Source organism: Brevibacillus sp. HB1.4B (genome assembly GCF_013284285.1).
GTDB lineage: Bacteria > Bacillota > Bacilli > Brevibacillales > Brevibacillaceae > Brevibacillus > Brevibacillus porteri.
The window spans coordinates 288,358-346,028 of sequence record NZ_JABSUT010000007.1 but is presented as its reverse complement, the minus strand read 5'-3'; the positions used below and the strand labels follow the sequence as shown (position 1 = coordinate 346,028).

General features: G+C 45.3%; 53 protein-coding genes and 1 pseudogene (2 of these 54 only partly in view). 7 read left to right on the top strand and 47 right to left on the bottom strand.

The window, feature by feature from the left end; translation table 11 throughout:
- Positions 1-731, bottom strand: the 5' portion of a protein-coding gene (uvrA, locus tag HP398_RS19100; RefSeq protein ID WP_173623378.1) for an excinuclease ABC subunit UvrA. It extends 2,137 nt beyond the left edge of the window; only the first 731 of its 2,868 coding nucleotides appear in the window; its start codon is at positions 729-731; the stop codon falls past the left edge of the window.
- A gap of 15 nt (positions 732-746) precedes the next feature.
- Positions 747-2,723 carry an excinuclease ABC subunit UvrB gene (gene uvrB / locus HP398_RS19095; RefSeq protein WP_017252235.1) on the bottom strand — a complete coding sequence of 659 codons (1,977 nt, stop codon included), beginning with the start codon at positions 2,721-2,723 and terminating at the stop codon, positions 747-749.
- A 180-nt stretch (positions 2,724-2,903) separates the two neighbouring features.
- On the opposite strand from uvrB, the gene HP398_RS19090 reads away from it, so the two are divergent.
- The gene (locus HP398_RS19090) at positions 2,904-3,836 is read left to right on the top strand and encodes a flagellar hook assembly protein FlgD (RefSeq protein WP_017252236.1); all 933 of its coding nucleotides are present in this window, start codon (positions 2,904-2,906) and stop codon (positions 3,834-3,836) included.
- Between the two features lie 64 nt (positions 3,837-3,900).
- Here the strand turns inward: HP398_RS19090 and HP398_RS19085 are convergent, their stop codons facing one another.
- The 6 genes from HP398_RS19085 to ftsE form a co-directional block, all read right to left on the bottom strand.
- Positions 3,901-5,610: a hypothetical protein gene (locus HP398_RS19085; RefSeq protein ID WP_017252237.1), complete on the bottom strand. Its 1,710-nt coding sequence runs from the start codon at positions 5,608-5,610 to the stop codon at positions 3,901-3,903.
- 121 nt (positions 5,611-5,731) lie between these two features.
- Positions 5,732-7,093: a PDZ domain-containing protein gene (locus HP398_RS19080; protein WP_173623377.1), complete on the bottom strand. Its 1,362-nt coding sequence runs from the start codon at positions 7,091-7,093 to the stop codon at positions 5,732-5,734.
- A gap of 15 nt (positions 7,094-7,108) precedes the next feature.
- On the bottom strand, positions 7,109-8,578 hold the full coding sequence (locus HP398_RS19075) for a S41 family peptidase (RefSeq protein WP_069850783.1): 1,470 nt from the start codon (positions 8,576-8,578) through the stop codon (positions 7,109-7,111).
- A 91-nt stretch (positions 8,579-8,669) separates the two neighbouring features.
- Complete coding sequence (locus HP398_RS19070; protein WP_017252240.1) at positions 8,670-9,872, bottom strand: murein hydrolase activator EnvC family protein; 1,203 nt, start codon at positions 9,870-9,872, stop codon at positions 8,670-8,672.
- Between the two features lie 27 nt (positions 9,873-9,899).
- Positions 9,900-10,796, bottom strand: coding sequence for a permease-like cell division protein FtsX (gene ftsX, locus HP398_RS19065; RefSeq protein ID WP_017252241.1), 897 nt, complete (start codon positions 10,794-10,796; stop codon positions 9,900-9,902).
- A complete protein-coding gene (gene ftsE, locus HP398_RS19060) occupies positions 10,786-11,472 on the bottom strand; it encodes a cell division ATP-binding protein FtsE (protein WP_015893511.1) in 687 nt (228 codons plus the stop codon). The genes ftsX and ftsE overlap by 11 nt, the downstream gene beginning before the upstream one ends.
- A gap of 337 nt (positions 11,473-11,809) precedes the next feature.
- On the opposite strand from ftsE, the gene HP398_RS19055 reads away from it, so the two are divergent.
- Entirely contained in the window at positions 11,810-12,967 is a 1,158-nt protein-coding gene (locus HP398_RS19055) for an iron-containing alcohol dehydrogenase (RefSeq protein ID WP_173623376.1), read from the top strand.
- Between the two features lie 56 nt (positions 12,968-13,023).
- Here the strand turns inward: HP398_RS19055 and HP398_RS19050 are convergent, their stop codons facing one another.
- Entirely contained in the window at positions 13,024-14,124 is a 1,101-nt protein-coding gene (locus HP398_RS19050) for a GerAB/ArcD/ProY family transporter (protein ID WP_173623375.1), read from the bottom strand.
- Between the two features lie 139 nt (positions 14,125-14,263).
- Here HP398_RS19050 and HP398_RS19045 point away from each other — a divergent pair, with 139 nt between their 5' ends.
- Positions 14,264-15,175, top strand: coding sequence for an acetamidase/formamidase family protein (locus HP398_RS19045; protein WP_017252244.1), 912 nt, complete (start codon positions 14,264-14,266; stop codon positions 15,173-15,175).
- A gap of 60 nt (positions 15,176-15,235) precedes the next feature.
- On the opposite strand, the gene argH is transcribed toward HP398_RS19045, so the two are convergent.
- The gene (argH, locus tag HP398_RS19040; protein ID WP_173623374.1) at positions 15,236-16,681 is read right to left on the bottom strand and encodes an argininosuccinate lyase; all 1,446 of its coding nucleotides are present in this window, start codon (positions 16,679-16,681) and stop codon (positions 15,236-15,238) included.
- Positions 16,678-17,937: an argininosuccinate synthase gene (locus HP398_RS19035; RefSeq protein WP_017252246.1), complete on the bottom strand. Its 1,260-nt coding sequence runs from the start codon at positions 17,935-17,937 to the stop codon at positions 16,678-16,680. Before HP398_RS19035 ends, argH begins: the two co-directional genes overlap by 4 nt.
- Before the next feature lie 276 nt (positions 17,938-18,213).
- On the opposite strand from HP398_RS19035, the gene HP398_RS19030 reads away from it, so the two are divergent.
- On the top strand, positions 18,214-18,753 hold the full coding sequence (locus tag HP398_RS19030; RefSeq protein ID WP_017252247.1) for a histidine phosphatase family protein: 540 nt from the start codon (positions 18,214-18,216) through the stop codon (positions 18,751-18,753).
- A gap of 28 nt (positions 18,754-18,781) precedes the next feature.
- Here the strand turns inward: HP398_RS19030 and HP398_RS19025 are convergent, their stop codons facing one another.
- From HP398_RS19025 to HP398_RS18980, 10 genes are all read right to left on the bottom strand, one after another.
- Complete coding sequence (locus tag HP398_RS19025; protein ID WP_017252248.1) at positions 18,782-20,119, bottom strand: HD-GYP domain-containing protein; 1,338 nt, start codon at positions 20,117-20,119, stop codon at positions 18,782-18,784.
- Positions 20,103-20,654, bottom strand: a complete 552-nt coding sequence (locus HP398_RS19020) for a DUF5317 domain-containing protein (protein ID WP_173623373.1) — start codon at positions 20,652-20,654, stop codon at positions 20,103-20,105. The genes HP398_RS19025 and HP398_RS19020 overlap by 17 nt, the downstream gene beginning before the upstream one ends.
- A gap of 430 nt (positions 20,655-21,084) precedes the next feature.
- Positions 21,085-22,056 (bottom strand): ornithine carbamoyltransferase, encoded by a 972-nt coding sequence (gene argF, locus HP398_RS19015; protein ID WP_017252250.1) that lies wholly within the window; start codon positions 22,054-22,056, stop codon positions 21,085-21,087.
- Positions 22,001-25,243 (bottom strand): carbamoyl-phosphate synthase (glutamine-hydrolyzing) large subunit, encoded by a 3,243-nt coding sequence (carB, locus tag HP398_RS19010; RefSeq protein WP_173623372.1) that lies wholly within the window; start codon positions 25,241-25,243, stop codon positions 22,001-22,003. The genes argF and carB overlap by 56 nt, the downstream gene beginning before the upstream one ends.
- Positions 25,236-26,342 carry a carbamoyl phosphate synthase small subunit gene (locus HP398_RS19005; protein WP_173623371.1) on the bottom strand — a complete coding sequence of 369 codons (1,107 nt, stop codon included), beginning with the start codon at positions 26,340-26,342 and terminating at the stop codon, positions 25,236-25,238. The genes carB and HP398_RS19005 overlap by 8 nt, the downstream gene beginning before the upstream one ends.
- Positions 26,343-26,490: 148 nt before the next feature.
- Complete coding sequence (locus HP398_RS19000) at positions 26,491-27,672, bottom strand: aspartate aminotransferase family protein (protein WP_106835129.1); 1,182 nt, start codon at positions 27,670-27,672, stop codon at positions 26,491-26,493.
- A gap of 18 nt (positions 27,673-27,690) precedes the next feature.
- Positions 27,691-28,488 carry an acetylglutamate kinase gene (gene argB / locus HP398_RS18995; RefSeq protein WP_017252254.1) on the bottom strand — a complete coding sequence of 266 codons (798 nt, stop codon included), beginning with the start codon at positions 28,486-28,488 and terminating at the stop codon, positions 27,691-27,693.
- A 13-nt stretch (positions 28,489-28,501) separates the two neighbouring features.
- Positions 28,502-29,542, bottom strand: coding sequence for an N-acetyl-gamma-glutamyl-phosphate reductase (gene argC / locus HP398_RS18990; protein WP_173623370.1), 1,041 nt, complete (start codon positions 29,540-29,542; stop codon positions 28,502-28,504).
- 136 nt (positions 29,543-29,678) lie between these two features.
- Positions 29,679-30,068: a c-type cytochrome gene (locus HP398_RS18985; RefSeq protein WP_026043384.1), complete on the bottom strand. Its 390-nt coding sequence runs from the start codon at positions 30,066-30,068 to the stop codon at positions 29,679-29,681.
- 78 nt (positions 30,069-30,146) lie between these two features.
- Entirely contained in the window at positions 30,147-30,416 is a 270-nt protein-coding gene (locus HP398_RS18980) for a YciI family protein (RefSeq protein WP_017252257.1), read from the bottom strand.
- Between the two features lie 143 nt (positions 30,417-30,559).
- Between HP398_RS18980 and HP398_RS18975 the strand changes: the two genes are divergently transcribed.
- Positions 30,560-31,996 carry a PAS domain-containing sensor histidine kinase gene (locus HP398_RS18975; protein ID WP_017252258.1) on the top strand — a complete coding sequence of 479 codons (1,437 nt, stop codon included), beginning with the start codon at positions 30,560-30,562 and terminating at the stop codon, positions 31,994-31,996.
- Here HP398_RS18975 and prfB read toward each other — a convergent pair.
- From prfB to hpf, 4 genes are all read right to left on the bottom strand, one after another.
- Positions 31,986-33,099, bottom strand: a protein-coding gene (prfB, locus tag HP398_RS18970; RefSeq protein ID WP_100169712.1) for a peptide chain release factor 2 whose coding sequence is annotated in 2 segments (ribosomal slippage) — positions 31,986-33,017 and positions 33,019-33,099 — 1,113 coding nt in all. Because the reading frame shifts where the segments join, the coding sequence is not laid out codon by codon here. The two genes, HP398_RS18975 and prfB, sit on opposite strands and share 11 nt — an antisense overlap.
- A 114-nt stretch (positions 33,100-33,213) precedes the next feature.
- On the bottom strand, positions 33,214-33,675 hold the full coding sequence (locus HP398_RS18965) for a hypothetical protein (protein WP_017252259.1): 462 nt from the start codon (positions 33,673-33,675) through the stop codon (positions 33,214-33,216).
- A 247-nt stretch (positions 33,676-33,922) separates the two neighbouring features.
- Positions 33,923-36,442 (bottom strand): preprotein translocase subunit SecA, encoded by a 2,520-nt coding sequence (gene secA, locus HP398_RS18960; protein ID WP_173623369.1) that lies wholly within the window; start codon positions 36,440-36,442, stop codon positions 33,923-33,925.
- A 199-nt stretch (positions 36,443-36,641) separates the two neighbouring features.
- A complete protein-coding gene (gene hpf / locus HP398_RS18955) occupies positions 36,642-37,205 on the bottom strand; it encodes a ribosome hibernation-promoting factor, HPF/YfiA family (protein ID WP_017252261.1) in 564 nt (187 codons plus the stop codon).
- 209 nt (positions 37,206-37,414) lie between these two features.
- On the opposite strand from hpf, the gene HP398_RS18950 reads away from it, so the two are divergent.
- Positions 37,415-38,467 (top strand): HD-GYP domain-containing protein, encoded by a 1,053-nt coding sequence (locus tag HP398_RS18950; protein WP_173623368.1) that lies wholly within the window; start codon positions 37,415-37,417, stop codon positions 38,465-38,467.
- Positions 38,468-38,532: 65 nt separating this feature from the next.
- On the opposite strand, the pseudogene HP398_RS18945 reads toward HP398_RS18950, so the two are convergent.
- The 5 genes and pseudogenes from HP398_RS18945 to HP398_RS18925 all read right to left on the bottom strand — a co-directional run.
- Positions 38,533-38,667, bottom strand: a pseudogene (locus HP398_RS18945) (cold shock domain-containing protein); the annotation flags it as partial.
- Positions 38,663-39,337: an amino acid ABC transporter permease gene (locus HP398_RS18940; protein WP_026043386.1), complete on the bottom strand. Its 675-nt coding sequence runs from the start codon at positions 39,335-39,337 to the stop codon at positions 38,663-38,665. The gene HP398_RS18940 and the pseudogene HP398_RS18945, both read right to left, overlap by 5 nt.
- An 88-nt stretch (positions 39,338-39,425) precedes the next feature.
- Positions 39,426-40,220, bottom strand: a complete 795-nt coding sequence (locus HP398_RS18935; protein WP_173623367.1) for a basic amino acid ABC transporter substrate-binding protein — start codon at positions 40,218-40,220, stop codon at positions 39,426-39,428.
- A gap of 289 nt (positions 40,221-40,509) precedes the next feature.
- The gene (locus HP398_RS18930) at positions 40,510-41,292 is read right to left on the bottom strand and encodes an OmpA/MotB family protein (protein WP_173623366.1); all 783 of its coding nucleotides are present in this window, start codon (positions 41,290-41,292) and stop codon (positions 40,510-40,512) included.
- Positions 41,285-42,094 carry a motility protein A gene (locus tag HP398_RS18925; RefSeq protein WP_173623365.1) on the bottom strand — a complete coding sequence of 270 codons (810 nt, stop codon included), beginning with the start codon at positions 42,092-42,094 and terminating at the stop codon, positions 41,285-41,287. Before HP398_RS18925 ends, HP398_RS18930 begins: the two co-directional genes overlap by 8 nt.
- Before the next feature lie 157 nt (positions 42,095-42,251).
- Between HP398_RS18925 and HP398_RS18920 the strand changes: the two genes are divergently transcribed.
- A complete protein-coding gene (locus HP398_RS18920; RefSeq protein WP_173623364.1) occupies positions 42,252-42,428 on the top strand; it encodes a putative motility protein in 177 nt (58 codons plus the stop codon).
- A 36-nt stretch (positions 42,429-42,464) separates the two neighbouring features.
- On the opposite strand, the gene fliT is transcribed toward HP398_RS18920, so the two are convergent.
- The 17 genes in view from fliT to HP398_RS18835 are tightly spaced (at most 57 nt apart) and all read right to left on the bottom strand, a layout consistent with a single transcriptional unit that may run on beyond the window.
- Positions 42,465-42,818: a flagellar protein FliT gene (gene fliT / locus HP398_RS18915; protein ID WP_254476201.1), complete on the bottom strand. Its 354-nt coding sequence runs from the start codon at positions 42,816-42,818 to the stop codon at positions 42,465-42,467.
- A gap of 16 nt (positions 42,819-42,834) precedes the next feature.
- Positions 42,835-43,212 (bottom strand): flagellar export chaperone FliS, encoded by a 378-nt coding sequence (fliS, locus tag HP398_RS18910; protein ID WP_017252268.1) that lies wholly within the window; start codon positions 43,210-43,212, stop codon positions 42,835-42,837.
- Positions 43,213-43,227: 15 nt separating this feature from the next.
- Positions 43,228-44,706, bottom strand: a complete 1,479-nt coding sequence (fliD, locus tag HP398_RS18905; RefSeq protein WP_017252269.1) for a flagellar filament capping protein FliD — start codon at positions 44,704-44,706, stop codon at positions 43,228-43,230.
- Positions 44,707-44,718: 12 nt separating this feature from the next.
- Complete coding sequence (gene flaG, locus HP398_RS18900) at positions 44,719-45,105, bottom strand: flagellar protein FlaG (protein ID WP_238144554.1); 387 nt, start codon at positions 45,103-45,105, stop codon at positions 44,719-44,721.
- A gap of 57 nt (positions 45,106-45,162) precedes the next feature.
- Positions 45,163-45,855 carry an acylneuraminate cytidylyltransferase family protein gene (locus HP398_RS18895; protein ID WP_017252271.1) on the bottom strand — a complete coding sequence of 231 codons (693 nt, stop codon included), beginning with the start codon at positions 45,853-45,855 and terminating at the stop codon, positions 45,163-45,165.
- Entirely contained in the window at positions 45,852-46,901 is a 1,050-nt protein-coding gene (locus tag HP398_RS18890) for a nucleotidyltransferase family protein (protein ID WP_017252272.1), read from the bottom strand. Before HP398_RS18890 ends, HP398_RS18895 begins: the two co-directional genes overlap by 4 nt.
- A 28-nt stretch (positions 46,902-46,929) precedes the next feature.
- Positions 46,930-47,595 (bottom strand): class I SAM-dependent methyltransferase, encoded by a 666-nt coding sequence (locus tag HP398_RS18885; RefSeq protein WP_017252273.1) that lies wholly within the window; start codon positions 47,593-47,595, stop codon positions 46,930-46,932.
- A 36-nt stretch (positions 47,596-47,631) separates the two neighbouring features.
- Complete coding sequence (locus HP398_RS18880) at positions 47,632-48,294, bottom strand: class I SAM-dependent methyltransferase (RefSeq protein ID WP_017252274.1); 663 nt, start codon at positions 48,292-48,294, stop codon at positions 47,632-47,634.
- Between the two features lie 14 nt (positions 48,295-48,308).
- The gene (locus tag HP398_RS18875; RefSeq protein ID WP_017252275.1) at positions 48,309-49,307 is read right to left on the bottom strand and encodes a hypothetical protein; all 999 of its coding nucleotides are present in this window, start codon (positions 49,305-49,307) and stop codon (positions 48,309-48,311) included.
- Positions 49,291-50,382: an N-acetylneuraminate synthase gene (neuB, locus tag HP398_RS18870; RefSeq protein ID WP_017252276.1), complete on the bottom strand. Its 1,092-nt coding sequence runs from the start codon at positions 50,380-50,382 to the stop codon at positions 49,291-49,293. The genes HP398_RS18875 and neuB overlap by 17 nt, the downstream gene beginning before the upstream one ends.
- A 4-nt stretch (positions 50,383-50,386) precedes the next feature.
- On the bottom strand, positions 50,387-51,055 hold the full coding sequence (locus tag HP398_RS18865; protein WP_017252277.1) for a PIG-L deacetylase family protein: 669 nt from the start codon (positions 51,053-51,055) through the stop codon (positions 50,387-50,389).
- Positions 51,052-51,939: a methionyl-tRNA formyltransferase gene (locus tag HP398_RS18860; RefSeq protein WP_017252278.1), complete on the bottom strand. Its 888-nt coding sequence runs from the start codon at positions 51,937-51,939 to the stop codon at positions 51,052-51,054. The genes HP398_RS18865 and HP398_RS18860 overlap by 4 nt, the downstream gene beginning before the upstream one ends.
- Positions 51,936-53,108, bottom strand: a complete 1,173-nt coding sequence (neuC, locus tag HP398_RS18855; protein WP_173623363.1) for a UDP-N-acetylglucosamine 2-epimerase — start codon at positions 53,106-53,108, stop codon at positions 51,936-51,938. The genes HP398_RS18860 and neuC overlap by 4 nt, the downstream gene beginning before the upstream one ends.
- A complete protein-coding gene (locus HP398_RS18850; RefSeq protein WP_017252280.1) occupies positions 53,101-54,282 on the bottom strand; it encodes a LegC family aminotransferase in 1,182 nt (393 codons plus the stop codon). The genes neuC and HP398_RS18850 overlap by 8 nt, the downstream gene beginning before the upstream one ends.
- Positions 54,279-55,289 carry an NAD-dependent 4,6-dehydratase LegB gene (locus HP398_RS18845; RefSeq protein WP_173623362.1) on the bottom strand — a complete coding sequence of 337 codons (1,011 nt, stop codon included), beginning with the start codon at positions 55,287-55,289 and terminating at the stop codon, positions 54,279-54,281. The genes HP398_RS18850 and HP398_RS18845 overlap by 4 nt, the downstream gene beginning before the upstream one ends.
- 15 nt (positions 55,290-55,304) lie before the next feature.
- Entirely contained in the window at positions 55,305-57,170 is a 1,866-nt protein-coding gene (locus tag HP398_RS18840) for a motility associated factor glycosyltransferase family protein (RefSeq protein ID WP_017252282.1), read from the bottom strand.
- Positions 57,157-57,671: the 3' portion of a DUF8042 domain-containing protein gene (locus tag HP398_RS18835; protein ID WP_017252283.1), read on the bottom strand. 91 nt of this gene lie beyond the right edge of the window; only the last 515 of its 606 coding nucleotides appear in the window; its start codon lies off the right edge, out of view; the stop codon is at positions 57,157-57,159. Before HP398_RS18835 ends, HP398_RS18840 begins: the two co-directional genes overlap by 14 nt.

The following is a 57,671-nucleotide window of genomic DNA, read 5'->3' as shown; positions in this document are numbered from 1 at the left end:
AGCTCTTCTTGCTCCATTACATCGACGATGACCTTGCCATCTGCTAAGCGAAGTGCCGTTTCCAAGGAGTCTGCGAGACGCGCCTGTACATCCGGCTTCACGACGATCCGGTCAACGACAACCTCAATGTTATGCTTCTTGTTCTTTTCCAGCTTGATGTCTTCAGACAGATCGGTAATTTCACCATTGACCCGCACACGGACGAAACCTTGCTTGCGGATGTCCTCGAACAACTTGACGTGCTCTCCCTTGCGTCCTTGTACCATCGGCGCGAGAATCTGCATTTTCGTGCGCTCAGGATACTCCAATAGTCGATCGACCATTTGTTCAATGGTCTGAGATTGGATCTCGATGCCATGCTCCGGGCAAACCGCTCTCCCAACACGCGCATACAAAAGGCGCAAATAGTCGTAGATTTCCGTAACCGTACCTACCGTGGAGCGAGGGTTGCGGCTCGTTGTTTTCTGGTCAATCGAGATCGCAGGGGAAAGTCCCTCAATCGAATCCACGTCCGGCTTGTCCATCTGCCCAAGAAATTGACGGGCGTATGCAGACAGAGACTCGACATAGCGTCGTTGTCCCTCTGCGTAAATCGTGTCAAAAGCAAGCGAGGACTTACCCGAGCCAGACAAACCCGTCAGAACGACGAATTTGTCCCTCGGAATGACTACATCAATATTTTTCAGATTGTGGGCACGTGCACCCTTTACGACAATATGTTCTAATGGCATGAAAAAAACCTCTCCTTAGAGTTCCGCCTTCAGCTCAAGAATCAAATCACGCAATTCGGCCGCACGCTCGAACATAAGGTTGCGTGCCGCTTCCTTCATTTCTTCTTCCATACGTTCTATAACAGCCACGCGATCCTTCTTCGGCATTTTCTTAAAGTCTGCATGTGGCAAGTAATCTGCTTTTTCCTCCGCAACCTTGGTCGCCTCGATCACTTCGCGGACGGACTTTTTCACGGTTTGCGGCGTGATGCCGTGCTCTTCATTGTAAGCCATCTGAATGGAGCGACGACGTTCTGTCTCTCGAATCGCAGAGGTCATCGAATCTGTCATTTTGTCCGCGTACATGATAACGCGTCCCTCTGAGTTCCGCGCAGCCCGACCAATCGTCTGAATCAGCGAACGCTCATTGCGCAGGAAGCCTTCCTTGTCTGCATCCAAAATCGCCACAAGCGATACTTCCGGCAAGTCCAAGCCTTCCCGCAAGAGGTTGATTCCGACTAGCACGTCAAACTCACCCAAGCGCAATGAACGTAATATCTGCATCCGCTCAATCGTTTTAATATCCGAGTGAAGATAGCGGACCTTGATTCCGATTTCTTTCAGATAGTCCGTCAAATCCTCAGACATTTTCTTCGTCAGAGTCGTGACGAGAATCCGCTCATTTTTCGCAATCGTGGCTTGGATTTCGCCAATCAAATCGTCAATCTGTCCCTTGATCGGACGTACCGTAACCGTTGGGTCAATCAAGCCTGTCGGACGAATCACCTGCTGCACCATTTCTGGGCTGTGCTCCAGCTCATAAGGACCCGGCGTAGCTGAAATGTAAATCGCTTGTTTCAGCTTTCCTTCAAACTCCTCGAACTTGAGTGGGCGGTTATCGCGTGCAGAAGGCAGACGGAATCCGTGATCGACCAGTACATCCTTCCGTGCGCGGTCACCGTTATACATCCCCCGAACCTGCGGCAAGGTCATATGCGACTCATCCATCATGACGATAAAATCTTCAGGGAAGTAATCCAACAAGGTATAAGGAGCATGCCCGGCAGGCAGTCCTGTCAGATGGCGCGAGTAGTTTTCAATACCGGAGCAAAAGCCCATCTCCATCATCATCTCAATATCATACCGTGTACGTTGCTCCAGTCGCTGTGCTTCCAAGAGCTTTCCCGCGTCACGGAATTCTTTCAGTCTTTCTTCCAGCTCGGCCTCGATGCTTTGGACAGCCAGCTTCATTTTCTCCTCGCGCGTCACATAGTGAGATTTAGGGAAGATGGCAATGTGATCACGCTGTCCCAAAATCTCGCCGGTCAGTACGTCAATCGAAGTAATCCGCTCTATTTCATCTCCAAAAAACTCAACGCGAATCGCCTGCTCACTCTCTGAGGCAGGGAAAATCTCCACGACGTCACCCCGCACACGGAACGTACCGCGCGTGAAGTTGATGTCGTTGCGTGTGTACTGGATATCGACCAGACGATGCAAAATCTCGTCCCGTCCTGTTTCCATGCCAACACGTAAAGACAAGAGCAACTCCCGATACTCTTCAGGAGAACCCAATCCGTAAATGCAGGAGACGGAGGCAACAATGATGACATCTCGGCGTTCAAACAAAGCACTGGTAGCCGAGTGACGGAGCTTGTCGATCTCGTCGTTAATGCTCGAGTCTTTTTCAATAAACGTATCCGATTGGGGAATGTATGCTTCGGGTTGATAGTAATCGTAGTAGCTGACGAAGTATTCCACCGCGTTGTTCGGGAAAAACTCCTTAAACTCTGCACAAAGCTGAGCGGCCAGAGTTTTGTTGTGTGCCATCACGAGTGTTGGCCTGTTCACCTGAGCAATTACCTGGGCAGCCGTAAAAGTCTTTCCCGTTCCCGTTGCCCCCAGCAATGTCTGGTGTCGCTTGCCAGCTTGCAACCCTGCCACCAGCTCGGCAATGGCGGTCGGCTGGTCACCGGACGGTTGAAACTCCGATACCAATTCAAAACGCTCCATTCCCTCGTTCATCTCCTCATAGCATGACTGTTTCTACTTCCATTATAACACAATTCCGGCTAGTTTAAGCCCAAAATTCGAACAAACGTTTGTCTTCATCTTTCCTCCAATTTTTCCGATATAAGATGAAGGAAGTGCAAACATGCACAGATAGACTCGCCACCTTCAGGGAGGATTGACATGTCAGATACCGGAACAACCGTTAAAAATAACCCATATATACAACCTCATTTGAGCTATAAAGGCAAAAAAGAATTCACCACCGAGCTCGACCAAAATGCCTTTATGAAGCTCATGCTCGAGCAGTTAAAACATCAAGACCCTATGTCCCCAATGGACAACTCTCAGTTCATCCAGCAAACAAGTATGCTGACCATGGTAGAAAAAATCACAAAAATGACCACGCTGATGGAGCAATCGAACAACAGCATGGTCACTTTGGAGAAGTATGAAAAGCTGGTAGGTCGTACTGCTTCGTACTCCCTTACTACAAAAGACGAGATGACGGGAGAAACTAAGACGGAGAAGAAAGAAGGCGTACTTGATGCCGTATACATGGATCAAGGCAAAATCTACTTCCGTATCGCAGGCGAATCGACACCGATTCCGCTGGCAGACGTCTCCGGATTGGAATCGCAAGGTCTGGCCGGCAATACGCTCGACAACAGCGTGAAGTACATGGAAATGATCGGTCGTGAGATTTCCTATAAAGTAACCAAGGAAGTCGACCGGGATGGCAATCCAGATACCAAAAACGACGTTTCCAAGGTTGATGAAATCTTGAATGGCGTCATCACTGGCTTTACCACTAAAAACGGTACCGCACAATTCCAACTGGATAATGGATCAACCGTAAAAGCCGAAGAAATCGTAGGCATGACGGTGAAACCTGAAAACAGAACAATGGGCAACTCCCTTGCCTATGCGCAAATGATCGGCTACAACATCACGTACAATCAGTCTCAGACGAATCCGGACGGTACCACTACCAATACGCCTCTTACAGGCGTGGTCAAAGCTGTCAGCATGAAAAACGGAGTAGTCGAATTCGTCCTCAAGGATGATAAGAAAGTCGCTCTCAACCAAATCACAGGATTCGAAGCAACTGCCTAGAATCCCATGCAAAAAGCCGCACATCTTCGCAATCGGAGAAGGCGGCTTTTTCTTTTGCAGGGTGCTATTCGTTTACGATCACTTTCCCGGTTATCGCATCCACATAAAACGTATCATCTACTTTAAATTCTCCCCCGCAGAAGCAATGCGAGCGAGTTTGACGGAACGAAAGGTCATAGCCGAGCTTCCATGTAATCGTGTTTTTCTCGTAATCCGGCTGGTGGATGTAGGTCAGCTCAAGTGGAAAGGTTTGCAGTAAACGGTTCATGGCCACTTGTTCTTTAAGTGCTTGGGAATGGGCCGGGTATTTGACACTGGCCGGTTTGTTTATGCTTACCTGTTCCCATGCACCCGTCCATGAATCGATCCGAATCGTATACATCCCATCCTCCACACTCTGATTGATCCCATAAACCGGAATGCCGTTCACGAGAGGATCAGCTACGATCGAGGTGTACCTTTTATTTCCATCCTCCGTTATTTGGATTTGATTGCTTCCAGACGGAGTCAGTCTTTTCAAAAGCTTATCCGCTTCTATTCGATCTCGCTTCTTATCCGTTTTCACATTAGACCATTGCGGATTGTTCACCCTCGTAGAAAATTCAAGCAGTTCACCAGTTTTCGCATCCGTCACGAGAAGATGATGCTGCTCGCCGTTACTGCTTCCCTCGGGAAAGGTAGCCATTCGTGATATCTTGTCAGCATCGGGAACCCCCTCACCAAAATTTCCCCATATGAAATAACGAAGGGCTGGACCATCATCGTAACTCGCCTCGTAGATGGATAGCGGCAGCTTTTCTGTTTCGATTCGAAACAACATGCGTAACAAATCACGCGCTTGCGACTCTGTTTGCGCTACCCACTTCTCACCTGTTCCTGTCACATTGATGGTCTGAGGCGGATTGGTTGTCCCTCGGGTATTCTTTGTTACTAATCGTTTGCCACTAAAGGCATCTAATGCACTACCTGTATGTCGCTGCGTTATAATTCCATTTTTCAGGACATAAGCAAGCTTTGCTTCTACCTGATCGCTTTGCTTATGAATGGGCAATAAATAAACAAGTTCCAATGGACGGCTTTCTTGCCACTTTCGTACAGCTTGTTCGGAAGAGATGACGCGCTGTGGAGATGGGAGTGAAGCGGGACTTACTTTTTCGTATAGCCTGCCATCAAAAGTGGAAAACCAAACAATTCTTCCCGATGCATCAAAACTGACGAGACAATCATAATCGTCATCGAGTACAACATTATTCAGGACTCGCACCAGTCGAACCGTCAACAGGTCCTTATTTTTATAAACCTCTCTCGCTTGATAGGCGTTACCTGTACCTGTTCCCTGCAAACCAGCGACAAAAGCCAGCGCACGTGTTTTGGCCTGCTGCTCAGTCGGGTAGGCAGGCTTTGTTGCTATTTTCGGAGTAAGATTCAGTCTGAGCAACTCCCCTGTCTGTCCGTCGAAAATCGCATCATCCATGGACGATTCGGCCTCAGCAGCAGACTGTGCAAACGTGACCACCACCCCACTAACACCAGGTCCATCCACATCGCCACCGTAAACGACATAGCGCGAAGACAGCTCCGGTAAAAGCTTGACTAGCTTTTGGACACCTTTCGTCACGTGCATCGGGACAGCCACAACCGATTGAGCCTGCGCTACGGTCACAGGACTCGTTGCGCCTACTCCTGATAAGGGGGAGGCAAAAATTGTGGCTGCAGCTAATGTACCCGACAAAAACCACGAGACCGTTCTTTTCACTTTGAACACCGAACCCACTCCCTCTTTTTTCCTCCTACATTGAGACGCAACTGCCACCAGTAAGTTTCCGAATGGACAAGCTTTTCTAGAAAAAAAGAAGGTATGCATTTTTGACTGCATACCTTCTCCCCAACTATCCTTATGCTCCTACATTCAGCTTCTCCAGCTTTTGCTTGATCAGCTCGACTACACTGGCGCGTTTCAAATCAACAAATGCACGGGTATTTGCATCCGGAACCACAATGATCCCCAACTGGTGATGATTACCCGCATAGACTGCACACTGTACGAACTTCAGCTCGCCCTCACGCGTGAGTAATTCCATTTTGCAAAAGGCAGGATTGGCTTGTAGTGCTGGATACAAATCTTCTTTTTCCCGCACCGAAATGCCATTTACTTTCACGATAATCTCACCGGGCGTGATGCCGATTTCCTCTGCTCTCGTCCCTGGAATGACACCCATTACTTTTACACCACGTGAAGACTGGATGAAATAAGGCGAACGCTTTCTTTCTTGATACTGACTCCAGAAAAACAACGCCTCATGACCGAATAGTGCAAAGATCGCGGCCAGCAAGATCAACGGATAAAACCATACAGCCAGAGCACATAACCCCAACAAACCAATCGCATACAGTGTCAAATTTTTCGCAACCTGCGTTGCTTTTCTATAAGGTGTCATCGTTTGCGTCATATCGGAGAACCCGGTCACCGTCGGCAAAAGCATCAGTCCGAATGAAGCGGCTTCCGGCGAAAAGAACGGCCACCCCGGATACAATGCACCACTGATAGCACCTGGCTCCAGCTGTACGAACAACACGGCTGGCGTCAGCCAAAAAGAATGAAGCAAATAGGCACCGACGATCCGACCACGCTGCCCTTCCACGAATAGCGGAGAAGCGTCCCGCCCACCATTCCAGCGTACGAGCATCGCTTCAATCAGATGCATAACCGCAACTAACGCAAGCAACGGCAAAGGTTTCGCCTGACGTATCATTTCCCAGACATAGCTCAATCCAGGAACATCCGTAACCGGTGGAATGACCTGTGTGATCGCGTGTAAAATCGCCAAAATCCCTGCAGCATATGCGAAACAAAGAAACCGTAAACGAATCAGCGCCAAGATAAGCGCCAATCCCCATAGTATCCACAAATCCTGTGCTTGTACGACCACGCCGAGTCCTGCACTAAGAAGAGAAATAAGCAAGCCTCCCACCAAGCCCATCCCTACTGCCCGTATCGTCGAGAGCAAGGGTGACTGAATGCGTGCAGAAAAAAGCTGTCTTTCCAGGTTCATCTGTCTGCGATAATGCAAATAAATAAAAACCAGAAAGAGATAGAAAACAGGATTGATAAAAAATGCGGCAAAGCCATATGCAATGGTAAGCATATCTGCCTGTATCGCCAATTGCCTCACCTCAACTAAAAGAAAGAAAAACCACGGCATTTGATTTGCCGTGGTTATCATTTCTACGGAAAGCAGGGAATTACCTGCTTCCATTTTCTTGATTATTCATTACTTGCCCGTAACTACATCCAGAGCTTTTTGCAATTGCAGGTCATTCTCTGGCTTCGTCATCGTTTTACGGAGACTTTCTTCCAGCGAAGAGCGTGTCTTCGCGTCTACTTTACCAGTTACCTCAAGCTTGCTGGAGGTTTGGAACTGCTTGATTGCTTCCTCTGTCTTTTCATCAAAATAGCCATCTTCTCGTCCTGGGGACAGATTCAAGCCCTTCAGGATGAGCTGCAGGTTTTTCACGTCAGTACCAGCCATGTCGCGCTGCAATACTTTATCTGCCGGCAACAGAGTTGCGTTGAAATAGTCTGGTTGCTTGACTGCAAAGTCTGGTGTAATGCCTTTTTTATGGACCCATTCGCCCTTCGGCGTGACCCACTTGGCAATCGTCAGCTTCAATTGGCTCTTGTCGTTCATTTCCATTGTACTCTGAACGGTTCCCTTACCAAAGGTCTTCTCGCCAACTAGCTTGTAGTTGCCGCTATCCCGCATGGCACCTGCCAAAATCTCCGAAGCACTGGCGCTTCCGCCATTAATCAGTACTGAGATTGGATAAGACTTAGCAGCTTCTGTTGTCGAGAAATATTCTTCTTTTTGCTGTCCGCCATTTCCATACTCGATTTGCACGATCTTGCCTTTATTCGGTACGAGGATTTCTCCGATTTCTTTCACAGCCAGCAAATACCCGCCCGGATTGCCTCGAACGTCAATTACCAAACCGCCAATCCCCTTCTGCTCGAGAGCAGCCAGCTGTTCTTTGAAGTGCTTAGCTGTGTCTGTAGAGAATTGGGTAATGTTGATTACGCCTACTTTAACACCATTCTTCTCGAGTATCTGACTGTTTACCGTCTCAATCGGAATATCATCCCGCACACACACGATGGTAAGAGGCTCTGGCACTCCGGCTCTCACTACTTTGAGAACCGCCTTTGTACCTTTAGGCCCGCGAATCTTCGTCACTGCCTGATGCAGGTCCAATCCTTCAAGAGATTCATCATTTACACTCAAAATTTGGTCGTTTGGTCGCAGCCCTGCACGCTCCGCTGGAGAGTTTTTGAATGGTGAAACAACCGTTACCCGACCATTTTGCATCGTAACTTCTGTCCCGATCCCTTGGAAAGTCGAATGTAGGGTAGATGTGAACTCCTCAGCAGAACGAGGGTCCATGTAATCACTGTACGGATCTTCGAGCGACCCGACCATTCCGCCAATTGCACCTTCTACTAATTGCTCATTGGTGACATTTTGGATGTAATCTTTCTTGATCGTGGAAAACGCCTCGTACAACTTCTGGAACTCTTTCGGATAATCTCCGCTCCCAGAAAACAGCGCCATGCTGGAAGCTGTTAAAGCCCCACCTTGACTTGAACTGGCGCTAGCCGATGTCTTCATGATCGCCATCGTAATAAAACTGCTGGCTACCATCGAGATGAGTACAAGCGCGATTACGGTACGTCCTTTCCATCTCACTGTTACGTCACCATCCTTTGTGCTACCGGAAAAAGATATGCTGCTAGTTTATGCATGTTCCGTTAACAATATTTGTCTGGTCGCACGAGGTCTACTTCAAATACGGCATTGGGTTGACTGCTACGTCATTTTTATAGACGGTAAAGTGCACGTGATTCCCGGTTGAGCGACCTGTTGATCCTACCTCTGCGATCTTTTGACCTCTCGATACGGATTGCCCAACAGAAACCTTGATCCCACCCTCACGAATATGACCGTACAAAGTGGTATATTCCGCATTATGCTTGATCATTACTGTATTCCCGTAGCCGCCATTGTATCCTGCAAAGAGAACGACTCCGTCAGCCGCTGCCATAATTGGCGTTCCTTTCCGTGCTGCCATATCTAAACCATTATGCCCAGCTGAGCGGCCTGTAAACGGATCACTCCGCATTCCGAAGCCCGAAGTGAAGCGGAATTGTCCACTTGCGACTGGCAAGGCAAACTTTCCACCCTTGTAGCCTGTACTAGAGGCGCTCATCGCACGTACTCGTTCCGCGTATTTGGCTGATTCCTGTTTGGTGATAGCCAAAAGCTCCTGACCATATTGCTCCAAATCCACTTCCAGAGCAGATTCTTTCTTATCCAGTGCTGCCTTGACCACTAGACTTTGCTTGTACTGCTTGTCCAATTCGACTTTGAGATCCTCAGCCTCATCGAACATCCCAGCGTACACAGTCAGTTGATGATCAATTTCTTTCTTTTTGGTCTCTATGGTTTCCTTATCGCGAATGTTATCCTCTAAAATACGCGTGTCCTGCTCCAAAATAAGCTGCAAGGCCTGCATACGCGTCAAAAAGTCCCCAAAGTCAGAGGAACCGAGAAGTACATCCAAATAAGAGATCGTACCGCGTTCATACATGGAAGTCACACGCGTTCTGAGTAAGGCATCCCTTTTGGCTACGCGGTCTTTTGCTTCATCTAACTGATCCTGAGCGTTTGCTGCTTTTTCCTTGGTATCATCCATTTGCTGCTCAAGCTTGTCCAGCTTTTTCTGTGTATCGTTGCGACGCAAATCAATTTGCATCAATTGCGTCTCCAAGCCTTTTTTCTCTTTTTGCACGACATTGATCTGTTCTTCGGTCTTCTTCAATTGCTGCTGCTGGCTTTTCTTCTTCTTTTGGATGTCTTTTAGCTCTCGATTAATCTTGTCCAAAGAAGCCTTACTAGGCGCTGCCAAGCTCACATTTGTCGGGAGCACAGTACCGACTACAAGCCCAGTGATTACGAGTGCTAGCAGGATTCTCTTTCTCATGATACTCCTCCCACGCTCTTCAAATTATTAAACTCGCAAGAAGCGACGTACGGACACCAAACTTCCCCAAATCCCGATGAATGCACCAATCGCTAGCAAAGCCAGCGCCACTTGATACACGAGCGGGAATAGCGGCAACAGTTTAAACAGTTGGGAAGCTTCAAAGCTGGAGTGAATGGCATCCAGAAGGTAGTAATATCCAACCATTAACATAATGGTTGGAATCAATGCCCCTGCCACACCCATCAACAGCCCTTCCACAAAGAATGGCCAACGGATAAACCAGTTCGTGGCCCCAACCAACTTCATGATTTCAATCTCTCTGCGACGTGCCACAATCGTCAGCTTAATCGTGTTGGCAATCAAGAACATCGCTGTAAAGCCAAGTCCAATAATAAAGGCAATCCCGACATTACGAACTGCTCCTGTCAAGGAAAACAGCTTATCCACAGTGCCTTCCCCATAGGTTAGGCTTTTGACATACTGGAGATTTTTAATTTGAGCGGCAACAGCAGCAGTGTCTTGCGGTTGCTTCGTTTTTACGGTAAACGCATCCGGCAGAGGATTGCTTTCCTCCAAGCCTTCAAACAAGTACGCTTTTTCACCAAGGCTCTCTTTAAACTGCTTTAGACCCTCGTCTTTCGGTATAAATGAAACGGATTCCACTTGCGGAAGTTTCTTGATGTTGTTCTCAACCTGCGTGATGTTTTCTTTTGTCGCCAGCAAGTCCATGAAAACGCGAATTTCCACTTGTTTTTCGACGGATTGTGCAAAGTAATTGACGTTCATCGCCAACACGAGAAAAACTCCCAAAATAAAGAGGGTAATGGTCACGGCACTAATAGAAGCGAACGACATCCAGCCGTTCCGCCCGAGGTTTTTGACCCCTTCACGGACATGGCGCCCCAGCGTCCTAATCTTCATAACCGTATTCCCCTCTCTGCTCATCACGGGCGATTTGGCCTGCTTCGATCGCAACCACCCGTTTTCTCATGGTGTTTACAATTTCCCTGTTGTGTGTCGCCATGACGACTGTCGTTCCTCGCTGATTGATTTCTTCAAACAGCTTCATGATTTCCCATGAGGTCTCTGGGTCCAAGTTCCCCGTTGGTTCGTCCGCGATAATAATTCCCGGACTATTCACCAGTGCACGCGCTAAAGCAACACGTTGCTGCTCACCACCGGACAGCTCGCTCGGCAGCATTTTTGCTTTATGCTTGAGCTTTACCAGTCCCAAAACATCCATCACGCGCGGCTTGATTTGTTTGGGATTACTCTCGATTACTTCCATCGCAAATGCGACGTTTTCGAAAACAGTCAATGTCGGCAGCAGCTTGAAGTCTTGGAATACAACACCGATACTGCGGCGGACTAATGGAATTTGACGCTCTTTAATTCTGCTGACATTGAAGCCACCCAAAAAGATTTGTCCTTTCGTCGGCTTCTCTTCACGGTACATTAATTTGATAAACGTAGATTTACCCGCTCCACTGGGGCCTACTACGTACACAAATTCACCCTTTTCGATTCGAATGTTGATACCTTTCAAAGCATTCGTACCATTCGGGTATGTTTTCCACACATCGAACATTTCGATCAAGCAAATCACATCCTACTTCGTCAGATCCTTCTTTATGTATCTTGATCCTGATTTTTTGTTAACGGTAAAATCGACAAAACCCCTCTACCCACTAGCAACCGCTGCCATACCTTGTTGAAAAACAGCGGGATTTCCCATCTTATCCATTATACCACCACGATTCAAGGATGGTATCCACTAAATCTCTCATTTCTTGTCGAAACAGCTTCGATTGTTAACAACTGTCACGAATTAGGGAGAAAATAAGATTGCACATTCCCGCCTAGCATCATGGAAAACAGTTGGCTACAATGAGTGTGACAAGAGGTTATTCATGTAAAAAGGAGCTGGATATAACGTGGAAAATTTTGTTTACCATAACCCGACTCAGCTGATTTTTGGACGGGGTCAATTGGCCCAGCTCGAGGAAAAAGCAAGACAGCTAGGTCCCACTGTTCTTTTGGTATATGGTGGTGGCAGTTTCAAACGAACCGGACTCTACGACAAAGTAATTTCTCTCCTCCAGTCTGCGGGCTGCCGCGTACATGAATTGGCAGGAGTGGAGCCAAATCCACGTCTGAGTACCGTGAACAAAGGAATTGAGCTATGCCGCCAAGAAGGCGTTAATTGGATACTCGCTGTTGGTGGAGGCAGTGTAATCGACGCGGCCAAAGCAGTCGCGATCGGTGTGCCTTACGAGGGAGATGTGTGGGATTTTTATACGCGTAAAGCGGTCGCACAAGAGGCTCTCCCCCTCGGTACCGTACTGACACTTGCTGCTACGGGTTCTGAAATGAACCGGGGAAGCGTCGTCACCAACTGGGAGACACAAGAAAAGCATGGAGCTGGCACAACGTTTCCAGCGTTTTCGATTCTGGATCCTGCGCATACGTTTAGCGTACCTCGCGACCAAACGATCTACGGAATCAGCGACATTTTGTCCCATGTATTCGAGCAGTATTTCACGCATACAACCGAAATTCCGTTGCAAACACGTTTTGCTGAGTCGATCATGAAGACCGTCATCGAAAATGCAGAACGCGTCCTCACGAATCCGGAAGACTACGATGCTCGCGCCAACATCCTGTACTGCGGAACAATGGCATTGAACGGCACTCTCCCGGTTGGCGTCACAACAGACTGGGCAACTCACTCCATTGAGCATGCAGTCAGTGCTGTTTACGACATCCCGCACGGTGGCGGTCTGGCGATCATCTTCCCGAAATGGATGCGCTATGTGTACCGTGATAACGTCGCTCGCTTCGTGCGCTTCGCAACAGAGGTATGGAATGTCGATCCTTCCGGCAAGACAGATGATGAGATCGCCTTGGAAGGGATTGCCGCTACAGAAGCTTTCTTTGCCCGTATCGGTGCCCCGACCCGCTTGGCTGATTACGACATCACCGACGAGCACTTGCAACTGATGGCCGAAAAAGCCACTCCGTTTGGCCCGATTGGTCAGTTTAAAACGTTGACGAGTGACGATGTGGCGCAGATTCTTCGCATGTCTTTGTAAACACAAACAAACGCCGCCTTCCAGAAATGGGAGTACGGCGTTTGTTACTTTGATCGTCAATTTTGATTCAGCCATTTTTTACGAATAAGATATCCGCATAACAGCACCAACGGTACACCGAAGCTATAAGTAAAATCATAGAATGGCCAGTACTTCGAAATGATGTCGCCAAAGACGACGATATTGGGTGAGAAAATCGTGGACATCACCATGAGCAAAATGATGTACGGAAAGATTAGAACCTTGAAGTTGTCGATTCGAAAAACGTGACGGATTCCCAAATGAAAAAACAGGCAATACAGCGTAATTTTGACGCTCACTGCGATAAACCAGATCACCGCGATAATCGCTTCTAGCCGCTGAATGAAATCCCCGAGCTTCAGCTGTTTGATGAGAACATAGGTCGGATAAAAATGCCGCGCAGTCTGATCTGCCCCCAAAACAAGGATGCACATCAGCATGATGATGAACAGCACAATTCCCCCAAGCAACGTCCCCAGAAAAAAATATCTCATCCGTTTTTGGATGGGCGAGACAAACGGAAGAACCGCCATAAAAATGACCAGCTCTGAATAAGGAAAGGCAATTGCCGCCGTAGATCCCTGCAAAATAGGCTTCCACCCATTTTCAAAAACAGGTGAAATTCTCGATATTTCCGCCTGTGGCAGCAGAGTAATCATGAGTAAAACAAAAAAGAAAAAGAACCAGACAAAATAGATTTCTGCCGATTCTGCCACTGTTTGCAGTCCCAAACTCACCCCAAACATAATCACAATGACAAACAACAGCTGTATCGCGAATCTTGGAGTCGAGACTAATAGATGCGTACCAACAAAGTCGCCAATTTCCATCACATGCGCCCCTGCTGAAAACAGCGTATAGCTAATAAACGAGAGTGTAATGATCGTTCCTAATACTCTCCCAACGGTTTGATCCACAAAGGTGAAAAAGCTTTGATTCCGATAAAGCTTCCCCACAGCTATGAGTAAGACAATATTGAGCAGTCCCACCACAAGCCCGATCAGGACGGATATCCACGCATCCTGTTTCGCGAGTGCAGCCGTCATGCCAGGCAGGACGAGAACGGAGTCCCCAATGGTAACAAGGGTGACGAGCATCAATAGTTGACGGGGACTGATCTTGTAGCTCTCTTGCATGATTGCTCCCTGCTCTCTTTAGGCCTTCGATTCCTTTGTACAATTATTTCCTCCATGAATCGGCGCTAAACACATAGGCATTTCATGCTATGATAAAGAAAAATATGTAAATTTCGAAATGGACTGGAGGACTGCAACCATGTACAGAGTAAAAAAGCAGGACGTGATTTATGCCATGTCTCCTGAGAATCAGCCGGTCTTGAAGGTAGAAGCAGGCAGTATCGTAACGGTTGAAACCTGCGATTGCTTCGAGGACCAAATCCAATCAGCTGACACCGTGTTTCAAGAGCTTGATTGGAATCGGATCAACCCCGCTTCAGGACCTATTTATATAGAAGGAACAGAACCAGGCGATATTTTGGTTGTTCATATTCAGAAAATTGAGATTAAAAATCAAGGCGTAATGGTTACTGGACCAGAACTGGGTGTAATGGGATTCGACCTCCAAGAAAATGTAATCAAAATGATTCCGATACAAGATGGACAAGCTGTATTGTCAGACAAGCTTCAGGTTCCACTCAATCCCATGATTGGCGTAATTGGAACAGCTCCTGCCAAAGAAGCCATTTCATGCGGTACGCCAGGCGATCACGGCGGCAACATGGACTGCAAGCAAATGCGCGAAGGTACTACATTGCTTTTACCCGTAAATGTTCCCGGCGCATTATTTGCCCTGGGTGACCTTCATGCTGCAATGGCTGACGGTGAAGTAGCTGTATGTGGCGTGGAAATTGCTGGGGAAGTAACCGTAAAGCTCGATGTGATAAAAGGAAAACAGTGGCCGCTACCGATGGCAGTCAACCAAGAGCACCTGATCACGATTGCATCGGAAAAAGAGCTGGACAAGGCTGCGGATCGAGCGGTAATCAACATGGTACAATTTCTACACGAAGAGCTGGGAGTAGAAAAGGCCGAAGCCACCTTCTTGCTCTCCGCTGCGGGAGATTTGCGTATCTGTCAGGTAGTCGATCCTTTAAAGACGGCCCGCATGGAGCTGCCTCTTGCGTACGCAACTGCATTAGGCTTTGATTCGAAAATAGTCGGTAGATAAGGATAGAACGCAAAAAAACCCCAAAGCTCTGGGGTTTTTGCTTTACCTACAAGTACGTTTTTATGCAGGTGAACCGACATCGATCAGGGATTCAATCATGACCTTTTGACTGTTTTTGTTCACCCAAGCATGTGTTTCTACCAGTTGCTTGCGGTACCAATCGATTTGTACTTCTACCTGATTACGAGCGGTCCCACCCAGCACGTTGCGTGCATTGACAACTGTCTCAACAGCGAGAGCGTCATACACATCTGCCCCAATAGCCTCTGATAAGCTCTGGAATTCTTCCAAGGTCAGATCGAGAAGATACTTTTGCTGCTCGATGCAGTACAAGACGGTTCTCCCTACGACTTCATGCGCCTGACGGAACGGCATGTCTTTGCGAACCAAATAATCTGCCAAGTCTGTCGCATTGGAAAAATCGTTGGTAACTGCTTGACGCATGCGATCTGCTTTGACTTGCATCGTCTTAATCATCGGCGTGAGCAACGCTAGCGCACCATGAATGGTAGTTACCGTATCGAACATGCCTTCTTTATCTTCTTGCATGTCCTTGTTGTAAGCCAGCGGCAAACCTTTCAATACGGTCAACAATCCAAATAGATTGCCGTAAACACGCCCTGTTTTTCCGCGAACCAGCTCTGCTACATCAGGATTTTTCTTTTGCGGCATGATACTGGACCCCGTACAAAATGCATCGTCTAGCTCCACAAAAGAGAATTCCTGACTGCTCCAGATGACGAGTTCTTCGCACAGACGGGAGAGATGGGTCATGACCAAAGAAGCATCAGCCAAAAATTCGACGATGAAATCACGATCACTCACTGCATCCATGCTGTTTTGATAGATACCATCAAATTGCAGCAATTCCGCTACAAACGTGCGGTCAATCGGGAATGTCGTACCTGCGAGGGCACCTGCTCCAAGCGGCAGCACATTCACACGCTTCCACGTCTCGGTCATCCGTTCGATATCGCGTTGCAGCATGGACACATACGCCATCAGGTGATAGCCAAACAATACTGGTTGCGCACGCTGCAAATGTGTATAGCCTGGCATGACGGTATCGAGATGCTGGCTCGCTTGCTCGAGCAATGCCTCTTGCAAATACATCGCCAATTGGATAATCTCCATCAGCTTTTCTCTGAGGTACAGATGCATATCTAATGCAACCTGATCATTGCGGCTGCGGCCGGTGTGGAGTTTGCCCCCCACCGGACCGATCTCTTCAATCAGCATCTTTTCAATATTCATATGCACATCTTCGTGCGCAACGAGAAACTCAGCTTGCCCGCGCTCAATTTTCTCTTTTACCTTTTTCAAGCCAGCGATGATCTGTCTTACTTCCTCCATCGGCAGGATGCCGCACTTGCCCAACATGGCAACATGAGCCAGGCTTCCGACGATGTCCTGTCGCCACATTTTCTGGTCGAAAGAAATAGAAGCAGTATACTCTTCTACGAGTTGATTCGTCGGCTTCGTGAAGCGTCCTCCCCAGAGTTTCATTGCTTGATCGCATCCTTTTCATCCAAAATCTTAATGGCCGTGTTTTTATTCTCGTGCAGTACACCCTCGTTTACCTGTGCGTATACCTTTGTTGGCAGACCCCACAGCTTGATAAAACCGAGTGCTGCTTTGTGGTCGAATTGGTCACCTGCATTGTAAGTCGCCAGCTCGTGGCTGTAGAGAGACGATGCAGAGGTGCGGCCTACAACGATCGCATGTCCTTTGTGCAGCTTCACACGTACGACACCCGTTACGTGTTTTTGCGTTTCTTCAATGAATGCCTGAACAGCATTGCGAATCGGCGAAAACCAGAGACCCTCGTAAATCACTTGCGCCAGTTTTTGCTCGACAATCGGTTTGAACTGGGCGACCTCACGTGGTTGCGTCAAGAATTCCAGCTCACGGTGAGCCAAAATCAAAGTAGTTGCAGCCGGTGTCTCGTAAACTTCGCGAGATTTGATGCCCACCAAACGGTTTTCCACATGGTCGATACGGCCTACACCATGGTTTCCAGCGATTTTGTTCAGCTTGAGGATCAGCTCAGCCAGCGGGAGCTCTTCGCCGTTCAATGCAGTTGGCTTCCCTTGCACGAAGGCGATTTCGATTTCTTCTGCCTCGTCTGGTGCATCCGTGATTGACTTCGTCAGATCGTATGCACCTTCTGGAGGAGCAGCCCATGGATCTTCCAGAACACCGCACTCGCAGCTTCTGCCCCACAAGTTTTGGTCAATACTGTATGGATTGTCCAGATCGATTGGGATCGGGATATTGTTCTTTTTCGCATATTCAATCTCTTCGTCACGCGTCCAGCCCCATTCCCGAACCGGCGCCACGATTTTGATATCCGGGTTCAGCGCTGTAAAGGAAACATCGAAACGTACCTGGTCGTTTCCTTTTCCTGTGCAACCGTGTGCGACAGCTACCGCGCCTTCTTTTTCCGCGATTTCAACCAGCACGCGCGAAATCAGGTAACGCGACAGTGCAGACACCAGCGGATACTTCCCTTCGTACATAGCGTTTGCCTTCAAAGCTGGCAATACGAATTCTTCTGCGAATGCATCTTTTGCATCCACTACGATTGATTTCAATGCCCCTACCTGCAATGCTTTTTTCTGTACGAAATCGAGGTCTTTCCCTTCCCCCACATCCAATGCAACTGCAATGACATCGTAGTTATACGTATCTTGCAGCCATTTAATTGCTACCGATGTATCTAAACCGCCTGAATAGGCCAACACAATTTTTTCTTTTGTCATCATTCTCTCTCCCCGTTTCGAAGTTTCTCTCATGCGAGTAATTATACAAACGAACTAATAAAAATACAACTATTTTTATTGTATATTTCTTGTGAATTCGCAGACAAAAACAGGAATGCAAAGAAATTATACATTTCTCGCATAAAGAGTATCTTGTTTTTATGCATACTCATTGTCTGTTCATGCATAAACGTTGCGCGATTGAAAGGAAAACGAATCCAATGTAGAGAATGAGTGAAAGGAAGAATTACATAGGAGAAGTCTGTTGGAGGGATTATGAAAACAATTTATTTGGTACGTCATTGTCAGGCTGCTGGCCAAGAACCCGAAGCTCTGCTCACGGAAAAGGGAGAAGTACAAGCCCGGGAGCTTGCCACCTTCTTCGCAGATTCCCCCATCGATCGAATCATTTCGAGTCCATATCATCGGGCGATTGCTACCATCCAGCCTCTTGCACAGGAGCGCGGAATCGTGGTTGAAGAAGACACGCGTTTGGTCGAGCGTGTCCTTAGCGGAGTGGCACGTGAAGATTGGTTCGAGCGACTGCGCGATACGTTCGATGACCTGACTCTTGAATTCGAAGGGGGCGAATCCAGTCTCACTGCTATCAACCGTGCAAATTCGTTGCTCACTGAGATTTTGGCAGATGCGCACAAAGAAATCGTGCTTGTTAGCCACGGATGCCTGCTGGCCTTGCTCATGAAATCAATGGATGACCGCTTTGGCTTTCACGATTGGGAGAAATTAAGCAATCCGGATGTATTCAAGCTTACCTGCCATTTAGAAACCAGAGAGATCGTCCGCATATGGTCGTAAACGAATAAAAACAGTTACAAGGGGCAGCTCATCTGATTGCCTCCTGTAACTGTTTTTGTGGGATGGACTCTATTCCGATAATGCTTTGCAACTCTTCGTACGGCAGTCGCTGAACGATTCTGATAAAATGCTCCGCCAATATCGGATCAAATTGGGTACCAGAGCCCCGTCTGATTTCTTGAAGCGCTTCCTCCACAGGCAAACCTTTTCGATAAGGCCTGTCCGCAACCATCGCATCGAAAGCGTCTGAAATGGCTAAAATTCTCGCCATCAACGGAATCTCATCCCCAGCTAAACCATCCGGGTATCCCCTTCCGTCTATTCGCTCATGATGGGAGCGGATCGCAGGAAGCAATTCGTTGAACATCCCTGCTTGCAAAATAATTTCGTAGCCAATGACTGTGTGCTGCTTGATCTTGTCGTACTCTTCCGGGGTCAGCTTTCCTTTTTTATTGAGAATTTCGTCTTCGATGCCGATTTTTCCAATGTCGTGCAGGATTCCCCCGATATAAACATCCTCCACTTTGCGTTCGGACAAACCAATATCTCTCGCAATTTCTCTTCCCCAGTAAGCTACACGCTGAGAATGTCCACTTGTGTAGCGATCTCGTGCGTCAATGGAAGCAGCCATCGTCGTTAAGAAGTTGTGATTGAATGATTTGACCTCTTCTACTTTTTGCTGAAGCCTTTGGAGGTTGTCATAGTAATGATGAAATACGTAACTGATCGTAATAAACGCAATCATCATAGGAATTAGTGGTAGCGGGCCATATGACTCTACTAAGCGGGAACCTACTCCGGCTAAAATTAAAAGCAGCAAGTAAGTCGAGGTAAATCCTTTTGCCATCATCTTTACGGTTCGCGCCCAGGTCATTTGATGAAAATAGGAGATACCCAATCCACATAAAATCAGGTTCACAAACCAATAAACCACAGCCAAAATCAAATCGCTAATAATAGGAGAAACGGTTCCGAAGCCCTCGATCCAATCCTTCAAAAACGCTACTGTCCATATCGTCATTAACAATTGCCCAATATTAATGATAGCTTTTAGCGGATTAAACCTTACCAGGAAAGCAATGATTAAAGATTCAATAACAGCAGCCCATACTCCGACCCATACGCCGTACAACAAGATACCCGAAAAGATTACAGCATTGTTCACTGTTAAAATCGTATTCGATATACGCACGGGAGCAAAACAGGAGAAAATGGTCAGGAGAGTATAGGTAGATAATACCCCCCAATGCTCACGAACTGCCCATTCAGATGAAGATGTGTAAAAAATATAGATTGCTGCAATGACAAATCCAACCTGTACAACAATCCCCTTTATCCAATTTGCATAATCAGTTTTTTGTCGCATAACTTTTACCTTCGCGAAGTTGTAGTAATGAAATGGGTTTATTCATCAATCGCTGAACAAGTAAAAAGGCGCCTAGCATAATAAAAATATCGCCGATGCTAATAATCCGAGGAATGACAGATGGCATGTAGATGACATCCGTCAAAAACGGAAAATTTGAACTTTCCGTCAATACACTATGCTTGAAATTCGTTCCGTTTATAACCGGCTCTAAATCATAAGGAAGCTTTGCTGCTTGAACTAAATCAATTGGCATTTTTCCATTGTTAGACCAAATTGCAATCGCATTCAGAAACCAGCCGATTAAAAATATCCGCATATCCTCAAATTCTCGATTAAAAACGAGGAAAGCCAAAATAAACACATACGCGATCGATATGAAAATGCCACCGATCGCAGGGAATAAGACCGCACAAGCTTGGAGCAGTATGGTAACGACAAGAAGTTTTATTTGATTGAATTTAGGAAAATCCTTGATTCTTCCCCCTCGCAGCAATGCTACGAGAAAAGATAGGGCAATTACATCCAATAGCATGTTGTTTCCTCCAAGCTTGAAGAAAAAACACCACTCAGCCAAGCGGTGTTTGTTTCTCCAATACGCTTATTATCCAATATGGAAGTTTGCAGAAGTAGCTGCTACGATTGCTACCACCATCATAATTGCCGCGAACCATTTTTTCATTTTCTTTTCCCCCCTTCAGGCATAGTGGAGAAAGCTGGCTTCGCTACTGTCCGTGATGCAGAGGCCAAGCGACCAAGTACAACCCCTGCTCTTCTTTCCTTTTCCATTATGGAAAAGGTTGGATTCGCTACTGGCTCCATACGGACCAAGCGACCAGATACAGTCCGTACTTCTTTGCTTCTTTCTTACCTTTATTTTACACATAAGTGACAAAATTCGGCAATCATAGATTCATAGTCTATTCGATTTAATTACAGATAGTTCTATTTAACTAGAACTATGTTCACACCAGCGCCGCCAATATCGCCTTTTGTGCGTGCAATCTATTTTCAGCCTGATCGAAAATGACAGAGCGCGATCCGTCGATAACCCCTGTTGTCACTTCTTCCCCACGATGTGCTGGCAAGCAATGCAAGAAGAGATAATCACGATTTGCCGCTGCTACCAACTTTTCGTTCACTTGATAGTCGGCAAATGCTTTCAATCGCACCTCATTTTCTTCTTCAAAACCCATACTAGTCCAAACGTCCGTGTATACTGCATCTGCCCCCATGACAGCCTCTATCGGATCGGTGGTCACCATCATTTTTCCACCGCTTTGTTTCGCATATTCTGTAGCTTTTGCGACAATTGTTGCATCCATTTCGTAGCCTGCCGGAGTCGCCACCCGCACATCCAGGCCTAGCAGGGCTGCGCCCAGCACCAGTGAGTTCGCCACGTTGTTGCCGTCTCCTACATAGGCGAGCTTGACTCCTTTCAGCTTGCCTTTATGCTCCCAGATCGTCAGCAGATCAGCCAATGCCTGACAAGGATGGTACAGATCGGTCAAGCCATTGATAATGGGGATCGAGGCGTGCTCAGCAAGCTCTTCTACATAAGAGTGGGAAAAGGTGCGAATCATGATGGCATCCACGTACCGGGAGAGAACTTTTGCGGTGTCGCTGATCGGCTCCCCGCGTCCGAGCTGTAGCTCTTTTCCGCTCATGAACATCCCTAGGCCACCCAACTGATGCATCCCTACTTCAAAGGAGACGCGCGTACGGGTCGAAGCCTTGTCAAAGATCATCCCCAACGTCTTGCCTTGCAAAGGCTGGAATGGCTGTCCCAGCTTTTGCAATTGCTTGACGTGAGCAGACAGATGGAGCAGCTCCATCAATTCTTCCCCGTTGAATTCATCGACGCGTAAGAAATCTTTTCCTTTATGCTTTTGTAACGGCAAGTTTTGAAAGTGTTCCAATATCTTCACTGGCTGCATGCGAGCCACCTCTTTTCTTCATAATAGACTTCACGTATAACTCGAACGTATCGACAGCGGAGAACAACGGCACACCTTGTTGTACCATACGGCTTCGCAGAGCAAATCCTGTCCGGCCCTGACGATTGCCTTTCGTTGCAGTAACAAGTGCGAAGGCCGCTTCTTCCTTTTGCAATAGCTCGATCCACGCCGTTTCATCTGCCACGACATGCTTCACGACAATTCCTTCGGCTGCAAGCCACTTGGCCGTTCCCGGAGTCGCTGCCAGATTGGCACCGTCTGCTTGAATTTGTCCAATCGACTCTCTTACGCCGTCCTGCTTATCTCCATCTGCCAGAGAAATCATAACCAACTGACCTTTTTGCCAGTCGCCGTACAAATTGTCTTTGAAAGCAAAGGCTTTGCCTGCTGCCTCTTCGAAAGAATGCCCCAAGCCGAGAACTTCTCCCGTCGATTTCATCTCTGGACCTAGTACCGGGTCTACGCCGTTCAGCTTGATCGTGGAGAAGACTGGCGCCTTGACGACTGCAAAAGGAATCTCTGGCAAAAGCCCTGTACCGTAGCCCATCTCTGACAGCTTTTCACCCAATTGTGCGCGCACTGCCAGTTGAACCATCGGGATGCCAGTCACTTTGCTCGTAATCGGTACGGTCCGTGAAGCACGAGGATTTACCTCCAGTACATAAACCGTTTCACCATCAATGACGAACTGGATATTGATTAGCCCGACCGCTTCCATTTCTCTCGCGATTGCTTCTGTATAGCTCGCGATTTTTTGCTTGCTGTCATCCGTCAGCTGAGGAGCCGGGAACAAGGCTACACTGTCACCTGAGTGGATTCCCGCTCTCTCCACATGCTGGAAAATCCCTGGGATAATGACAGATTGTCCGTCGCATACCGCATCTACTTCTGCTTCCTTACCTGGAACGTATTTATCCACAAGGAGTGGGAAAAACATGCTCATGTCCGGATGGTTCAACCAGTCGTGAATGGTCGCTTGCAGCTCGTCGATATTGTGGACGACTACCATACCTTGCCCGCCGATGACGTACGAAGGTCGCATCAAAACAGGGAAGCCGATTTCCTCCGCAATCACGGTCGCATCCTCCAAGGTCGATACTCCTTTACCGGGGATATGCGGAATATCCATCTTGCGCAGCATGGCGTAGAACAGCTCGCGGTCCTCCGTGCGTTCGATGGCTGTAAGCGACGTACCCATTACTTTCAGCCCCGCGTGCTCCAGCTTGGCGGCCAGATTGATCGCGGTTTGACCGCCGAACTGAACCATGACGCCCTCAACCTGTTCGCGTTCTGCGATATGCAGCACGTCTTCTACGTGAAGCGGTTCAAAATAAAGATGGTCGGCTGTTTCATAGTCCGTGCTGACCGTCTCTGGGTTGTTGTTCACAACGACAGCCGCAATACCGCTGGCCTGAAGCGCTTTGGCTGCATGCACGGAGCAGTAGTCAAACTCGATACCCTGACCGATGCGAATGGGACCTGAGCCAAGTACCAGTACTTTGCGGCCAGACAGTGACTCGACCTCATCTATTCCTTGCCAATCCGAATAGTAGTAAGGGGTTTGGGCATCAAATTCTGCTGCACAAGTGTCCACGATTTTATAAGTAGGCGTAATGTCCGATTCTTGACGCAATGATTTGATTTCGGCAGGTGTAGCACCTACCAGTGAAGCAATGGTTTCATCGGCAAACCCGCGACGCTTTGCTTCCAACAACAGCTCAGGGGTCAGTGTTTTCCGATCGTGGCAAGACAGCTCTACTTCCAAATCCACGATTTTACGCAAGCTCCGCAAGAAAAACGGATCGACACCAGTCAGACTGTGCAGCTCACTTTCTGTAAAGCCTTTGCGGATCGCCTCGGCAAAAACAAACAGTCTGATATCCGTTGCTTCTTGCAAGGAATGTGCAAGCTCATCACGTGTCCAGGAGGCCAGCTCTGATCGAGTCAAATGTGTGCAGCCCTGTTCCAGGGAGCGAACTGCCTTCAAAAGTCCTGCTTCCAGATTGCGGGCGATCGACATGACCTCGCCAGTCGCTTTCATTTGGGTCCCCAGCTTGCGGTCTGCCAGCGGGAATTTGTCAAATGGGAAGCGCGGGATTTTGACAACGATGTAGTCCAACGCTGGTTCAAAACTAGCGTACGTATAGCCTGTGATTGGATTGAGTACCTCATCCAGTCCATAACCTAGTGCGAGCTTGGCAGCGATCCGCGCAATTGGATAACCTGTTGCTTTGGATGCCAACGCACTTGAACGGCTTACACGAGGATTTACTTCGATCAGCACATACCGATCGGAATTCGGATCAAGCGCAAATTGAATATTGCAACCGCCTACTACCCCTAGCGAACGAATCACTTTCGTTGATACGCTGCGCAGCATTTGGTACTGGCGGTCTGTCAGCGTCTGAGATGGCGCGACAACAATACTGTCTCCCGTATGAATGCCTACTGGGTCCAAATTTTCCATATTGCACACGATGATGCAGGTATCATTTGCGTCCCGCATGACCTCGTATTCAATCTCTTTCCAGCCTTTTACACTGCGCTCAATCAATACCTGACCGATTGGGCTAGCTGCAATGCCACCCGCTGCAACTTTGCGCAAGGACGATTCATCCCCTGCGATCCCGCCGCCTGCTCCTCCGAGTGTATAAGCAGGACGGACAATCACGGGATAGCCTATAGTGTTCGCAAACTCGATTGCTGCTTCTACAGATTCGACTGTATCGCTCTCTGGAACAGGCTCTCCGATTTTTTGCATCAATTGCTTGAACAGCTCACGGTCTTCCCCGTTTTGAATGGCAGCCAGCGGCGTCCCCAACAGTTGGACGTTGTACTTTTCCAACACACCCGCTTCTGCCAGCGAAACAGCAAGATTAAGTCCCGTTTGGCCGCCTAACGTAGGCAAGAGGCCATCGGGACGCTCTTTTGCGATAATAGCTGTCACGGATTCCACCGTGAGCGGCTCCAGATATACTTTGTCCGCTACTTGTTCATCTGTCATGATCGTAGCTGGATTGTTATTCACCAGCAAGACCTGCACGCCGGCCTCCTTTAGGGAAAGGCAAGCCTGTGCACCTGCATAATCAAATTCCGCTGCCTGCCCGATGACGATCGGACCAGAACCGATGACCAATACTTTATGAATGTGTGGCAATTTAGGCATATCTCTTCGCTCCTACTACGCGCATCGACTGCAAGAATTGGTGGAAAATGTGGGATGTATCACTAGGGCCCGGATGTGCTTCTGGATGGAACTGCACACTGAAAACAGGCAGACTAATGTGACGTAATCCTTCGACTGAACCGTCATTGACATTGCGATACGAAACCGTTAACTGACGTTTATCCAGAGACTCTTCCTTGACCACGTACCCGTGATTTTGTGAACTCATGTATACTTTCCCAGTCATCAGATCTTTGACCGGATGATTGCTACCGCGGTGACCGTATGCGAGCTTTTCTGTCTTGCCGCCGTACATCAACGCCAATACTTGATGCCCCAAGCAGATGCCTAATGTCGGGTACTGCTCTACGGCTTTACGCCATTCGCTGCAATACGCAAGCAAATGCTCCGGATCGCCAGGCCCATTGGAAAACAACAAGCCGTCTGGTACGAGAGCATTGATTTGGGCAAAACTCGTATCAAATGGAACGACTGTGACACGGCAGCCCTGTTCGAGAAGTGCATCCAAAATCGATTGCTTCATGCCGAGGTCAATCAAGACGACATGCTCGCCTGTTCCCGGATACCGCTCCACCTGCTGCCTGGATACGTTGGCAACTAATGATTTCTTGGCGTGCTTGTAGCGCAGGGACACAACTTCCTCCACCTGCATAGGCTGATCGGAAATGACACCGAATACGGTACCGTCTTGGCGGACGCGCTTTGTAATCGTTCGCGTATCAATCCCTGCAAGGATCGGGAACCCAAATGCTTCTGCCGCTTGAGCCAAAGTCATGTTTGATTCGTAATGGCTTGGCTCTGTGCATAGCTCGCTGACAATCATCCCTGTCAAAGCTGGCTTGGCTGCCTCATAATCCTTTTCGTTGATCCCGTAGTTTCCGATCAAGGGATACGTGAAGGTAACGATTTGCCCTGCAAAAGAAGGGTCTGTCATCACCTCTTGATATCCTGTCATTCCTGTATGAAAAACCACTTCTCCGAATCCGTTAATGGGGGCGCCATACAGCTTCCCTGTAAAAACCTCACCGCTCTCCAGCGTTAAATATCCTGTACCTAACGATTGATTCTCTCTATCCATCTATAAAGCCACTCCTCTCCAATGGGCACCGGCCTGATCGCTCTTACCGAAAATTTATGCAACCTTTTGTATTAATATACATTTGAGATTATAAAAATGCAACGAGTTTTTTGACCACTTCCACTCGTTGCATTCTTTGCTTTTTCATCTAAACCTGAAACAGTGCCTCGCTTAATACGTCAATGGCCTGCTTTACTTCATCATCGGTCGTTACAAACGAAGGCAAGAGTCTCACTACTTGTGGACCAGCCATCAGCAGAATGACTCCTTTTTCCCGTGCATACGCGACCAGCTCACCAGCAGGAATCGTTAGCTCCACACCGAGAAGCAATCCTTTTCCCCGAACCGTAACCACTTTGTCTGGATGCTCTGCCTTGAGCTTCTCCAGCTCTTTGATCAAGACATCATGGATATGGGCTACCCGCTCCAAAATCTGCTCTTCTTCCATCGTCGTAAGCGTCGCGATTCCAGCAGTTGCTGCCAATGGATTCCCGCCAAAAGTAGTACCATGCGTACCTGGAGCAAACGCTTCTGCTACTTCCTTAGTCGCGACGACAGCTCCAATCGGGAACCCACTTCCCAAGCCTTTTGCCAATGAAATCGCATCTGGCTTCACGCCATATTGCTGGAAGGCAAACCATGTACCCGTGCGACCAATCCCAGTCTGTATCTCATCGATTAACAGGAGCAATCCGTGCGCATCGCACAATTCACGCAGCGCCTTCACCCAGGCCTCTTCTGCTGGATGTACGCCACCTTCTCCCTGGACCAGCTCCAGCATAATCGCGCATGTCTTGTCTGTAATAGCTGACTTGACTGCATCGAGGTCGTTGTAAGGAACGGTGACAAATCCTTGCGGCAATGGTGCGAATCCGTCCTTCACCTTTTCCTGTCCAGTAGCCGTCAGGGTAGCCAATGTCCGTCCATGAAAAGACTGTTCAAAGCTGATGATTTCGTAACGGTCGGTCCCTTTTATTTTTTGTGCATAGCGGCGGGCGAGCTTGATCAAGCCTTCATTCGCCTCCGCCCCACTGTTGCAGAAAAAAGCCTGATCCAGTCCAGACAGACGGCTCAGTTTTTCCGCCAAAATCTCTTGCTGAGGAACATGCACCAGATTCGAGCAGTGCCACAACGTATCGAGCTGTTCGTGCAGCTTTGCCGTTACTTTTGGCGGGACATGCCCTAGTGAGGTCACGGCAATTCCTGAGGTAAAATCGAGATATTGCTTGCCTTGATCATCCCACACCTGGTTTCCTTGCCCTTTTACCAAACTGATTGGCCATCTCGCATAGTTATTCATGAGATGCACAGGCGCTGTAGTTGTATGCATATTCATTTTCCTCCTCACCTAAGCGTAATTGACATTCATACGTACGGTTGTCCCAACTCCCTGCCCCGCACAAACACCGAGCAGATCATCAGCGGTTCCCCGGCAGATGACTACCTGCTCCACGCCCTGTCCGAGAGCGTCAAGAGCTGCCTGAACCTTCGGAATCATTCCACCAGTAATAATCTCTGCCTGAATCATTTCCTGTATCTCTTCTGCACTTGTAGCTGGCACTACTGCTTTGGTTCCGTCTGGCTGAGGCTGCATGATGCCCGGAACGTCTGTCACCATGATCAGTTTTTCGGCGCTGAGTGCTGCTGCAATCGCTCCTGCGGCTACATCAGCATTGACATTAAATGTCTCTGTGCCATCTTCACTAACGGAAAGGGGAGCAATCACTGGGACATAGCCCTGCCCAAGAATCGCTTTCGGAATGGTCGTATCAGCCTTCTTGATTTCTCCTACCCACCCGAGTGGCTTTGGCGTTTTTGTTGCCAAAAGAGTCTGACCATCGATGCCACTAACTCCCCACGCCTTGGCTCCTGCCTGCGTCAGCCTTTTTACCAGCGCCTTATTGATACTGCCGCACAAGACCATCTCTACAACACGCAGCGTGTCCTCGCAGGTAACACGAAGCCCATCGACAAATTGCGGAGTGATCTGAACTCGATCAAGCATACTGTTAATAGCAGGTCCGCCCCCGTGGACGATGACGATCTCTTGTCCTTGCGCCTGCAGTCCAGCAATCGCCTGAAAGAAAGAGTCAGGTAGCTGATCCATGGTGCTTCCGCCACATTTGATCACGACAATTCCTTGCATCTGCTCTCCTCCTCTACGGGTATACTGGTACGAGCGGCAAGCCCGTTTTCTCAGGCAAATCAAACATGACATTCATGTTTTGCACAGCTTGACCAGCCGCGCCCTTCATCATGTTATCGATGACCGACAGCAAGATAACACGCTTCGTGCGCTGATCAACATGGATGGCGATATCGCAGTAATTAGAGCCATAAACTTCTTTTGTATGTGGATGACTGTCTGCAGGACGTACACGCACAAAAGGCTTATCCGCATAAGTAGCTTCATATAGCTCCTGGATTTGCGCTTGAGTGACATCAGTGGTTAGTTGTCCGTAAGCCGTGACTAAAATCCCTCGGGTCATCGGCACCAGATGCGGCGTAAATTGAACAAGCGTCTCTTCCCCGCTTTGTTTATGCAGCTCCTGTTCAATCTCTGGTGTATGCTGATGACTCGCCACTTTATAAGCATGGATGCTTTCATTACTCTCGCTGTAATGAACACCGAGCGATACTCCACGTCCAGCGCCGGACACACCTGATTTGGCATCGACGATCCAACTGTTAGGCTGTACCCAGCCTGTCTTTACCAGCGGAAGCAGGGCGAGGAGCGTAGCAGTGGGATAGCAGCCTGGATTTGCTATGAGACTGGCACCCGCCACTTGCTCTTGATTCCACTCGGTTAAACCGTAAACCGCCGCTTCTACCCATTGGGAAGGGGCAGGCTCATGTTTGTACCACTTTTGGTAGACCGCACCGTTTTCCAGACGAAAATCCCCGGATAAATCAATGACCTTTACGCCTTTTTCGACCAGCTTTGGAGACAGCCCGCTACTTACTCCCGCAGGCGTAGCGAGGAAGATCAAATCGTTCACACCGCTCATGCTGTCTGCATCAATCGGTGACAATGTCGGCAATCCGAGCCCAGCTGCATGTGGAAACGATTTTTCCAAGCTTTCTCCTTCTGATGAACTTGAATATAAATTTGCGATCTCAACATGCGGATGCCCAGCCAAAAGACGGATCAACTCCGCGCCACCATACCCCGTTGCTCCAACAATCCCGACCCGAACCATGCCCTCTCCCCTTTATCTCATTCCGTATTTTTATACATGAATAATAATAAAAATCCATTTGGAATACAACAAAAAAACTTTTTTACGTCCAAAGAAAAAAGCGCCCGATTGCTCGAGCGCTGGTTTGTTGCCCTGTTTACTTTTTGTCCGCTAACCATGCAGCGATGTTTTCTGCATCTTTTCCTTTGACGAGACCCGGAGGCATTGATCCTTTTCCTTTTTCCAAAATGCCCAGGATCTGCTCCTTGTTCAACTGACTACCGATCTTTTGCAAGTTCGGTCCAACTGCCCCTTCCAGCGTCTGTCCGTGGCAGCCTGCACAGGTATTTTTGAACATGGTTTCTGCAGTTGCTGCATCATAGCTGCCAGATGGCGTCGTCGAAGGTGTTTCTGTTGCTGGTTTTTCGGCTGCCGGCGTTTCTGTCGCTGGTTGTTGTGCTGGCGGCTGTGTTTGCTTACTGGTACCACAGGCACTTAGCGAGAATGCGAGTACAGCCGCTGTCAAAACGAGTGGAATACGTTTCAAGGCTGTTCCCTCCTTTATTCGGATTTCTTCGCTAAGTATGCCTCCGACTACCACTTCTCATTCTTACCAGAGCCACATTTAGGACAAAGGAAACTCTAACGGGCTCCATTCACGTAACTCCAACGTCCGTGCGCCTTCCACGACAACTGGATCAGCCTCAGCTAATTTGCGAGCTTCTTCCAGAGAATCCGCTTTGTAAATAACCAATCCGCCAAGCTTATCTGTGAAGGGTCCTGCCATGATCACTTTTCCCTGCTTGTACAAATCATTGATATACGTAAGATGCGCAGGTCTTACTTGAGCATTCAGCTCTTGATTCACGATTGGCAAAAATGCGGCATACAACATGGACGGTTTCTCTCCTTTTTCATGACCTTGTTCTTTCATGAATTATAACATAATTATGAATACGGACTTTGGTCTGGTAGGATTTTTCCTTTCTACAGCGAACGATTCAAAGGTAGCAAGTAGCAACAGAGAGGCGGATAGGTATGGGCACGCAGATACAGTTATATACATCTCTCTTCCACAACAATCCTGACGCTGTTTTCATGTTCGACATGCAGGGAAGATTCACAGGAGTAAACGCTGCTGGTGAAGCATTGGTAGGATACACCTCTCAAGAATTGCTGCGCATGCAAATTTGGGAAATTCTCGCTTCTACAGAAGGTCTCGACAGTAAGGAACAACAACAAATCCTCTCTGCAAGAATCCGAAAAAATAAGCATTATCAGTTGCTCCATAAAAACGGGCAGGTTGTGGATATTATCGCTTCCAGCTTTCCCATTTTTCAAAACGGCGAAATCATTAGTCGCTATTCCATTGCCAAAAACATCACGCAGCAAAAGAAAGTGGAAGAGGCTCTTCACCAGATGCAAGAGAACTTTCGGTTAATATCCGAAAACATTATGGATTTGATTTTTATTGTAAATGTGGATGGAATTATTACCTACGCTTCCCCTTCTGTTCAAGCGGTTACTGGTCTCACGATTGGTCAAGTGATCAATCAGCATTTTTCGATCTTGATTCATCCTAAGCAAGTAACCAACGCCAAAAGCGATTTTGCTCAAATGATGAAGCAGAAGATTACACTCGATGCCGAGTACCATTACCTGCACCCTGACGGAAGAATGTTGCTGTTCGATGTGAAAGGAACACCTGACATTTGTTCGAACGGTCATATTCTCAGCACGGTTTTTGTGGCACGTGATATTACAGAACGTCGACAATCAGAGGAATTGCTTCGTTACTCTGACAAGCTGTCAGTTCTAGGTGAGCTTGCCGCGGGAATTGCCCATGAAATTCGCAATCCACTTACGGCCTTGAAAGGGTTTATTCAACTTATGGAAGGGGACGAGTTCGCCAATCAGCAATACTTGCAAATTATGCGATCCGAAATCGACCGGATCACTTCGATTACCAGTGAGCTTTTGATAATGGCGAAGCCCCAAGCCTTGCGATTTGCTCCCAACGGCCTTTTGCCATTGCTTTCGTCTGTCATTAAGCTTTTGGAACCACAAGCACTTCTTAAAAATGTATCTATTCTTACTGATTTTCCGCAAGTGACTTCCCTCATTTTGTGTGAGGAATATCAAATCAAGCAAGTCTTCATAAATATCATAAAAAACGGCATGGAAGCCATGCCGTTAGGTGGAAATCTCACAATCAAGGTTGTAGAGCGCTCTTCCGATGTTGTCATCCGAATCAGCGATCAAGGACAAGGTATCCCTGCCGAGCTACTTCCCCGATTAGGAGAGCTTTTTTATAGTACAAAAGAAGCAGGAACCGGCCTAGGGTTAATGGTAAGCTCAAAAATTATTCGCGATCACGGCGGTACAATCAACATCGTCAGTGATGTCGGCAAAGGAACCACCGTATCGATTTCCATACCAAAAGCCTTGAAGCCTTCTGTTTCGTTTAACGATTAATCTGCGCGCGTAGATAAGCATCGATAAACGAATCAATCTCACCATCCATGACTGCTTGAACGTTTCCTGTCTCCATATTCGTCCGGTGGTCTTTTACCAGACTGTATGGGTGGAAGACATAGGAACGAATTTGGCTGCCCCATCCAATATCTTTTTGTTCACCTTGAATCGCGGCCAACGTTTTCTCTTGTTCTTCCCGTTTTTTCTCGAACAGTCGTGCCGTCAGCATCTTCATCGCACGCTCCCGGTTTTTAATCTGGGAGCGTTCTGTTTGACACGTCACCACAATTCCAGAAGGCAAGTGAGTAATCCGTACAGCGGAGTCAGTCGTGTTGATATGCTGACCACCTGCACCGCTGGAACGATACGTATCGATTTTCAGGTCTTCTGTACGTATGTCTACCGCATTATCGTCTTCGATCTCCGGCAGGACGTTGCAAGACACAAACGATGTGTGACGACGTCCAGAGGCATCAAACGGAGATATCCGCACAAGACGATGAACCCCTTTTTCTGATTTGAGGTAGCCATACGCATTATAACCCTTAATGAGGAGAGTAACACTTTTTACACCGGCTTCATCACCAGGCAAATAGTCCAATGTTTCCACCTTAAAGCCCTTGGCATCCCCCCAACGTGTATACATGCGCAGAAGCATGGACGCCCAATCCTGGGACTCTGTCCCACCCGCTCCCGGATGCAGCTCCAGAATGGCGTTGTTCTTGTCGTATTCATCACTCAAAAGCAATTCAAGCTCAAAGCTCTCAAATGACTTCCGCAGCTCCTGCGTACTGTCATACAGATCTTGAATGAGGGACGCATCCCCTTCTTCGATGACGAGCTCCAGCATTACCTGGAGATCCTCGTACTGGGAATCCAGCTTGGCCATCGTCTCTACGAGGCTTTTGATGGCATTCAGTTCACTGATTGTCTTCTGCGCTGCATCATTGTCATCCCAAAAATCGGGTGCCAGCATGCGCTCTTCCAGTTCACCGATTCGTTCCTGTTTTACTGGGAGGTCAAAGAGACCCCCTGATATCCGCTAATCGCTTAGCCATGCTAGACATCTCTTGTTTGATGTCCGCAATATCGATTAATGCCATGTTGCGAATCACCTTCTCTTTACGTAAGCTATGTTTTATTGTAACGTAATTTGCCAGATGCGCAAATACGGCAGCATGTCACGTTTAGAAAAGGGACTTCGCCGCTACCCTTTGTCACGTTGCCACCGGTGGTGATGGCGAGGATCTCAGGTCTCGGATTTCATGTGGTTGTTTATTTTCCGTCTGTGGTACTGCAACCAGATGGAGATGCGTACGCCGAGCTTCGCTTGCTTTCAGCTGATAAGCTTGCTTGATGAAGGCTTGTCTCTTCCAGTTGTGTGTTTTTCGATATTTTTTGGCTAGCGGACTTTCACGCGTTCGATCCACCATTCCATTCGGTGGTGCGATCAAGGCCTCATTCCAATTCGGCTCCGGAATTTCCTCTATCAGTCGCTTGTCCTCAAAGACCGGGTCTTGCGCAGAGATGACTCTCGGTAATTCGATCCCCTCTTCCTTTTCAATCAGCTGTACTTTTTTATTTTCTTTTCCTGTCTTTAGCACTGCTTTTAAAGTAACAGAAATGCGCTCCATAATATTCTTCGTTTGTATCCCCATCACGTTCACTGACGTTCTCATTTGTTCATTCCCCCGTCTTCGTGAATTTTTGGTAAAAGTGTTGTACTTACGATTCTATTTATTTTTCAGATAATTACCACTTGAATCGTTCGATCACATTTACCAGTGTTAGACAAATAGATCGCTAATATCAGACGAGGAAGAATAGATGAGGACGAATACTGTCAAGGCATTAGGAATGGGCAAGAAAAAAACATTCCCCTCGTACCGAATTTGCCGATACGAGAAGAATGTTTTGTCATATTCCTTAGTGTTTCTTATTTTGGCGTTTGCGTTCTTGCTCCTGAGCGCGACGCTGTGCACGGTTTTTCGGATCAGCATCACCAGAGGTCTCCGGATCTGGACGATCAGATGGTCCGGAAGTTTGCAAGTTCTCCGGGTCGATTCCTTGACCGCGAATGACATCCTGACGCTCCAGGTTTTGACTGACTTCGGCCTTCATGATATACATAGCGACTTCTTCCTGAACAGCAGCCAGCATACCTTGATACATTTCGTATCCTTCGAACTGGTACTCACGAAGCGGGTCGTTTTGTGCGTAGGCGCGCAGGTGAATACCTTGACGCAACTGATCCATCGCATCGATGTGATCCATCCACTTGCTGTCGACAGCACGCAGAATAACGACTTTCTCAAACTCGCGAATCGATTCGCCGATTTCTTCTTCACGCTGTTTGTACTGCTTATCGACTTCTGCTTTCAACAGCTCGAGAATTTCTTCTGTTTCCATGCCTTTCAGCATTTTAGCTGAAATCGTTTCTTCATGGAGGAACCCATTATTGGCAGCATCGGCCAATGCTTGCAGATCCCAATCCTCTGGTACCTCTTCTTTTGGACAATGCAGAGACACTGCACGCTCCATTACTGCGTAGATCATATTCAAAGCAACATCGCTGAGGTCTTCCTGCTCCAGGATGTCTTTACGCTGTTTGTAGACAACCAGACGCTGTTGATTCATCACGTCGTCGTACTGGAGAACGCCTTTACGTGCATCGAAGTTCGATCCCTCTACACGCTTCTGCGCAGATTCCACCGCACGAGTAACCAGGCGGCTCTCGATCGGCATATCCTCTTCCATACCTAGACGATCCATCATATTCATGATATTGTCCGCACCGAAACGACGCATCAGCTCATCTTGCATCGAGAGGAAGAACTGGGATGAACCCGGGTCCCCCTGACGACCAGCACGACCACGCAGCTGATTGTCAATCCGACGGCTCTCGTGACGTTCTGTACCGATAATATGAAGACCGCCCTGCTCCGCAACACCTTCGCCCAGCTGAATGTCCGTACCGCGACCCGCCATGTTTGTCGCAATGGTAACCGCTCCATACACACCTGCACGCGCAACGATTTCCGCCTCGCGCTCATGCTGCTTCGCGTTCAGTACGTTATGCGGTACGCCTTTTTGCTTCAGCATTTGGGACAAGCGCTCCGAGTTTTCGATGGAGATGGTACCTACCAGGATCGGTTGGCCCTTTTTGTGACGCTCGACAATGTCGTTTACAACCGCACGATATTTGGCTGCCTCTGTTTTGAAAACAAGGTCTGGTGAATCGATACGCTGCACAGGCTTGTTCGTTGGAATCACCACGACGTCGAGACCATAAATCTTTTTGAACTCCTCTTCTTCCGTCTTCGCTGTACCTGTCATACCAGCCAGCTTCTGGTACATACGGAAGTAGTTTTGCAAGGTAATGGTCGCCAGTGTCATGCTCTCGCTTTGAACACGCAGACCTTCTTTGGCTTCAATCGCTTGATGCAAGCCATCGCTGTAACGACGTCCAACCATCAGACGGCCGGTGAACTCGTCAACGATCACAACTTCGCCTTCCTGCACTACGTAATCAACATCGCGCTTGAACAGCACTTGTGCTTTCAACGCCGCCGTAATGTGGTGGTTCAACGTGATATGTGCCGTATCGTACAGGTTGTCGATGTTGAATGCCTGTTCGACTTTGCTCACGCCTTCATCTGAGAGGTTGACGATTTTCAGCTTCTCATCGATTGTGAAATCTTTTTCTTCTTCCAAGCGTTTCACAAAATGCGAGCAGATGTAGTACAGCTCTGTCGATTTGTTAGCAGAACCGGAGATGATCAACGGCGTACGTGCTTCGTCAATCAAAATGCTGTCCACCTCGTCGATGATAGCGAAGAAGAGTGGACGTTGCACCATTTGTTCCTTGTACAGAACCATATTGTCACGCAGGTAATCGAAGCCAAACTCGTTATTCGTACCATACGTAATGTCACACGCGTATGCTTCGCGTTTTTCTTCAGGGCTCAGTCCATTCTTGTTCAAACCGACTGTCAGTCCAAGGAAGTTATACAGCCTACCCATGATAGTCGAGTCACGCTCAGCCAAGTATTCGTTCACGGTAACGACGTGGACTCCTTTGTCCATCAAGGCATTCAGGTATGTCGCCAGTGTCGCAACCAGCGTTTTACCTTCACCCGTCTTCATCTCGGAGATACGGCCTTCCTGAAGCACCATACCACCAATCATCTGGACGTCGAAGTGACGCATGCCCAGTACACGGATCGATGCTTCACGTACAACGGCAAACGCTTCATTCAAAATTTTGTCCAGTTCTTCTCCATTTGCCAATCGCGCCTTAAACTCAGCTGTCTTCTCACGCAATTGGTCATCCGAGAGTGCCTTAATCGTTGGTTCCAGCGCGTTGATACTTTCTACGCGCTTAAACATTTTCTTTACTTCACGTTCATTGCTGTCACCGAATATCTTTTTAACGAGTCCTAACATAAGGACACCCCTTCCATATACTGCCAAACGAAAATGCACAAGCCGGCATGAGTCCAGATAATAAAAAAGGATACCGATTCTACGAAAATAATACTTTCTAAAAAGATATTTTATCAAATAGAGCATCCTCTACACAAGTAAAGGGAGTTGCTAATAGCAACTCCCTAGTCTTATACGAATGAGAATGTGTAAAGTTTCGTTATTTTGGTTCAATCAATCCGTAACGCCCATCATTGCGGCGATACACCACACTGACGTCATTGGTGTCACTGTTTTGGAAAACGAAGAAGCTGTGTCCCAGCATATCCATCTGCATGACCGCTTCCTGTGCATCCATCGGCTTCAGATCGAAGCGTTTGGTTCGAACGATATCGATGTCTATATCCATATCATCCTCATCCACATCCGGGATCATGACTGCTACTGGTTGACTCTCACGCTGTGCGATTCTTCCTGTCGAATCAACTCGAAGCTTCCGCATCAGCTTCGTTTTGTGTTTGCGAATCTGACGTTCCAGCTTTTCTACTACCAGATCGATAGCAGCATACATATCTTCGTGCGTTTCCTCCGCTCGGATAATGACCCCACTCAGTGGAATAGTTACCTCGATCGTGCCTTCTCCGCGATGTACATGCATGGTGACTTGTACTTCTGTAGGCTGTGGAGTTTCAAAATATTTTTCCAGACGGCCGACTTTCTTTTCGACATATTCTCTAAGGGCAGCGGTGACTTGAATGTTTTCTCCACGAATGTTAAATTTCATGGTTCCAACCTCCTTCCGTCTATACATACTTATTCGCCGCCTCTGTAAATAATCCTTCTACTCAGCTTAAAAAAATCTTTGCAAATCTTTTACAAACCATCAATATCCGACATTTTTTTACCAATACTTACTAGATTCCCTATGCTATAATAGTTGAGGTAGTCATCCCATCCTATATCGCGGTCGTACATCGCACTGGAGGAATCCTCATGGCCGAGGTAAAACCTTCCCATTCACTTATCGGAACAACGCTCGCTCAAGACGTCTACAATGAGTACGGCCTGCTTTTATTACCCGCTGGTGCAACCCTTCATCTAACTGATATACGACTGCTAGAGGCTCACCAGGTGGAAGCCGTACACGTTACTACTGACTCGGAAGCACCCGAAATGCCTTTTCCTCTCCTTCATTGGAGTGAGGCAGAGGCTGCAAAGGCCTATATGGTGGCCGTACAAAAAACCGAGTATTTATTTAACCAGCTCGCAAATGGGGATACCCCCCGACTGCAACAATTTAGCGACGCTGTTCATCCTATGCTCGATCAAGTTCTTCATCACATGAGATTTCTGCGCTTCATTTATTTGAATGAAGGAACAGAAAGTTATACGTATCGCCACTCCCTGCATGTAGGTATCGTGGCAGCTTTAATCGGAAAAATCATAGGATTGCCGCAACGTGATGTTCATTTTTTGGGCCTGGCAGGTCTTCTTCATGACATCGGCAAGATGAAAATTCCCGATGAGCTGCTGTCCAAGCCAGAGCGTTTGACAGACGAAGAGTATACGATTATGAAAAAGCATACCGTTTATGGCTACGAGCTCCTGCGCACCATGGACGATGCCGACAACTTGCTGGCACAATGCGCTCTGATGCACCACGAACGTTGGGATGGAAGTGGATATCCCCTCGGACGAAAAAAAGATGGCATCCCTTTTGAATGCCAAATCATCAGTGTCGCAGACGTATTTGATGCCATATGCACAGATCGCGTGTATCGGAAGGGAACCTCTCCCTTTGAAGCAGCGAATGTTCTATGGGAGTTAGCTTGTTCAGGCCAATTAAATCCGATGATTGTATCGCGTTTTATCCATCACATTATCTTACTTTACATTGGTTCCCATGCGCTTTTGAGCAATGGCGACCACGTCGAAATCATTATGATTCATACTGATGAGCCTATGCGCCCTCTCGTTCGAAGAGGTAATGATTTTATAGACCTGAGACTGCAGCGTTCCCTACGCATTCAAAGAATGATCAGTTAAACACGTGGAAAAAACGAATCCCCCTGTCCTATCAAGGAACCAGGGGGATTTTGCTATTGTTTCGTTTATACCTTCACGACGTTCGCCGCTTGTGGACCGCGGTCCCCTTCCACCATGTCGAATTCTACGGCCTGTCCCTCATCTAACGAACGAAACCCATCCGACTGAATCGCCGAAAAATGGACGAATACGTCATCACCGTGTAGAATATTTTTTCTCTAGTCCTCTCACGACGACACGGGACAAGAACAACGTAAGGACCAGGTAAACCGCCGCCTCTGTTAAATACGGGGGATAGCGCTCAAATGTACTTTTCGCCACGTTCATGGCTGCGTAGTTTAATTCCGGTGTCGCGATTACTGCCAGAAGGGATGAATCTTTCAAAAGAGCAATAAACTCATTTCCGATTGCGGGCAGCATTCGTGTAAACGCTTGTGGAAGTATAATTTGGCGCATGGCAAGGCCCTTGTTCATGCCAAGTGATCGTGCCGCTTCCATTTGCCCCGGATCAATGGATTGGATGCCAGCCCGAAAGATTTCCGCCATATAGGCAGCCGCATTGAGCGAAAGCGCCACGAAGCCTGAATAAATCGCTTCCGGACTGCTCGCTCCCGGATACAGAATACCCCAAATCGACGGAATCACCGCAAAATGAATCAGCAAAATTTGGACCAGCATCGGGGTTCCCCGAAACAGCTCTACGTAAATTGAACAGGTCCACCGTATCATTCGCTTGGAGGACATTTTCCCCAAGCTGATAAACAACCCCAAAAACGTTCCACAAACCGTAGCCACTGCGGTCAGTAAAATTGTATTAATAATGCCGCGGATAAACAGTTCACGATAGTCGTAGATGACACTCCAGTCCAATGGCTAATCCTCCCTTCTTCATGTCAGCAAGCCCTGTTGCGAACAAACGCCGGCTACGTCGTAGGGACGCACCCGGCCATTTTGCTGCCTACTTATTGCCAAAGTACTGGGTGTAAATTTCCTGCAGCTTTCCATTTTCTTTTATCTTTTTCAATCCGTCGTTGATTTTGTTCATCGCATCGGTATTGCCCTTTTTCACGATAATTCCGTAAAATTCCTTTTCAAAGGAATCATCTTTAATCAGCTTAAACTTCTTATCTTTAACTTTATTCACGTAGTAGGACAAAACGCCATTGTCGCCAATCACTGCATCTACTCGACCATTAAAGAAGTCATCGACGGAGGATGGCATGTCGTCATAGCCTTTCAAGCCTTCGTACGTATCTCCAAACGCTTTTTTGACCACTTCTTCACCCGTAGTTGCAGCTTGTACCCCGATCTTCTTGCCTTTCAAATCTGCCAGTTTCGTCACTGGAGAATCTTCCGCTACCAGAATGAGTTGGTTTGCTTCAAAGTATGAGTCCGAAAAATCGTATTTCTCCTTGCGCTTCTCCGTGATCGTGATGGACGAGATTCCAATATCAACCGTCCCTTTGTCCAGTCCATCAAAAAGCGGGTCCCACCCGGTATTTTTCCACTCGATCTTGAATCCGCCAGCTTCCGCGATTGCGTTCATCACATCGATGTCATGCCCACTAATCTTGTCAGCCTCAAGCATTTGGAACGGTGGATATGCCGCATCTGTACCGACTACGTACACCTTGCCACCACTCGCTCCGCCACTGCCAGACGTTTGCTGACCACCCGATCCACAGCCTGCGAGGAGTACCCCCACACCGACGACCAACGCGAGCGATTTGAACCAATTTGTCCCGATACGCATTTCGAAATCCCCCTTGTGTCTCTCTATCTGCCCATTTTGTCCCCAGCAATGTCCACATGGAAATCACGGTTTTTTTGCGTTCTCCACAGAGTTATCCACATTATCCACATGACCTTGTGCACAAGCTGGGTATAACTATTTTCCTGTATATTCTGCCACTTTAGTACGAAAGTAAGGGGAACGAACGGGGAGAATAAGTAGGTATAGCAGCAAAAAAACAGGATTCATATATACGGGATATAGTTCTATCCTGCATATAAAAATCCTGCTTTTATCTGAAAATAATGAATTATTCTTTTTCTGCCAAAATCACGACCTCTACCCGGCGATTCTTCGCACGGTTCTCCGCGTTGGAGTTGTCCACAAGCGGTTTGTATTCACCCAAGCCTGCCACTGTAAAGCGAGACGCTGGTAAGGAGTGAGCATCCACCATTTCACGCATGACAGAGATCGCGCGCGCCGAGGATAGCTCCCAGTTGGATTGGTAGGAACTGCGCGATATCGGTACATCATCTGTATAGCCCTCGATTCGCACCTTGTGCTCGAAACGCTTCAACACCCCTGCTACTGTCCCGACGACTTGCTTTCCTTGGGCCCGTAGCTCTGCCGAACCACTCGTAAACAAGATCGTTTCCGGCAAACGGATACGCAGGCCTTCTTCGGTCTCCTCGTAGTCAAGATTCAGCTCAGCCAAAGCAGAGGATAGCTGGTTGCGCACCGTCTCCATATCGCGCTCACTCGAGTCAGACATGCCCATTGGCGGCTTTGGCACGTTTACGGTGTCTTCGGAGCCTTCTTCTTTTTCGCCTTTGAGCTCCTTCTGGCGAGCCTCCAATTTGTAGACCTCTCGCTGCAACTCCAGCTTTTGCAGGTTGAGCAGGTCGAGACTCTCATGCACCTGCTCCAAGCTCGCTTTTTCCTTTTGGACCTCTTCTTTTTGTGTCTGAATGCTCTTCGTCTGCGTCGCCGCGATAATAATCACGATCACGAACAACAGCGTAATCAGGTCACTGTAGCTAAGCAGCCAGCTTTTCTCTAGCTCTTTTTCGTCGTATAACCGTTCGTCATGCATAGCGGTCCTGCCTTTCAATCGTGCCCTTCATGCTGCCTGCTTCTTTAATGAGCACCAGCTTTTGGTCACCTGGCAAGAATGAGTTCAGCTTTTCAAACAACAAGCGTGGTGTCTCCATGCGCTGCAGACCAATACACCCTTCGATAAAAAGACGCTTTTCAAACATTTCCCGGTCGTACAGATCCATCAGACGGTAGTAGCATGGCAACGCGAACAGATTCGCCAAGAGCGCGCCATACAACGTCGCTACGACCGCTGCGCTCAGACTGTGTCCGGTCAAGGCCATGTCTTCGAGCGACTTCAGTACACCCGTCATCCCCAGAAGAGTACCGACCAGACCCATCCCCGGCGCCAACAAGCTAATGAGGCGGAAGAACCCTGCTGACTGTTGGTAGCGATACTGCTCTCCCTTGAGCTCGTTCTCCAGGATCAGGCGTAGCTCTTCTTCGGGAACACCCTCGATCGCCAGCAGACTGCCGCGTTGGACAAAGATATCGGTTTCTTGCTGGAGCTCCTTTTCGAGCGCGATATAGCCCTGCTCCTTCTGGACGAGCGCGTAGTAGTAGAAGCGCTTGATCGTTTCTTCGACGTTGCTTTGTCGGCCGTGGATGAGGAGATGCCAGATTTTTTTCAAGTCGAGATGCTTGCGTTTCACTGCATAGGACATGACTACGGAGAGCGCGACTAGCTCAATGGCGGTTACGTTGAGGAGGTCCGATAAGGTTCCGTTTAGGTAGACCGCGTGTATGAAGATGAGGAGGACGGCTCCGATTAAGACGAGTGAGCGGCGTTTTGTGGACAAAAGTGATTCACCTTCCTAGTTTTTCAACAAGATGTTCTTAAAGTATAGCAGATGGTGGAAAAAAGATGAGAGAATAGAGTCATGGTTATAGTGAAGCTTGGTATAGAAAATGTCGATAATGATAAAGAAAGTAATTCTAACAAAGAGGTGATCATCAGTGAATGCCGTACAATTAAAGCAAGCTGTTACTATTAGTTTGACGAAGCAAGTGCAGGAGACTGCGCAAGCGCAGGCTTCCATCATGTTGGAGGGTTTGGCTAAGACGCAGCAAAATGTTCAAGCGGCTCAGGCAAGTCACCCATCTCTTGGAAAAACGATCGATATTCGTGCATAAGTTGTGAAAAGAAAACGGCCGGTTCCCCGGCCGTTTTTACTTTTTGCGGTCGAAAAAGGCACCATAGCCGTTTGGACCTGCTTCGTTGTACGTATTCATTGCGAGCTTGCTACGTTGGAGGTTGTTTAACTGCTGTTGGACGCCTTGCATTCTTCCATCGATCAGTGGAACAAGACGTTGGTTAATCTCGTACATTTGCTCTAGCTGTTGCTTTTGCATTGCCGATAGAGATTCATTGTCTATACCCAGCTGCTGAATTTTAGAAATCACTTCTTCTCGTTCGTCCAATAACGACAACCATGTATCCGGTTCAGAATCCTTTTCACTTACTACTTTCTCTAAGCGTAATGTTGTTTCTAGCAAACTATTTAGAAGAACATCGACTGTCATTTCCATATTATATACCTTACCCTTGTTTCTTCGCCAAAAGCATGGCTTCTTTCCAAGTGTCTCGGAATTGAATGAACAGGTCTTCCACTTCTATTAGAATGTTAACGTCTTTATGCATGTTCGCTTCAATTGTACGTTGAAGCATATATTCGTAGAGTTTGGCAAATTCCTTAGAGATCTCGTAGTCGCTGTTTAAAGTGGACATGAGCTCATAAAGGATATTCTGAACTTTCAATGAGGCCTCATGAGCTTTTATTACGTCCTTTTCCTCTAAAGCTACCTTTGCCTGTTTAATGAACTTAAGTGCTCCATTGTACAGCATTAGTGTCAAATCAGCAGGAGTAGCCGTTGTTACCTGATTGGACTGGTATGTTTGTGCAGCATTTTGTAACATCTGCATCACTCCCTGTTATTTCTGCCCTAACATTTGTGCAAACCAAGCACCTTGGGACTGCGATTTCGACATAGCCTTTTCCATTGCAGAGAATTGCTTCCAGTAACGATCTTCGATCATTTTTAAGCGATCTTCCCAGCGATCGATTTCTCTATCGGTTTCTTTTAATTTCTTACTTAAGTTACTGTCGTCAAATGCACGTCCTGCTGACCCTGCCTCTTTTGTTACTTTTTCCATTACATCTTTGAGTTTGTCATAAAGGCGTTCTGCGACACCCGACTCGTTGTACTTCTTATTTCGATCTACCGTTTCATCACTGTAATTCGTGAACAGTTTGAGAACATCGTCTCCATTCGTTCTAATGGACTCACGAAGCTTGGTCTCGTTTATATAGAGCTTCCCATTTTCCTCGTATGCATACTTTCCACTAGGAGGACCCCCGATCCCAATTTCAGAAAGAGTGTCAAAAGACTTATTAACTCCAGTCCCTTGTAACGGTGTACTAAGTGCACGACGCAATTCGTTTAATCCACTTGTTAAAATAGGATCACGCAAAAGCAATCCACTACGTGCCATATTTTCCATTTTTTCTGCAGTTTTTTCAGGTAACGCTTCTTTCTCTTCATCTAATAGCGGCTGGTAGCCCTTATATTTCGGCTCGGAGATTTTTTTATTCATCGTATCAATAACAGCATTATACTTGTCTACGAAGCCTTTGATCATATTAAAAACTGCATCTTCGTCAGTTTTTGTGTTTACGGCTACTGGATTTCCAACATTAGCCTGTTTTAATGTAAAATCGATTCCATCAAATAAAATAGAGTTCGTTTTAGATGTGTATTCTACTCCATTAATTTTAAAAGTAGCAGGAGTTCCTACTGTTCCAGCAGTTGATGGCGTAGAAGTCCCCATGTTTAAATTATTGCTCCCAGATGCTTTAACCTCAAACTGCTTTCCGTCCTCAGAGGTAAGAACTAATTTGTTATTGAAAAAACTAGCTTTAACTCCAGCTTTTGCATTATTAATCTTACTTAAAACACCTTCCATAGTATCTGTTCCCAAAACAGAAATAGGTACTCCTACTCCATCCTTGTTAATCGTAATAGTAAAGTCTGCGCCTCCAATCACACCTTTACTATCAGTTAAACCGGTAGTAAATTCTGCGCTTGGAGGTGATCCTGCTTTGGCTAGATTTAAAACCTCGACTGTGTAGGAAGAAAGAGTAGGCTTACCGACTACCCTAGCAGAAGCAATATTATCGTTTTCTGAAGTTGCCGTCTTTTTGTTAAAACTGCTAGATAAACGTAAGTCTTTCAGAGTATTTTGCAAGTCTGCTAGAATCGTATTCATATCCCGATACGCATCGCGTTTCCACTCAGTAGAAGTTTTACTTCGTTGTAATCGGTTTACCGGCTCTCTTTGAGCTTTCATGAGGTCTTTGATCATTTTTTCTGTATCCATTCCCGAAGCCATACCACTAATCCGAATTCCCATGACGATCCCTCCCTATCTTTTTTCGTCCACTAGTAATCCAATCATCTCATGCATTTTAGCAACCATATCCATGACTTTCTTAGAAGGAATTTCTCGAATTACTTCTTTCGTTTGATCATTCACTACCTGGACATAGTATTCATTAAGCTTTTCATGAAGAGTAAACTTGATATGAGTAGTACTGGATTGCATAAACTTATTTAGATTGTCTACTTCCCGTACCAATTCTTTTGAATTCAGGGTTTTCCCACTGGGTTGCTGTTGTCCGTCAATGTCTTCTTTTCCTTGATTACTGCCATTGACCTTTAGCACCTTATCTGAATAACCAGATACACCGTTCACTGCTACACCTTTGCTATTAATATCCATTTTTCCTCCCCCATTGATCCATTGATCCATTCTTCCTTTATTACCTTTATCGGAAAAACGGGGATAGGGATTTACTTATCTTTCAAGTCAATTTTTCATTTGTCTCAATACTGCTTCGAAAATTACTATATCCATTTGGTTATCAATATCTATAGAACGCTCTTTGGGCATTACATACCCCACTGTTTCAGGCTCCAAAAAAGACTGAGTTTTTTGCAGCCAGTTGGTATCGGCTATGTACACTGCTCCATTTAAAGAGAATACCGTTGGTGTATCTTGTCTTCTTAAAAATCGCTCTTCTATTTTAATTACTGGTTCAAGCACATCATTATCAGACAAATGATACATCCAATATGGCGTTTTCTCTGCCACTGTAATTGAAACACATGAATTTGCTTGCTCTTTTAAACACTTCTCAATACACCCATCAATATCTATCACTTGTCTTAGTGGCGAGGTTGGTTGTAGGAGAACAACATAGTCATACTTCGGAAGGAGCTCTAATGCATGCAATACCGGAGCAATACCCGGAGTATCATCCATAGCCAATTCTTTCGGACGCAAAAACGGAACTTCACCCTCATACTGGCGTGCCACATCGGCAATCTCTTCATCATCTGTTGATACAATTAGTCGATCAATATAAGCTGATTTTTTAGCTTCTTCAATCGTCCATGACAATAATGGCTTTCCGCCAACTTCTCTAATATTTTTACGTGGTATCCCTTTTGATCCACCTCTAGCAGGGATAATTGCTAAAACAGATTTCCCCTGAATCATCCAAATACCTCCGCAAACTCAACGTTCGCTCTTTCAAAATCAGCCAGACGTCCAATATCCATCCAGTATTCACGTATCGGGAAGGCTATTGTCTGACCTTGCTGTTCGCCCAGAACGCCAAAAAGACTAGTCATATCGTAATACTTATTTTCCGGGATCAGATCAAGCACACTTGGATCCAAAGTATAGATTCCTGCGTTTACAAAGAAGCGTTGAATTGGTTTCTCTTCTATTTCTAGTAATTGATGGTTTGCTAATTTAACAACTCCATAAGGAATCTGATGATCATATTCTCTAATGCACATGGTACCTTTCGCTCGATGTGAAGAATGGAAATCCAGCAGATGACTAAAGTTTACTTTCGTCAGGAGATCCCCATTCATTACAAAGAAAGGTGACGTAGGCTTTTCTGGAATCAGACTCAGTGCCCCTGCTGTTCCAAGAGACTGCTCTTCTTGTAAATACTTTATTTCTACATTCCAACGACTACCGTCCCCAAAATGATTTTTGATCATCTCCGCCTTATAATTAACTGAAATATAAAAACGGTGAAACCCTTGCTCTACAAAACTAAGTAAAATAGTTTCCAGAATGGGTTTATTACCAACGTTTAAGAGGGGTTTTGGACAATCATAAGTCAACGGCTGCAAACGGGTCCCTAATCCTCCAGCCATCAGAATGACCCAATTATCTTTCTTAATTGGGCCGATCAACTGATTCAATATTTCTACATGGATAACACGTCCATCTTCGTCGACAACTGGTATCTGATGCAATTGTCTAATTTTCATCAGCGCCAAAATATTCTCTCGAGAGTCATATGGAGATGCTACTGTTGGATATGCATTCATTATTGTCGACACTTGGTCATGTAACTGTCTGCCTTTTAACAATCCTCGCCGAATATCCCCATCTGTTACAGTTCCGAGCAACTTTTGATTCTCATCAACAATTAAGGCTAACTGTCTCGCTCCAGCATCAATTATCTCTAACACTTCTAGAATAGGGGTCGTAGGCTTAGCTAATATACTAGTCCAATCCTTCATAGATGCTTCACACCTTTCATCAAGGAGCTTATTTTTTCACTCCAATAATGACCCATTCTTTTACTGACTTTTTTACATCCATGTATTCTCTACTAAGCAATTGCACTTCTTGTATTGAAAAATCCCTTACTAAATTCTCGATATCCTCATATTTTGCAAATCGGATGTATCCCATCCCCAGCAACGGGCCTTCGTCTACAATGTAAGCATCATAACCAACATGCTCACCTGTCTCATCTCCCCAACAGCCCTTGGCAATTGTACGGGAAAATATTTTTCCTTGTTTTTTTACTACACGAGCCATTTCGCTATATATTAAAATTGAATTCTCTTGTGAATTGCATGTAACTGCACCATTATCTATTACTGCATCAAAATACTCATCTGGAAAAGGTAATGTACTGATGTCACCTACTAAGAGTTGGCCGTTCCAATTTGGACATTCTGAATCTAACCGAATTTGAGCCTGTTCAATAGCAGTGGGAGAACCATCTATACCGTATACCTGAAATCCTTCTTTGGCCATATACCAGAGATTAGCGCCTGGACCACAACCTACTTCTAATATCTTTATATCTTTGCGAGACCCTACCCCATAAAAATTACGAGCAACAAAACGAATTAAATCCTCCCCCGGATACTTTCCCCATGCTTGTTGACGAAAAATCTTTTCCCATACTGGATCCCATGTCACGCATTATTCATCCCTTCTATCTCTTTAACGAAACGTTTACTTCTCTCCAACGATAACCCATTCTTTTACTATTTTATTTTCTTGTAAGTATTCTCTACTGAGCAATTGTATTTGTTGTATCGTAAAGTGTTTAATAAGTTCTGGGATATCATTGTAATTCGTGAAGCGTGCAAATCCTTTTCCTAGCAAAGGTCCTTCTCCTACTACATATGTATCATAGCCTACCTTCTCCCCCGTCTCGTCTCCCCAACTTCCCTTTGCGAATGTACGAGAGAAAAACTTCCCATTCCGCTTTGTAACACGAGCCATTTCCGAGTAAATATGTGCTGCGTTTTCAAATGTATTACAAGACAATGCTTCACTATCAATTACTGCATCAAACATTTCATCTGGAAAAGGAAGCTTACTAATATCCCCAACTACTAACTCTCCTGTCCATCCAGGGCATTCAGAGTCTAGGCGAGTCTTCGCCTGTTCTATTGCCGTTTTGGAACCATCCACTCCATATATCGTAAAACCTTCTCTTGCCATGTACCAAAGATTAGCCCCTGGTCCACAACCCACCTCCAGGATTTTCACTTCCGGTCGTGATTTAGCGTTATAAAAATTACGAGCGATAAACCTAATGAGGTCTTCCCCTGGATACTTTCCCCATGCTTGTTGACGAAAAACCTCTTCCCATACTGGATCCCAAGACATTTAGATTCCCCCTGTTACGTTCGGTAAAACAAAATACGGCTTGAGACAGTACCATTTCTTCTAATCCAATCCGCTTTTATTTTGTCATATATTTCAGGTTGATGAATAATTTTTCCAATCCTGAAGTTCCCTCGTTGATTTGAAAATCCTGATTTAAAAAAGAACAATGGATTGTCGATTTGATTATTCGTTCCTCCACCCAAATGCAATTGCTTATATCCTAATTGTTTCCCAAGTAATGCTGCTTCGTGGATGATCAAAGGAGTTGCAGCCAACTCTTTACCCAAGTCAGTTGCAGCAGATAAATGATACTCCATCATGTTACTGTTGTGATAGAAAAACACAGCTGCAGCTATTCTTTCCTCTTGTTTGCATAGAGCAAAGTGGGCATTTCTTACAGTTTTCCAAGCTTCAAAGTAGGATTCTGGAAAATAATAAAAATCATCTGCTTGTAAGCTATTCATTACCTCTTTATAAACCGCAGGAAAATGGGTAAAGAACTCCTCGAAAGTAACCCAATGTACTACTAGCTCATTTTTTATAGCTTTTCGAATCTTTCTTTTTGCACGAGTTTGATATTCATTAAATATATTCTCATTAGTTAAATCTATCCATACAGTTTCTCTATCAGAGATAACCTCACCTTGATAGTAACGCCAGTTCTCTAAAATTGGATGAAATCTTACAAACTCAGCAACTATTTGCCGCTCATGTACCCACTCCGAGTAGGCATTCCATGCACGCTTTAGAAAATGCGGATCTTCAGTTGTGGAGATTGGTCCGCCATAGCCATATGGAGTCTGAACATCATAATAAACAGAATCAGGAATTGGAGATATATGAAAAGAGTGATAGTATATTTCTCCATTAGCTTCATATACAAAAAAAGTGGGCTCTAAGCCTTTTTCACGTTTTGCATCTATCACAACATAATCTGGTGTCTGTGAAGGGCATTTCAGAGGAGTTTCTAACCTATTAAAAATCGCCTTTGCTTGTTCAAACTCGACTTGCATAATTGGTAATAACCTCATCCTCTTGGTAATCTTTATCAGCTTCTGTGCCTAACACATCCCAAAAATACATAGGAGAGATTCCATTACCTGGACGCTTGCTAGTCAGGTTCTCAATAGTAAATATTTCACCAGCTGTTATATTTTTTGATGCTACCAGACTTTTTCTGACAATATCCTGATTTTTCACCTCTGATGAGGCGGGGGTTTTAATTGGAGAACCAATAGCCATTTCCACTTGTCGAATCGATCGTACCATGTCTATTAATTCCTTTGGATTTAGAGAAGCTTTGTGATCTGGACCTGGTAAGGTTTTATCTAATGTAAAATGCTTCTCAATTATCTTTGCACCACGAGCAACTGCTGCTATCGGAACTGCTATTCCTTCTGTATGGTCCGATAAACCCACACTGAGACCAAATGCTTGTTTCATTGTGTCAATAGCTTGAAGGTTGACATCGTCATATGGGGTTGGATATTCAGTAGTGCAGTGTAGTAAAGATACTTTCGATCGAAGAGACTCTTGCCCTTCTCTACTATAAAACGCATTTTGAAACATTTTTCTTGAAGGCTTTGCATCAACCGCAGTATAGCCAAAAGCAAGAACACCAAGTGCTTGTTCAATTTCGGCTAATGTAGCCATTCCTGAAGATAAGATTACGGGTAGGCCAGATTGAGCAATGCTTAGTATTAAAGGAGCATTTGTAATCTCGCCTGATGGAATTTTTATCAACTCTACTTTCATCTCGTTAACCAAAAAATTAACGCTATCCAAATCAAAAGGTGTTGATAAAAACTTGATATTTTGTCGCTTACAATATTCTTGAAGTTCGTAATGTGCCTCTGTATCAAGTTCTAGCTTGCGCACCATCTCTAGCTGAGATTCATTGGAGCCTGTTGTTTGCTTTTGATAATCTGCTTTCTCAGCAAATTTGCTTATTACTTTATTTGCTTTAAACGTCTGAAATTTGACGGCATCTACTTCTGCTTCAACTGCTACATCTATTAACCTTTTAGCCATCTCAATAGAGCCGTTGTGGTTCACCCCAGCCTCAGCAATAATAAAAGTTTTATTCATTAGACTATAGAACCTCCTTTAATAACATGAACGCTTCCGCAGACTTATAACCAGCTGCTGTACCTCGAATCGAAGCTAGTGCCTTAATTGACTCCTCACTTCGTGGAAAAGGGAATTGCCCTGTTTCACTCGCATAAACCTCCATAATATCTACCTTCTTATTTAGATACTCTTCAATATTTTGAAAGACATTTGGTCTAAACCCATTGTTATCTGGGTTCAAACCAAAATCCGTTTCTGATAATGTCTCATACGCTAATATTCTTTTTATTGAAGGATAACGAAACCATTTCGTGCAAGCTATACTTGCATCGAAAACAACTGCATGATCGGTATGTACATCTCCTCTATACGGAATATACATAATATCTGGATTAACCGTTTTGACTATCTTCCCAATTGCATTTACCATTTCTGACATTGGGATTGTATCTAAAGTAGCTGTAGGCAAGTTTAGTTGGAATACTTCCGAAAACCCATATAATTTTCCAACTTTGTTAATCTCATTCTCCCGAATCTCTATTTGATTAGGCGTATATAAATCATTTCCATTCATACCAGTAACGATTAACCAAAACAATTCGTCATTTTCGTTTTTATGCTTTAACAGTGTCCCTCCACAACCTAATGTTTCATCATCTGGATGTGGGGCAATAACTAAAACTTTCCTCATAAATAACACCCTTTTTGTGGCAGTATTTGAAAATCGTGTTCAATAATTTTGAGGGTTCCTTCCCCACATTTCACGAAAATATAGCCACCCTCTATCTCAAGTACTTTCCCTGGTTCAATGTTCTTACTTGAATTATCCAATATTACTTCTGTACGCCATATCTTTATTTCACTCTCTTCAAAAACACAATGAGCCCCAATATACGGCTTAGTCAATGCACGCACCAAATTATGTATGGATTTTGCAGACATTCGCCAATCTATGATCCCATCCTTTTTCCCACGCTTCCGCCAGTAGTTTGCTACAGAATGGTTCTGAGGAATTCTTTCAAATGAACCTGCTGCTATTCGGGGTGTAAATTCAATAATTTGCTTTTTCGCAATTAAAGTTAACTTATCATATAAGGTTCTCGCATTATCCTGATCTTCAATAGGAAGCATAATCTGACTTAAGATATCCCCTGAATCCGCCCCTTCATCCATGAAGAAAAAAGTAGAGGCTGTTTCTGTTAGCCCCATTGCAAGTGCCCAAATAATAGGGTGCCTTCCACGATTCTGTGGTAATGCTGCAGGATGATAACCAATAACACCCAACTTCGGTATTTGTAATATCTCTTGCTTAAGAAGGTACGACCATCCCAGACAATAAATAATATCCGGCTTTAACTCTTCAAGCCAACAAACCAAATCATTATGCGACACTTCTTCCGCAAAAAGGCAGGGAATTCTGTTTTTCTTTGCTAAAGGCTCCAATGATGCAAAATCAGTATTAAATTGTGATTGCTTTCTAGTAATTACTCCTACAACTTCTGCTTCTTTTACAGTCAACAAAGTATCTAACATTTCACAACTGAATTGTACACACCCAATAAAAACAGTTCTCATTGTTCTACTCCAAGGTCAAAGAATGATTTCATTAAAGAATCTTTATAATCTACGTTTCTTAAAATCTCGAGTATTTTTAATGAAACATACTCTTCACCATATGGGGATTGAAGTGTCTGTAAATTTTGTTGAAACTCTTTTGAAATCCCCTGCTGAATCGCATTTATTATGGAACTTCTTTGTTCATCACAGTCAATGATAGAATCTGTTCGATAACGTCCCCGTTGACGATTTCCTAAATTGATTGTTGCCTTTTTAAAAGAGGGGACTTCAATAATTCCACTTGATGAATTTCCAATCACGAGGTCCACATGCTTAATTGCGCTTAGATAGCGTAATTGTCCCAATGAAGTAAAAGAAATACTTCGTTTTTGGTTACTGGAAACATATTCATCTATCATTTTCGATATAATTCTGCCATCTGTATCAGAATTTGGTTTCGTAAATATTACCTTGGCATTAGGAAAATCATCAAGGGCAGCAAATAATTCAACCATTGTCTCTTCGGGACCAATCTTGTCTAAAGTGACCGGATGATAAGTAACAAGAAAATTTAGTTCCCCCAAAGTGAAATCAATACTTTTCTCAAATTCTATTTTGGTAAGTAGTTTCATTTTCCGAATATTATCTAATCCAATTGCACCTACATTAAAAACTCTTTCTGGGTGTTCTCCTAATTGAATCACTCGTTTACGATAGGAGTCAGTTGAAACAAAATGATAGTGAGCCATCTTTGTAATAGAATGTCGGATAGCCTCATCTATAAGTCCTTCTGTAATTTCCCCACCATATAGATGGGCAATTGGAATTCTTGCAATCATTGCGGCTTGAGCGGCTGCCATTGTTTCAAATCGATCTCCTAAAACCACAACAATATCAGGTTTAAGTCGATCAAAAGCAGAAGCAAATCCAATGGTTCCTAATCCAAGCGATGTCGCAATACCAACCGGAGTATCACTCGATAGCAACATTTCTATTTTTTCATGAATGGTAAAACCATCTTGTTCAATTAATTTATAAGTTAGACCAAACTCTGGAGAGAGATGCATTCCTGTAACAACAATTTGCAGCTCAAAACTTTCATCACTTTCAATTTCCTTCATGAGCCAATATAAAAGGCCATATTCGGCACGCGTTCCCGTAACAATACAAATTTTACGTCTATTCATGATTTCCCCCAAGAAATGGACTACTTGGTACGTTAATTATTTTTCTTTCTAAACGTTCAGCAATTGAAAGATCCATTTTAGGACAATTCTCATACATTGCTAACCGATGCATCAAAGTCCACACTGGTCTTGTCATAAACCCATGCTCATTTGTAAAGTTTAAAACATCATCCCGAGCATCCATATATCTATCGTCAAGAATAATAGTTTGTAACCAGTAATTACTTTCCGCAAATGAAGGTTCAATAAACAGTCTTACCCCATCTATTTTGGATAAAGCTGCTTGATACATGTCCGCTAACGACCGTTTGTTCCGAATAAACTGAGGTAACCTCTCTAATTGTGCACATCCTAAAGCCGCATTAATATTCGGTAGGCGGTAGTTAAATCCCACTTGATCGTGTAAAAAAGCCCACGTGTGTTTAACTTTCGCAGTTGTCGTTATATGCTTAGCTAATCTCGCTAATTCATCATCATTTGTTAAGATTGCTCCACCACCACCGGTAGTTACAATCTTATTGCCGTTAAAGCTGAGGATCGATAACTTCCCCCAGTTTCCCGTATGTTTACCTTTATAATATGTCCCTAACGATTCAGCTGCATCTTCTATCAGATTAATATGGTATCGTTGGCAAACTTCAAGCAAAGGATCCAAATCAACTGGATGACCAAATGTATGCATGGGAATAGCTGCTTTAATCCGTCGACCAGAAAACTTGTTATAACAGAATCCGTCACGCACTTCAGCAATTTCCTGTAAATATTGCTGGAGTTTTATCGGATCCATACCAAGTGTTAGTTCTGAGCTATCTACAAAGTGAGGAACTGCACCACAATAAGATACGGCATTAGCAGTTGCAATAAAGGTTAAGGTAGGCACTAGTACCTCATCACCCTGTTCTACGCCGGTTAGCATAAGGCTTATATGCAATGCAGCTGTTCCATTCACTACTGCTACCGCATGCTTCACTCCCGTGTAATCCTTTAGCATATCCTCGAATTGATCTACGTACTTCCCTACAGAAGATACCCATCCTGTATCGAGACAATCCTTTACATAAGCCCATTCATTCCCTAGAAAAGACGGTTCATGTAATGCAATGAAATCATTGTCTATAGCTACGACACTCTTAAGTTGATTAACCAGTGCTTGGATATCCACATAATTTTTCATAGATTATATAAACCTGCTTTGTATTGTTTTAGATTATCAGGATTGCAGAACCATTCGATTGTTTGAGACAACCCTCTCCTTAATCCATCTACGCCAGCATATGTTGGTTCCCATCCTAATAATTCTTTTGCCTTCGTATTATCTGCCCAAAGTCGTTCTACTTCACTTTTTGCAGGGCGGATCCGTTGATCATCAGAAAATATCTCTATTTGACTTCCCATTAGTTCAGCAATCATCTCTGCAGTTTGTCCAATTGATACTTCATAGTTACTTCCAATATTAATAACTTCTCCAATTGATTTATCTAATTGAGCTACAGCCAAGAAACCTCGAACTGTGTCTTCCACATAATTAAAATCACGAGTTGGATGCAGAGAGCCTAATCGAATAGATTGTTGTCCATTCGCGATTTGTGTGATGATTGTAGGGATTACCGCTCGTGCTGACTGCCTAGGGCCATACGTATTAAAGGGCCTTATTATTGACACAGGTAATCCAAACGAGCTATAGTACGCGATTGCCATTTGATCTGCACCAATTTTGCTCGCTGAATACGGCGATTGTCCTTGAAGTGGATGTTCTTCTGTAATCGGTACGAACTGTGCTGTTCCATAAACCTCGCTTGTAGAGGTATGAACAATTTTTGAAACACCCAATTCCTTTGCTGCCTGTAAAATGTTAAGGGTTCCTTTCACATTTGTATCGACATAAGTATCTGGGGAGTGATATGAATACGGAATTGCGATCAATGCAGCTAAGTGATAAACTGTATCGCAATCTTTCATTGCCTGTTTTATTCCGTGTGGATCACGTATATCACCAGCGAAAACTTCTAATTCATTTACTATTTCACTTGGTGAATGATCAAGCCATCCCCAAGTATTAAAAGAGTTATAATTAACAAATGCTTTCACATCATAACCCAAGCGAACCAACTGTTCAGTTAAGTGAGATCCTATGAATCCATCTGCACCTGTTACAAGTGTCTTTTTTCCCCTTGTGCTCATTGTTTTCTCCCCAAATTATTCAATTTTCTGCATGAGTTCGTTCATTTTTTCAGAAGTAGACTCAAGTAACTTCTTTACAGTGTCTAGATCAGCTCGGCAAGAAGAAAGATAAGAACCAAACTCATTAATAACCCTCTCTGCTTTCACAATTGGGTCTTTTTTAAAACGAAGTTCTTGAAACATTTTCAGGATGGTCTCAAAGGTATTTGTATTCATCGACTGAATAAGTAGTAAATACACTTTATTATCTTGCAGTTTATCAAATAACCGATCAAACTCTGTAAATAATCTATCGAGTTTTTTAAGATTTTTTGAGCTAACTGCCTTTTTCATTTCTTCTAAAGTATCCTCAAGTAAATCGTAGCTATTTTCTAGTTTTAATTGCTGTTCCAAAATCCATTCAAATTGTTTTTCAAAGTAACCACTATCAAAGTTGATTTCCTTCTTTGTAAGCCAGTTTTCATTTACAATTTGCTTCTTCGTTAAACGTTCCGCAATTACCTGTTCTAAAGGTTGGTAGCTTGTACCTGCGATTTTTGCCCCGCCCTTTGTTGTGTTAATTACCTCTAGATCATGATATTGATTAACATAAAACTCCATTTCCTTCCTAAATACATCTAATCCTCTGTTGGTATATATATCGTTATCTTCTACATCCTTAACAACTATTGCATCTTTCTTTTGCTGTTCGCTTATTTCCCCGTAAAATTCAACTCCCTTTGAGTACCAACGGTCTTTTGAATATGCAAGGTTTTGCCCTACTAACACAACCATATTAAAACCCAACTTATACAACATCTGTAAAGTTATGATTGCGATCGACTTTGAGTTATCAACGTAATCTAATTTTTTACCGTCTTCTCTTTTCAATAGTAGGGGAGCAAGAACATCTCTTCCTACTAAGAAATTTAGTAGTTGTCCAGGATATTGGCGAATTGTCTCATATCCGACAATACTTCCATAGATTAAAGGTATATTTGTTATCCCAAGTTCCACTACCTTTTTAAAAATAAGGTGATTTTCTGGGCTTCCATCGTAACTACAAGCAGCATCAGGATAAATATTATTTTCTATTAACGAATTAATAGAAGAACCTACTGAAAAAATATAAGCTAACCCGTTATCCTTAATGTAACGTAGGTTTTCATACTCATAATCAAGGGATGGACCAGCTGCAACTAGTATGGCAGGCTTCCCCTTAAATTCTTGTGGAAGTTCATGAAGTATATTCGGCGTTTTAAATGTTGTAGGCAGATTGATTATGCCATTAATTGGAATCCATTTTTCGTAAAAATTATTAGCTGCTATACCTGCACGCTTATTGAAAACTTTATCACGAAATTCTTCGATAAACTGTATGGTTTGTTCTTTAAATATTCTCTCGTAACTAGGAAGAATCACAAAAATAACTTCTTCATTTACAGAGTTAATAAAGTTTTGAAGGTTTTGAGAGAGACTTGATTTATCTTCACCTACAAATATATTCTTTGTATGTTTATTGGCTAGATCCGATATTTTCTTGTGTGACAAAAGTCCATAAAATACTTCGAGGTTAGGTTCATATATACTAAAAGTTACTTCAGGGTTTGTGCGAATAAATTCTTCAACGTGATATCCCAAGCCAATCCCATAGAAGAAAACATGTTTTCCTGCATAATTTGTGTTCTCGTTCAGAATTTTTTCTGCTTCAGCGTCCGGATTGTATTTACTGTGAAGGTAGTTCCATCCCGTCTCAGTCTTTACTACAATCGTAAGTTTTTCATTTTTGGTTGTTTCAACACGGATATTCTCATGCCTGATGTGTTCTTCCCTATCTTTTATATACTGCCAAGTAGTCGGGCAGAATTTTTTTAAGAAAGTAATATTATCAATTAATAACATTATCTAATACCTCATTACTGTTTATTTCGCCAATCTTAGCGGATATTTCCTCGAATTGCGGGAGTATTTCATAGAGAATGATGTCGCCTATTAAAACAACATCCTGCTGTTCTACGGCTTCCTCAAGACTTCTTAACTCATCTGTAAAATCTAAGGTTTCTGCTGCAAAATTCAACAATTCTGGTTGAAACGCTTGATTTTGAATAAACAGGGAAGTCTGCTGGAACCATTGCAATCCCTCTAACATTTCGCCAAATGCTAACCATGAATCATTTGTCGCTCCCTGATAAAATTGTTCAGACAGACTTTTTACTTGTGGAATTGCTCTATTCACGTATTCTTCAGTAGATAGCATTATTTCGTTAACTAGTTTACTTGAGTTCGTTGTATAAACAACTACTGTTTCGACATCTGATAAATTTTCATTTAAGTAACTCTCGAAATCCGAAAACACTTCTACACCATTAACTGTAAGATGACTTACGAGAAGGTCATTTTCAT

Bases quoted from the DNA above. Each gene is read 5' to 3' on its own strand.
- uvrB (WP_017252235.1), bottom strand. From the start codon at position 2,723: ATGGAGCGTTTTGAATTGGTATCGGAGTTTCAACCGTCCGGTGACCAG.
- HP398_RS19090 (WP_017252236.1), top strand. From the start codon at position 2,904: ATGTCAGATACCGGAACAACCGTTAAAAATAACCCATATATACAACCT.
- HP398_RS19080 (WP_173623377.1), bottom strand. From the start codon at position 7,093: ATGGAAGCAGGTAATTCCCTGCTTTCCGTAGAAATGATAACCACGGCA.
- HP398_RS19070 (WP_017252240.1), bottom strand. From the start codon at position 9,872: ATGAGAAAGAGAATCCTGCTAGCACTCGTAATCACTGGGCTTGTAGTC.
- ftsX (WP_017252241.1), bottom strand. From the start codon at position 10,796: ATGAAGATTAGGACGCTGGGGCGCCATGTCCGTGAAGGGGTCAAAAAC.
- HP398_RS19050 (WP_173623375.1), bottom strand. From the start codon at position 14,124: ATGCAAGAGAGCTACAAGATCAGTCCCCGTCAACTATTGATGCTCGTC.
- HP398_RS19045 (WP_017252244.1), top strand. From the start codon at position 14,264: ATGTACAGAGTAAAAAAGCAGGACGTGATTTATGCCATGTCTCCTGAG.
- argH (WP_173623374.1), bottom strand. From the start codon at position 16,681: ATGAAACTCTGGGGAGGACGCTTCACGAAGCCGACGAATCAACTCGTA.
- HP398_RS19035 (WP_017252246.1), bottom strand. From the start codon at position 17,937: ATGACAAAAGAAAAAATTGTGTTGGCCTATTCAGGCGGTTTAGATACA.
- HP398_RS19030 (WP_017252247.1), top strand. From the start codon at position 18,214: ATGAAAACAATTTATTTGGTACGTCATTGTCAGGCTGCTGGCCAAGAA.
- HP398_RS19025 (WP_017252248.1), bottom strand. From the start codon at position 20,119: ATGCGACAAAAAACTGATTATGCAAATTGGATAAAGGGGATTGTTGTA.
- HP398_RS19020 (WP_173623373.1), bottom strand. From the start codon at position 20,654: ATGCTATTGGATGTAATTGCCCTATCTTTTCTCGTAGCATTGCTGCGA.
- argF (WP_017252250.1), bottom strand. From the start codon at position 22,056: ATGCAGCCAGTGAAGATATTGGAACACTTTCAAAACTTGCCGTTACAA.
- carB (WP_173623372.1), bottom strand. From the start codon at position 25,243: ATGCCTAAATTGCCACACATTCATAAAGTATTGGTCATCGGTTCTGGT.
- HP398_RS19005 (WP_173623371.1), bottom strand. From the start codon at position 26,342: ATGGATAGAGAGAATCAATCGTTAGGTACAGGATATTTAACGCTGGAG.
- HP398_RS19000 (WP_106835129.1), bottom strand. From the start codon at position 27,672: ATGCATACAACTACAGCGCCTGTGCATCTCATGAATAACTATGCGAGA.
- argB (WP_017252254.1), bottom strand. From the start codon at position 28,488: ATGCAAGGAATTGTCGTGATCAAATGTGGCGGAAGCACCATGGATCAG.
- argC (WP_173623370.1), bottom strand. From the start codon at position 29,542: ATGGTTCGGGTCGGGATTGTTGGAGCAACGGGGTATGGTGGCGCGGAG.
- HP398_RS18980 (WP_017252257.1), bottom strand. From the start codon at position 30,416: ATGTTGTATGCCGCATTTTTGCCAATCGTGAATCAAGAGCTGAATGCT.
- HP398_RS18975 (WP_017252258.1), top strand. From the start codon at position 30,560: ATGGGCACGCAGATACAGTTATATACATCTCTCTTCCACAACAATCCT.
- HP398_RS18965 (WP_017252259.1), bottom strand. From the start codon at position 33,675: ATGAGAACGTCAGTGAACGTGATGGGGATACAAACGAAGAATATTATG.
- secA (WP_173623369.1), bottom strand. From the start codon at position 36,442: ATGTTAGGACTCGTTAAAAAGATATTCGGTGACAGCAATGAACGTGAA.
- hpf (WP_017252261.1), bottom strand. From the start codon at position 37,205: ATGAAATTTAACATTCGTGGAGAAAACATTCAAGTCACCGCTGCCCTT.
- HP398_RS18950 (WP_173623368.1), top strand. From the start codon at position 37,415: ATGGCCGAGGTAAAACCTTCCCATTCACTTATCGGAACAACGCTCGCT.
- HP398_RS18935 (WP_173623367.1), bottom strand. From the start codon at position 40,220: ATGCGTATCGGGACAAATTGGTTCAAATCGCTCGCGTTGGTCGTCGGT.
- HP398_RS18930 (WP_173623366.1), bottom strand. From the start codon at position 41,292: ATGCATGACGAACGGTTATACGACGAAAAAGAGCTAGAGAAAAGCTGG.
- fliT (WP_254476201.1), bottom strand. From the start codon at position 42,818: ATGACAGTCGATGTTCTTCTAAATAGTTTGCTAGAAACAACATTACGC.
- fliS (WP_017252268.1), bottom strand. From the start codon at position 43,212: ATGTTACAAAATGCTGCACAAACATACCAGTCCAATCAGGTAACAACG.
- fliD (WP_017252269.1), bottom strand. From the start codon at position 44,706: ATGGGAATTCGGATTAGTGGTATGGCTTCGGGAATGGATACAGAAAAA.
- flaG (WP_238144554.1), bottom strand. From the start codon at position 45,105: ATGGATCAATGGATCAATGGGGGAGGAAAAATGGATATTAATAGCAAA.
- HP398_RS18895 (WP_017252271.1), bottom strand. From the start codon at position 45,855: ATGATTCAGGGGAAATCTGTTTTAGCAATTATCCCTGCTAGAGGTGGA.
- HP398_RS18890 (WP_017252272.1), bottom strand. From the start codon at position 46,901: ATGAAGGATTGGACTAGTATATTAGCTAAGCCTACGACCCCTATTCTA.
- HP398_RS18880 (WP_017252274.1), bottom strand. From the start codon at position 48,294: ATGTCTTGGGATCCAGTATGGGAAGAGGTTTTTCGTCAACAAGCATGG.
- HP398_RS18875 (WP_017252275.1), bottom strand. From the start codon at position 49,307: ATGCAAGTCGAGTTTGAACAAGCAAAGGCGATTTTTAATAGGTTAGAA.
- neuB (WP_017252276.1), bottom strand. From the start codon at position 50,382: ATGAATAAAACTTTTATTATTGCTGAGGCTGGGGTGAACCACAACGGC.
- HP398_RS18865 (WP_017252277.1), bottom strand. From the start codon at position 51,055: ATGAGGAAAGTTTTAGTTATTGCCCCACATCCAGATGATGAAACATTA.
- HP398_RS18860 (WP_017252278.1), bottom strand. From the start codon at position 51,939: ATGAGAACTGTTTTTATTGGGTGTGTACAATTCAGTTGTGAAATGTTA.
- neuC (WP_173623363.1), bottom strand. From the start codon at position 53,108: ATGAATAGACGTAAAATTTGTATTGTTACGGGAACGCGTGCCGAATAT.
- HP398_RS18850 (WP_017252280.1), bottom strand. From the start codon at position 54,282: ATGAAAAATTATGTGGATATCCAAGCACTGGTTAATCAACTTAAGAGT.
- HP398_RS18845 (WP_173623362.1), bottom strand. From the start codon at position 55,289: ATGAGCACAAGGGGAAAAAAGACACTTGTAACAGGTGCAGATGGATTC.
- HP398_RS18840 (WP_017252282.1), bottom strand. From the start codon at position 57,170: ATGTTATTAATTGATAATATTACTTTCTTAAAAAAATTCTGCCCGACT.